At 39.9% G+C, this 57,671-nt stretch carries 47 protein-coding genes (1 of these 47 running past the window's edge); 28 read left to right on the top strand and 19 right to left on the bottom strand.

Features of this window, described 5'->3' with window-relative positions:
- A protein-coding gene (gene alr / locus J655_RS20765) for an alanine racemase (RefSeq protein WP_032052982.1) crosses the window boundary here: on the bottom strand, window positions 1-1,110 show its 5' portion. The gene continues 183 nt to the left of window position 1, outside the view; 1,110 of the gene's 1,293 nt are visible here — the first part of the coding sequence; its start codon is at window positions 1,108-1,110; its stop codon lies beyond the left edge, outside the window.
- 1,176 nt (window positions 1,111-2,286) lie between these two features.
- Between alr and J655_RS20760 the strand changes: the two genes are divergently transcribed.
- From J655_RS20760 to phnX, 8 genes are all read left to right on the top strand, one after another.
- On the top strand, window positions 2,287-2,907 hold the full coding sequence (locus tag J655_RS20760; protein ID WP_032052981.1) for a LysE family translocator: 621 nt from the start codon (window positions 2,287-2,289) through the stop codon (window positions 2,905-2,907).
- A 195-nt stretch (window positions 2,908-3,102) separates the two neighbouring features.
- Window positions 3,103-3,825, top strand: a complete 723-nt coding sequence (locus tag J655_RS20755; protein ID WP_032052979.1) for a UTRA domain-containing protein — start codon at window positions 3,103-3,105, stop codon at window positions 3,823-3,825.
- Window positions 3,826-3,916: 91 nt separating this feature from the next.
- Entirely contained in the window at window positions 3,917-4,954 is a 1,038-nt protein-coding gene (locus J655_RS20750; protein ID WP_032052977.1) for a putative 2-aminoethylphosphonate ABC transporter substrate-binding protein, read from the top strand.
- Between the two features lie 22 nt (window positions 4,955-4,976).
- Window positions 4,977-6,179: an ABC transporter ATP-binding protein gene (locus tag J655_RS20745; RefSeq protein WP_032052975.1), complete on the top strand. Its 1,203-nt coding sequence runs from the start codon at window positions 4,977-4,979 to the stop codon at window positions 6,177-6,179.
- Window positions 6,173-7,882 carry a putative 2-aminoethylphosphonate ABC transporter permease subunit gene (locus J655_RS20740; RefSeq protein WP_032052973.1) on the top strand — a complete coding sequence of 570 codons (1,710 nt, stop codon included), beginning with the start codon at window positions 6,173-6,175 and terminating at the stop codon, window positions 7,880-7,882. The genes J655_RS20745 and J655_RS20740 overlap by 7 nt, the downstream gene beginning before the upstream one ends.
- Before the next feature lie 102 nt (window positions 7,883-7,984).
- Window positions 7,985-9,139 carry a TIGR03364 family FAD-dependent oxidoreductase gene (locus tag J655_RS20735; protein WP_032052971.1) on the top strand — a complete coding sequence of 385 codons (1,155 nt, stop codon included), beginning with the start codon at window positions 7,985-7,987 and terminating at the stop codon, window positions 9,137-9,139.
- Window positions 9,140-9,165: 26 nt separating this feature from the next.
- On the top strand, window positions 9,166-10,353 hold the full coding sequence (gene phnW / locus J655_RS20730; RefSeq protein ID WP_032052969.1) for a 2-aminoethylphosphonate--pyruvate transaminase: 1,188 nt from the start codon (window positions 9,166-9,168) through the stop codon (window positions 10,351-10,353).
- 36 nt (window positions 10,354-10,389) lie between these two features.
- Complete coding sequence (gene phnX, locus J655_RS20725) at window positions 10,390-11,205, top strand: phosphonoacetaldehyde hydrolase (protein WP_017385554.1); 816 nt, start codon at window positions 10,390-10,392, stop codon at window positions 11,203-11,205.
- 215 nt (window positions 11,206-11,420) lie between these two features.
- Here the strand turns inward: phnX and J655_RS20720 are convergent, their stop codons facing one another.
- Both J655_RS20720 and J655_RS20715 read right to left on the bottom strand, forming a co-directional pair.
- Window positions 11,421-12,671, bottom strand: coding sequence for an MFS transporter (locus J655_RS20720; protein WP_032052967.1), 1,251 nt, complete (start codon window positions 12,669-12,671; stop codon window positions 11,421-11,423).
- 61 nt (window positions 12,672-12,732) lie between these two features.
- A complete protein-coding gene (locus J655_RS20715; protein WP_032052965.1) occupies window positions 12,733-13,884 on the bottom strand; it encodes an acyl-CoA dehydrogenase family protein in 1,152 nt (383 codons plus the stop codon).
- 331 nt (window positions 13,885-14,215) lie between these two features.
- On the opposite strand from J655_RS20715, the gene J655_RS20710 reads away from it, so the two are divergent.
- Together J655_RS20710 and J655_RS20705 are read left to right on the top strand one after the other, a co-directional pair.
- Window positions 14,216-15,433 carry a CaiB/BaiF CoA transferase family protein gene (locus tag J655_RS20710; RefSeq protein ID WP_032052963.1) on the top strand — a complete coding sequence of 406 codons (1,218 nt, stop codon included), beginning with the start codon at window positions 14,216-14,218 and terminating at the stop codon, window positions 15,431-15,433.
- A gap of 186 nt (window positions 15,434-15,619) precedes the next feature.
- Window positions 15,620-16,465: an IclR family transcriptional regulator gene (locus J655_RS20705; protein ID WP_000996082.1), complete on the top strand. Its 846-nt coding sequence runs from the start codon at window positions 15,620-15,622 to the stop codon at window positions 16,463-16,465.
- Between the two features lie 66 nt (window positions 16,466-16,531).
- On the opposite strand, the gene J655_RS20700 is transcribed toward J655_RS20705, so the two are convergent.
- Window positions 16,532-17,341: an enoyl-CoA hydratase gene (locus J655_RS20700; protein ID WP_032052961.1), complete on the bottom strand. Its 810-nt coding sequence runs from the start codon at window positions 17,339-17,341 to the stop codon at window positions 16,532-16,534.
- Window positions 17,342-17,571: 230 nt separating this feature from the next.
- Here J655_RS20700 and J655_RS20695 point away from each other — a divergent pair, with 230 nt between their 5' ends.
- Window positions 17,572-18,543: an NAD(P)H-dependent flavin oxidoreductase gene (locus tag J655_RS20695; protein WP_032052959.1), complete on the top strand. Its 972-nt coding sequence runs from the start codon at window positions 17,572-17,574 to the stop codon at window positions 18,541-18,543.
- Between the two features lie 58 nt (window positions 18,544-18,601).
- Here the strand turns inward: J655_RS20695 and J655_RS20690 are convergent, their stop codons facing one another.
- The 6 genes from J655_RS20690 to J655_RS20665 all read right to left on the bottom strand — a co-directional run bounded on the left by J655_RS20690 (window position 18,602) and on the right by J655_RS20665 (window position 25,174).
- Window positions 18,602-19,774, bottom strand: coding sequence for an MFS transporter (locus J655_RS20690; protein WP_032052957.1), 1,173 nt, complete (start codon window positions 19,772-19,774; stop codon window positions 18,602-18,604).
- Window positions 19,775-19,837: 63 nt separating this feature from the next.
- Complete coding sequence (locus J655_RS20685) at window positions 19,838-20,680, bottom strand: IclR family transcriptional regulator (RefSeq protein ID WP_032052955.1); 843 nt, start codon at window positions 20,678-20,680, stop codon at window positions 19,838-19,840.
- A 109-nt stretch (window positions 20,681-20,789) separates the two neighbouring features.
- On the bottom strand, window positions 20,790-21,995 hold the full coding sequence (locus tag J655_RS20680; protein WP_032052954.1) for a 3-oxoadipyl-CoA thiolase: 1,206 nt from the start codon (window positions 21,993-21,995) through the stop codon (window positions 20,790-20,792).
- A 14-nt stretch (window positions 21,996-22,009) separates the two neighbouring features.
- The gene (locus tag J655_RS20675; protein ID WP_032052953.1) at window positions 22,010-23,533 is read right to left on the bottom strand and encodes a 3-hydroxyacyl-CoA dehydrogenase; all 1,524 of its coding nucleotides are present in this window, start codon (window positions 23,531-23,533) and stop codon (window positions 22,010-22,012) included.
- Between the two features lie 61 nt (window positions 23,534-23,594).
- The gene (locus tag J655_RS20670; protein ID WP_032052951.1) at window positions 23,595-24,356 is read right to left on the bottom strand and encodes an SDR family oxidoreductase; all 762 of its coding nucleotides are present in this window, start codon (window positions 24,354-24,356) and stop codon (window positions 23,595-23,597) included.
- A 29-nt stretch (window positions 24,357-24,385) separates the two neighbouring features.
- Entirely contained in the window at window positions 24,386-25,174 is a 789-nt protein-coding gene (locus J655_RS20665) for an enoyl-CoA hydratase (RefSeq protein WP_000116544.1), read from the bottom strand.
- Window positions 25,175-25,485: 311 nt separating this feature from the next.
- Between J655_RS20665 and J655_RS20660 the strand changes: the two genes are divergently transcribed.
- From J655_RS20660 to J655_RS20635, 6 genes are read left to right on the top strand one after another with little or no spacing between them, the layout of a single operon-like run.
- Window positions 25,486-26,640 (top strand): acyl-CoA dehydrogenase family protein, encoded by a 1,155-nt coding sequence (locus tag J655_RS20660; protein ID WP_032052949.1) that lies wholly within the window; start codon window positions 25,486-25,488, stop codon window positions 26,638-26,640.
- Between the two features lie 58 nt (window positions 26,641-26,698).
- A complete protein-coding gene (locus tag J655_RS20655) occupies window positions 26,699-27,982 on the top strand; it encodes an MFS transporter (protein ID WP_197970761.1) in 1,284 nt (427 codons plus the stop codon).
- Window positions 27,983-28,029: 47 nt separating this feature from the next.
- Window positions 28,030-28,698: a 3-oxoacid CoA-transferase subunit A gene (locus J655_RS20650; RefSeq protein ID WP_000608704.1), complete on the top strand. Its 669-nt coding sequence runs from the start codon at window positions 28,030-28,032 to the stop codon at window positions 28,696-28,698.
- Window positions 28,698-29,351 carry a 3-oxoacid CoA-transferase subunit B gene (locus J655_RS20645; RefSeq protein WP_000116039.1) on the top strand — a complete coding sequence of 218 codons (654 nt, stop codon included), beginning with the start codon at window positions 28,698-28,700 and terminating at the stop codon, window positions 29,349-29,351. Before J655_RS20650 ends, J655_RS20645 begins: the two co-directional genes overlap by 1 nt.
- Window positions 29,352-29,387: 36 nt before the next feature.
- Entirely contained in the window at window positions 29,388-30,704 is a 1,317-nt protein-coding gene (gene dcaP / locus J655_RS20640) for an outer membrane trimeric porin-like protein DcaP (protein ID WP_000733488.1), read from the top strand.
- 18 nt (window positions 30,705-30,722) lie between these two features.
- Window positions 30,723-31,940: an MFS transporter gene (locus tag J655_RS20635; RefSeq protein ID WP_032006792.1), complete on the top strand. Its 1,218-nt coding sequence runs from the start codon at window positions 30,723-30,725 to the stop codon at window positions 31,938-31,940.
- Between the two features lie 20 nt (window positions 31,941-31,960).
- On the opposite strand, the gene J655_RS20630 is transcribed toward J655_RS20635, so the two are convergent.
- Window positions 31,961-32,410 carry a PaaI family thioesterase gene (locus tag J655_RS20630; protein ID WP_001990030.1) on the bottom strand — a complete coding sequence of 150 codons (450 nt, stop codon included), beginning with the start codon at window positions 32,408-32,410 and terminating at the stop codon, window positions 31,961-31,963.
- A gap of 303 nt (window positions 32,411-32,713) precedes the next feature.
- On the opposite strand from J655_RS20630, the gene J655_RS20625 reads away from it, so the two are divergent.
- Window positions 32,714-34,516, top strand: coding sequence for an acyl-CoA dehydrogenase C-terminal domain-containing protein (locus tag J655_RS20625; RefSeq protein WP_032052946.1), 1,803 nt, complete (start codon window positions 32,714-32,716; stop codon window positions 34,514-34,516).
- A gap of 196 nt (window positions 34,517-34,712) precedes the next feature.
- On the top strand, window positions 34,713-35,516 hold the full coding sequence (locus tag J655_RS20620; protein WP_000995500.1) for a thioesterase family protein: 804 nt from the start codon (window positions 34,713-34,715) through the stop codon (window positions 35,514-35,516).
- Window positions 35,517-35,577: 61 nt separating this feature from the next.
- Here the strand turns inward: J655_RS20620 and J655_RS20615 are convergent, their stop codons facing one another.
- On the bottom strand, window positions 35,578-39,060 hold the full coding sequence (locus J655_RS20615) for an indolepyruvate ferredoxin oxidoreductase family protein (RefSeq protein WP_032006788.1): 3,483 nt from the start codon (window positions 39,058-39,060) through the stop codon (window positions 35,578-35,580).
- 204 nt (window positions 39,061-39,264) lie between these two features.
- On the opposite strand from J655_RS20615, the gene J655_RS20610 reads away from it, so the two are divergent.
- Window positions 39,265-40,206: a LysR family transcriptional regulator gene (locus J655_RS20610; RefSeq protein WP_032006787.1), complete on the top strand. Its 942-nt coding sequence runs from the start codon at window positions 39,265-39,267 to the stop codon at window positions 40,204-40,206.
- A gap of 251 nt (window positions 40,207-40,457) precedes the next feature.
- Here J655_RS20610 and J655_RS20605 read toward each other — a convergent pair whose 3' ends face one another.
- Genes J655_RS20605 through J655_RS20585 form a run of 5 tightly spaced genes read right to left on the bottom strand, consistent with a single transcriptional unit; the run spans window position 40,458 to window position 46,971 of the window.
- A complete protein-coding gene (locus tag J655_RS20605) occupies window positions 40,458-41,360 on the bottom strand; it encodes a hydroxymethylglutaryl-CoA lyase (RefSeq protein WP_032006786.1) in 903 nt (300 codons plus the stop codon).
- A complete protein-coding gene (locus J655_RS20600; RefSeq protein WP_032042503.1) occupies window positions 41,357-43,348 on the bottom strand; it encodes an acetyl/propionyl/methylcrotonyl-CoA carboxylase subunit alpha in 1,992 nt (663 codons plus the stop codon). Before J655_RS20600 ends, J655_RS20605 begins: the two co-directional genes overlap by 4 nt.
- An 11-nt stretch (window positions 43,349-43,359) precedes the next feature.
- Window positions 43,360-44,163: an enoyl-CoA hydratase/isomerase family protein gene (locus J655_RS20595; RefSeq protein WP_032052944.1), complete on the bottom strand. Its 804-nt coding sequence runs from the start codon at window positions 44,161-44,163 to the stop codon at window positions 43,360-43,362.
- A gap of 9 nt (window positions 44,164-44,172) precedes the next feature.
- Entirely contained in the window at window positions 44,173-45,774 is a 1,602-nt protein-coding gene (locus J655_RS20590; RefSeq protein WP_032052942.1) for a carboxyl transferase domain-containing protein, read from the bottom strand.
- Window positions 45,775-45,798: 24 nt separating this feature from the next.
- Window positions 45,799-46,971: an isovaleryl-CoA dehydrogenase gene (locus J655_RS20585; RefSeq protein ID WP_032052940.1), complete on the bottom strand. Its 1,173-nt coding sequence runs from the start codon at window positions 46,969-46,971 to the stop codon at window positions 45,799-45,801.
- 144 nt (window positions 46,972-47,115) lie between these two features.
- On the opposite strand from J655_RS20585, the gene J655_RS20580 reads away from it, so the two are divergent.
- The 5 genes from J655_RS20580 (at window position 47,116) to J655_RS20560 (ending at window position 53,304) form a co-directional block, all read left to right on the top strand.
- Window positions 47,116-47,733 carry a TetR/AcrR family transcriptional regulator gene (locus J655_RS20580; protein ID WP_032052938.1) on the top strand — a complete coding sequence of 206 codons (618 nt, stop codon included), beginning with the start codon at window positions 47,116-47,118 and terminating at the stop codon, window positions 47,731-47,733.
- Window positions 47,734-47,843: 110 nt separating this feature from the next.
- Window positions 47,844-49,538, top strand: coding sequence for an AMP-binding protein (locus tag J655_RS20575; RefSeq protein WP_032052936.1), 1,695 nt, complete (start codon window positions 47,844-47,846; stop codon window positions 49,536-49,538).
- Between the two features lie 71 nt (window positions 49,539-49,609).
- Window positions 49,610-50,281: a class I SAM-dependent methyltransferase gene (locus J655_RS20570; RefSeq protein ID WP_032052934.1), complete on the top strand. Its 672-nt coding sequence runs from the start codon at window positions 49,610-49,612 to the stop codon at window positions 50,279-50,281.
- Window positions 50,282-50,558: 277 nt separating this feature from the next.
- Window positions 50,559-51,848, top strand: a complete 1,290-nt coding sequence (locus J655_RS20565; RefSeq protein ID WP_081403813.1) for a DcaP family trimeric outer membrane transporter — start codon at window positions 50,559-50,561, stop codon at window positions 51,846-51,848.
- Window positions 51,849-51,948: 100 nt separating this feature from the next.
- Window positions 51,949-53,304: an MFS transporter gene (locus J655_RS20560; protein ID WP_032052929.1), complete on the top strand. Its 1,356-nt coding sequence runs from the start codon at window positions 51,949-51,951 to the stop codon at window positions 53,302-53,304.
- 49 nt (window positions 53,305-53,353) lie between these two features.
- Here the strand turns inward: J655_RS20560 and J655_RS20555 are convergent, their stop codons facing one another.
- The gene (locus tag J655_RS20555) at window positions 53,354-54,592 is read right to left on the bottom strand and encodes an SGNH/GDSL hydrolase family protein (RefSeq protein ID WP_032052927.1); all 1,239 of its coding nucleotides are present in this window, start codon (window positions 54,590-54,592) and stop codon (window positions 53,354-53,356) included.
- Window positions 54,593-54,703: 111 nt separating this feature from the next.
- Between J655_RS20555 and J655_RS20550 the strand changes: the two genes are divergently transcribed.
- Complete coding sequence (locus tag J655_RS20550; protein ID WP_032052925.1) at window positions 54,704-55,609, top strand: LysR family transcriptional regulator; 906 nt, start codon at window positions 54,704-54,706, stop codon at window positions 55,607-55,609.
- Here J655_RS20550 and J655_RS25595 read toward each other — a convergent pair.
- A complete protein-coding gene (locus tag J655_RS25595) occupies window positions 55,602-55,904 on the bottom strand; it encodes a hypothetical protein (RefSeq protein WP_004793054.1) in 303 nt (100 codons plus the stop codon). The genes J655_RS20550 and J655_RS25595 overlap by 8 nt on opposite strands.
- A gap of 381 nt (window positions 55,905-56,285) precedes the next feature.
- On the opposite strand from J655_RS25595, the gene J655_RS25780 reads away from it, so the two are divergent.
- Both J655_RS25780 and J655_RS25775 read left to right on the top strand, forming a co-directional pair.
- Window positions 56,286-56,795, top strand: coding sequence for a helix-turn-helix domain-containing protein (locus J655_RS25780; protein ID WP_002120495.1), 510 nt, complete (start codon window positions 56,286-56,288; stop codon window positions 56,793-56,795).
- A 5-nt stretch (window positions 56,796-56,800) separates the two neighbouring features.
- The gene (locus J655_RS25775) at window positions 56,801-57,670 is read left to right on the top strand and encodes an IS3 family transposase (protein WP_106405999.1); all 870 of its coding nucleotides are present in this window, start codon (window positions 56,801-56,803) and stop codon (window positions 57,668-57,670) included.
- The last annotated feature ends 1 nt before the right edge of the window (window position 57,671 follow it).

Here is a 57,671-nt window from a genome sequence, read left to right as displayed (position 1 = left end):
AACTTCATCACCTGCTTTGGCCTCTGGAATATCTGTTACATCAACCATAACAGTATTCATTGATACTCGACCAACCACTGGTGCTTTTTGTCCATTGATTAATACAAAAGCCTTATTACTAAAACTACGACGGTAGCCATCCGAATAACCTACAGGGAGGTTTGCGAGTCTAGAGTCACGTTTTAAAGTATAAGTTTGGTCATAACCTACGGTTGAATCTTTCAAGTAATTATTCACTGCGGCAATTTGTGTTTTAAATGCCATCATACCTTTAAATTCAGGGTGATTAGGAAAATCACCATATATAATTGCGCCTGCACGAACCATATCTAAATGTGATTCAGGAACGTTTACAGTAGCAAATGAATTAGCAGTATGTAATGTTAATTCTTTACGATTCAGTTTGGCTTTTTTAATCAACCATGCGGTTTGTTCATTAAATTGTGCCAGACGCTCACGAACAAATTTTTCATCTTCTACGGCATAATGGGTCATAATGCCGTCAATTTTAAGATGGGGAAGTTTGGTGATCGCAACAGCTTGTTCTTTGCCTAGAGCCGTAGACATTTCAAGACCATTACGATCCATACCGCCTGAATTCAAAGCCAAGCTGTAATGAACAGTTGTATTGTTCGCTTCTGCCCATTTAGACATACGGGCAGCTTGGTCATAGTTACCTAAAAGCTCTTCAATATTTAAAGCTTGTGCATTGATAATTTCACTATCTGTGGCTGTACGTAAACGTGTAATTTTGCCTTTATAGCCATGTTTACGCACCATAGCCGCTTCAGCATTACTGGTAATGCCAATACAAGATACGTTTAACTTCATAACACTTGGCATAAGTAGATCAATACTATGGCCGTATGCGTTAGCTTTCATGACTATACAAAGTTGTGTTTTGCCATTAAGTAACTGATTTGTCTTTTTAATATTATCTTCAAAAGCTTGAGTATCAATTTCTATCCATGCATTTGCTGTAGGAGCAGGGCTTACTTCATTCGTAACATGGGGAGTGAGTAAGGGAGCTGCATGAGCAAATTGCACCGAACCGAATAATATTAATGCACAGCTATAAGCGAGATGAGAAAATTTTGTTTTAAGTTTCATGAGTTTTTAATCTTTCCTAATTGAATATATTTTACCTTTCGGTATATTTTTATGATTAATTACAGCAATACAATTAATTTGTTTTGCGAAATCACATATTTTTTCGTAATAATATTTCCTCCTTAAAATATTATGAGAAGTATTAAGCGAGCCTAAAGACACCTTAATTTTATTAAGAAATATTGACATGATTTAAATCATATTAATTAAATCTAAATATACATCCGTAAAAAAACAATAGAAAAATTTACTATATTTTCTAAGTGTTATTTTTTTAATCTATTTGTACCTGTTGTTTTTTATTTAATTCTATAAAAATTATGATTTTTTTAAAAATATAATTTTTTATTATGGTTGGAATTTAATCTATTGTACTTTGTAGATGATATTTATTATCATTTGATATTTGATGGGTTATTAATTAAATGTCTGTAAATTAATATTTTTTTGATAAAATTTTTTCTTAGGTTTTGAATATGCAGATTTATAAAAATAAAATAATTTTAGAATGCTATGACACAATTGCTCAATTTTTAAGTAAAAGATTTATTTTTTAAAATCACTAATAAATTAATTTAATTTTTTTAAATAAAATATTTGTTAGCCAAAATAAATAATTACCTGACATTAGGTAGTAAAATTGAGATTTAAATTCTCATGAGACAACGCAACTAAAGGATTTAGTTTCCTTGTTTGAGCTAATTTTTTATCCACTGTTATGGCTAAATTAAGATCAAAATATTAAGGTATATTTAATTAGGTATTTAAATGTTTTAGTTTTAATAAAGATAAGAAGTATATAATAACTTTAATGAAAAAATAGTTTTTTTATAGTTGTGAATATGATTGTAAGTTTTTATTTATTATTATATTTTAATTCTGAAAGATAGTAATGTAGATATCAGTTAATCGTAAACGATATCTAAGAATCAACTTTTAAGTGAATCCCTATATCTATTGAGAGATTAAATAATGAGCTTTTTGATAAGTCTGGTGGTTAGAATATAAAGCTCATCTATGAAAATATTAATAAATAATTATTAATGAGTAGATGGATGGATACCCAAGAATTCTCTTATTTAAAATTGTCAAATTAACTTCTTTAATGAAGGTGAACTCTAAGTAAGTTTCTCTAAATAATTATATTTTTAAGAAATACTTAATGGAAGAATAGGTGTGAATTATAATTTTTTAACCTTTGTTATAACTGTGTTGATTATTAATCTATCACCAGGTCCTGCTATGATTTATGTAATAAATCAATCATCAAAATATGGAATAAAAGCAGGATTAAAGGCAGCAGCAGGGGTAGAGTTTGGTGTCTTCTTCTATGTTTTGTTAACGGCATTTGGGTTAATGGTTATCTTTCAAGAAACTCCTATGCTATACAAAGTTATTCAATTTATGGGGGCTTTATATCTAATTTATTTAGCATATCTGTCGTGGCCCAAACGTAAATCAATACAAAGCCCAAATATTCTTTCTCAAAACTCTTCAGAATCAGCCCGCCATACATTTAGCAAAGGGATGTTAATTAATTTATCTAACCCAAAGATTGGCCTCTTTTTTGTTAGCTTGTTACCACAATTTGTACCTTCAGATTCTTACCCAGCTTGGCTGTATTTTCTCTTATATGGGCTAATTTTTAATTTTGGAGGTATTTGTGTGAATGTGACAGTTGGAGCAATGGCGCGAAAATTAAAAACTATTATACAAAGAGCATTATGGTTTAATTATGTTCCACCGCTTTTGTTCTTATCTATTGCTGTTTTAAGCATAGCGCAGGTGGGGGTGTGAGTTTGTATTGTTGGAATTTCTACTTTTCATCACGATCGTACTATTAACATGGTCTATTTTTTTATGAAAAAATGAATTGGAAAAAAGCGGGTAATAGGATGTATTTTGCTTAAAAGATCAGCATTAATAAAAGCTTTTGTCACATTTTTTCAGTATATTGCTATTAATTTCTTTATTTATAAATTCTAAGTTTGTATGGAACAGGACCAAGCTCGCATACCTAAATATATTCCTATCCGCGATGCAATTGCCCACGATATTGAATCGGGTGTATTAAAAGCCCACGCAAAACTCCCTTCAGAAAGGGTGCTTTCTGAACAATTCCAAACCACTCGTGTTGCTGCACGTGAGGCTTTGTTGGCTTTGGAAACTGATGGTTTGATTTATCGCTTAGATCGCCGTGGTTGGTATGTTCGTTCTCCTCGTATTATTTATCACCCGCAATCAACAAAAAACTTTAATCAGTTTGTGATTGAACAAGGCTATGAACCTTCGACAGAAGTGATTTCGAGTGAACTGACTCAGGCTACTTCTTGGGATGCCAAGCATTTAAAAGTTGAAAAAGGGCATCCGATTTATTCGGTTTGGCGACGTCGTTGTATTAATGGTCGCCCTGTTTTGGTTGAGCATTTACGTGTGAATGCCGAGTTTTTCCCTGAGTTTTTAACTCATGATCTTAAGCAATCGATTACTTTACTCATGGCAAATCAATATAACTGCCATATCACCAGAGCCGACATTAACCTCTATCCAACGGCTTTATCGGAACAGCAGGCCAAAGCATTGCATGTCAATGTAGGTGCACTAGGTTTATATATTCGTCGTAGTAATAGAAATGAAGAAGGCGTAATTACTGATGTCGACCAAGAATATTGGCTACATGATGTTTTAGATTTACATTTCGAAGCGCGAGCATAAAAATACAATCTGGTTTAAACCAGATTAATTAAACTGTCATATAAAGCTGTTGAAATACGATCATCAAATAATTGCATTCGATGGTTTGCAGATGAAACAGTATGTTCAACAGACAATCAAACTCGGCACTGCATCAGTTTTAGGTGTAGTGGTCGCTATTCAAATGGGATGTTCATCAGCAACATCAAAAAACTCAGAAGAAATTACAGTCTATACGGCAGTAGAAGCCGATCAGCTTAAGCAATACCAAAAAGAATTACACAAAGCCTATCCAGAGCTAAAAGTAAAATGGGTACGTGATTCAACAGGTGTGATCACCGCTAAACTTTTGGCAGAGCAGAAAAATCCTCAAGCGGATGTGGTTTTTGGTGTTGCTTTAACCAGTTTGCTGGTCATGGAAAAGAAAGACATGCTTGAGCCTTTCAAACCTGAAGGTGTGCAAAATTTAAAACCAGAATTTGTAAGCCAAAAACCTGTACCGACTTGGACGGGTATGGATGCATGGGAATCTGCAATCTGTGTAAATAAAGTCGAATTAGAAAAACGTAAGTTACCAATTCCAAAAACTTGGAAAGATTTAACCAACCCGATTTATAAAAACCTGATTGTGATGCCAAATCCAGCTTCGAGTGGCACAGGCTATTTAGATGTCACGGCTTGGATGCAAATTTGGGGCGAAAAGCAGGCATGGGACTATATGCAGGCTTTAGATAAAAACATTTCACAATATCCTCATTCGGGCTCAAAACCTTGCAAGATGGCTGCACAAGGCGAAATTCCAATTGGAATTTCTTTCGGCTATCCAGCCTTTAAATTAAAAGCAGAGGGTGCACCTTTAGAAGTGGTTTATCCAACTGAAGGTTTAGGCTGGGAAATGGAAGCCTCAGCAATTGTGAAAGGAACCAAGAAATTAAGTAGCGCACAGAAATTTATAAATTGGTCGGTAAGCAAAGCGGCAAATGAAGCCTATGCCCATAACTTTTCAATGGTGGCCTACAAAGGAATTGAAAATACCACTATGGACTTCCCGAAAAACCTTCCTCAAATGCTCGTAAAAAATGATTTTTATTGGGCGGCCGAGCAGCGTGAACGTATTTTGGCTGAATGGTCAAAGCGTTTTGAAAAGTGATCTTTTGGATAAAGGCCTTATTATGCAAATTCCTTCGTCATTGCAGTCATCGCTGCTAGGTCAAAACCAAAAGGCCGAGTTAGCAGGGCATTTATTGTCGACCTTAACGACCTATAAATATCCTGAACATGGCTCCTCAGTTTTAGAAGTGGTGGATATTCAAAAAAAGTTCCAACACTTTCAGGCCCTAACGCATATTAATTTAGACCTTAAAGCTGGCGAGTTCGTGAGCTTTTTGGGACCTTCTGGATGCGGTAAAACCACATTGCTACGCATAATTGCGGGTCTAGAAAAACCTCATTATGGAAAAGTCATAAAAAAGGGCGCAGACATTACGTTGTTGAGTGCTGAAAAGCGTCACTGTGGCATTGTGTTTCAGAACTATGCGTTATTTCCAAACTTAAACGTTGAAGAAAATATTGCGTTTGGCTTAGACAAAAAGAAATGGGATAAGGCACAGCGTAGTCAACGAGTTCAGCAATTATTAGAACTGATTGAATTACCCGATATTGCTAAAAAATATCCAAATCAATTGTCGGGTGGGCAGCAGCAACGTGTTGCGCTTGCTCGGGCAATTGCACCGAAGCCTGATATTTTACTGTTGGATGAACCATTGTCTGCACTCGATGCTCAGGTACGTCTAAACCTAAGACAAAAGATCCGTTCGATTCAATCGCAGCTTAATTTGCCAACCATTATGGTCACACACGATCAAGAAGAAGCATTAAGCATTTCTGACCGTGTTGTAGTCATGAATCATGGTGTCATTGAGCAAATTGATACCCCGCACAATATTTATTACAAGCCACAAACCCAATTCGTTGCAAAGTTTATTGGTACCATGAACTTTTTGGTAGCTACTTGTTCGGTAGTTAATCAGCTCGAGGTTTTGGGTTTTATTCCTCTAAATTTGGAACAGCAAAAACTTAAAGCAGGGCAAAACTACAGCATTGGTTTCAGACCGGAAGCTGTCGAGTTGGTTGATGCTTTTGGCAGTGATAAAGAGTCGTTGTATTTGCCAGTTAAAGTATTAAGCACTGAATTTTTAGGCGCAAAACGCCGTTTATTTTGCGCTATTTATATCGATGGAATTGAGCAGTCCAAACACCTTTTGCAAATTGAAATTGAAAATACCAAGTTCAAAACTTTGCAAGAACTCATGTTTATAAAAGTGCCTAATCAGCTCATTCATGTCTTTGACGAACAAGGGTACGCACTATGTTAAATGAAGCTGCTTCAGCGGTTTTAAAAACACAGCCGCGTCGAAAAACTGAATATTCATTAAGATCAAATATTGCTTTGGCTATGGTCGCAATCGCTTTGACTTTAGCGATTATTGCTCCTTTAATGATGCTGTTTGAAACAGCTTTTTTTGATGAAAATCAAAATCTTGTTGGCTTTGAAAATTTTTATAATTATTTTGCAAGTCCAGCTTTACTCAGCTCTATATTTAACTCGATGTGGGTTGCTTGTGCTGCTACTGTCATTACAGTATTTCTTGCCAGTATTTATGCTTTTGCACTCACCAATGTAAATATAAAAGGCAAAGGCTTCTTTAAAGTGGTCGCTTTTTTACCCATTTTAGCGCCGTCACTTTTACCGTCTTTGGCATTGGTTTATTTGTTTGGTAAGCAAGGTGTGTTTAAACCTTTACTGGGCGATATACAAATTTATGGGTCAATCGGTATTTTAATCAGTTATTGCTTTTGGCTATTTCCAGCAATTTTGATGTTGATGATGGTGTCTTTTCGCAGTGTCGATCAGCGTTTAATTGAGGCATCTTTGTCGCTCGGCAAAAATATCTGGAAGACGCATTACCACGTCACGCTACCTGCAATTCGGTATGGACTTATCAGTGCAAGTCTAGTGGCTTTTATTTATGTGCTGACCGATTTTGGTATTCCGAAAGTCATTGGCGGTTCATTTAATATGATGGCACTTGATGTCTATAAACAGATTATTGGTCAGCAAAGTATGAGCATGGGTGCGGTAATTTCCATCTTATTGTTGTTACCAGCAGTTTTTGTATTCATTTTCGATCGTATTCAAAGCAAACGCCATGCACGTTTTCAAGCTTTTCAGGCTAAACCTTATATCTCAACATCGAACAAAAAACTTGAAGTCGTTCTGAGCTTATTTTGTGGGTTGGTTTCAGGTGCGATTTTACTCATTATCTTTACGGCAGTGCTGGCTTCATTCATTCAGTCTTGGCCTTATGATTTGTCTTTAACCTTAGCACATTACAGTTTTGAATATGTCGATGGCGGCGGTTGGGCAGCGTACTTTAACTCGGTTCGTATGGCACTCTTTAGTACGGTTTTTGGAACAGCACTGATTTTTATGGTGGCCCTATTAACCGAACGTTTTAAGGCACACCCACTCATTAAAAACTATGTGCAAGCTTTGGTTTTATTACCCCTTGCTGTACCAGGGTTGGTGCTGGGTATTGCTTATATTTTGTTTTTTAACCAGCAAAGCAACCCTTTAAATGTGCTGTATGGAACCATGACCATTTTGGTGATTTCAACCATCGTGCATTATTACACCGTGCCACACCTGACTTTAACCAATGCCATTAAACAGATTCCTTTACAGCTCGATCAGGCAGCACAAACTCTAGGAACATCGAAGTGGAAAACCTTTTGGAAAGTATATTTGCCCATGTGTTTTCCAGCGCTATGTGATGTGTCGGTCTATGTTTTTGTGAATGCCATGACCACTGTGTCGGCTGCCATTTTCCTCTATTCACCAGACACCAGTTTAGCGGCGGTAGCCGTTTTAAATATGGATGATGCGGGAGACACGGTTGCTGCTGTTGCCATGAGCATTCTAATTTTAACCACCTCATGTGTTGTAAAACTCATTCACTGGTTATTTACCCGAAAAATTATGGCAAGAAGTCAGCAATGGCGTGAAAGCGCTCACTAAGTTTTAGCTAAACACAATTTTTATTTAACCGACTGAAATGAAAATGCTTTGTTCAACAAGGCAAGGGTTTATTCATCCTAAATTTCGCAAATTGGAAGTCTTATGAATAACGCACAGTTTGATTTAATTGTTGTCGGAGCCGGTATTTTAGGTCTATCCGCTGCCATACAGGCACAAGAGCAAGGTTTAAAAGTCTGTATCTTCGAGAAAAATGCCAAACCAGTGGGGGCAACTCGTCGTAATTTCGGCATGGTCGGAACTTCGACATTAACCCATCCAGAGCAACAGTGGCGAAAGTACGCGCTTGAAACGCGTTCTTTTTATCAGCGTATTCAAGCTGAAACCGATATTTCGTTTGCTCAACGACAAGGTGTTTATCTCGCAAACACTGCACTTGAATGGCAGGTTTTAAATGAGTTTGCCGAGCGTGCAAATAACCATCAAATTCTAGTTCATTTGCTAAAGCATGAGGAACTGGTCACCCAATTTTCTTATTTAAACCCCGAGCAGCAGTTTCAAGGCGGTTTGGTTTTTGAAGAAGACTATTCGGTCGAACCGCATGTGATTGGGCAGCGACTATTGGCATATGCCGAAAGAAAAGGCGTAAAGATTTATACCAATGCTTGTGTCGTTCAAACCCAATATCAACATGAAATTTGTCAGGTTCGTTTGGCAAGTGGCGAGGCATATCGGGCAAATAACGTTTTGATCTGTTACGGTGAAGTGATCGATATTTTATATCCAGATCTCTTACAAAGTTTAAATCTGAAACGTTGTGGCCTACAAATGGCTCTGACACAACGGTTTCACCAAAACTTAAATGCTTCTCTTTATTCAGGTTTATCTATTTCACGTTATCCAGCTTTTGAAATTTGCCCAAGTCATACTGAGTTGGTTAAAGCGTCACAACAAGGTTTCATTAAAGAATTCGGTATTCATATTTTGATTAAACAAAATGAATTTGGCGAACTGATCGTAGGCGATAGCCACGAATATCATCCGATTAATGAAGCGCCTCAGTTCGAGCAACGCGAAGAGATTAATGAGTTTATTCAAACGTACTGCCACGAAAAAGTAGGGCTGACTTTACCTCCAATTCAAAAACGTTGGAATGGTTATTACCTGACCCATGAACATGAGTTGGCCTGTGTCACTGAAGCTGAAAAAAATATCTTTCTGGTGAGTGCGATTGCTGGCAAAGGCATGACTACAGGGGCTGGCTTTATGAAAGAAATATTAGAACAAAATATTTACTAGTTTGTCATCTGGTTTAAACCAGATTGATGTATATTGAAATGAACGCGAAAGAAATGAGTAACATTATGAACATGCAACCCCAACTCGATATGGATTTAGAGAACAAGTATTTGCTTCTTACTCCAGGACCATTATCAACATCGGCAACAGTACGCCGTGCAATGCAAAAAGACTGGTGTACTTGGGACCAAGAATACAACTCGCTGGTACAAGATATTCGTAATCGACTGGTCAACTTGGCAACCAGCCAATCTGAAAAATATACAGCTGTGTTAATGCAAGGCAGTGGAAGTTTTGCTGTGGAGTCTGTACTTGGGTCAGCTATTCCGGGTAATGGCAAAATCTTGATCATTAATAACGGCGCATACGGTGCACGTATGGTGCAAATGGTGCGTTGCCTAAATATTGAAGTGATCGAGCTGAACTATTTAGAAACCCAGACACCAGATTTACAAGAGATTGAGCGCGTTTTAGAAGATAAAACCATTAGCCATGTTGCTTGTGTGCACTGTGAAACCACCACAGGAATTTTAAACCCGATTCATGACATTGGCTGTTTAGTTAAAGCGGCAGGAAAAATCTGGATTGTGGATGCCATGAGTTCATTTGGTGGTGTGCCTATGGATATTGCTGAGCTTGAAATTGATTTTCTAATTTCAAGTGCAAATAAATGTATTCAAGGTGTTCCGGGTTTTGGTTTTATTTTGGCAAAGCGTGATTGCCTAGAAGCATGTAAAGGTTTAGCTCGTTCAGTAAGTCTCGATTTGTATGACCAGTGGAATACGATGGAGCAGCATAACGGTAAATGGCGTTTTACTTCGCCAACCCATGTGGTGCGTGCTTTTTATCAAGCCTTACTTGAGCTTGAGGCAGAAGGCGGTGTTGCTGCACGTTATCAACGTTATTTACAGAGCCAACAAACCTTATCTAAAGGTATGCAACAACTAGGCTTTGAATTGGTATTAGGCAATCAAGCACCCCAATCACCCATTATTACCACATTCCTTTACCCAACAGCCGAGACATTTAGCTTTCAGTCCTTCTACGAAACCCTGAAAAAATCAGGTTATGTAATTTATCCGGGCAAAGTCACTGACCTTAATTGTTTCCGTATTGGCAATATTGGCGAAGTTTATATTCATGACATTGAAGGGCTTCTTGCTGCGATTGCGAGCTACTGTGAAAACCATCTAAATCAAGCTGTAACAGCATAATTTTTATTAAAACATTTGAATTAAAGGGAATACACCATGACGACCAACAATACACAAATTCAGGCTGTGGTTTTTGACTGGGCTGGCACAACTGTAGATTTTGGTTCACGCGCACCGATTTTGGCTTTTATGGCTTTATTTAAAGACAATAAAATTGAAATTACGGTCGAAGAGGCGCGTGCGCCAATGGGTTTAGAAAAACGTGACCATATTGCAGCAGTTTTAAAAATGCCGCGTGTAGCGACTGCATGGCAGGAAGTATATGGTCAGGCGGCAACTGAAGCAGATATTGACCGTTTATATAAAGACTTTATTCCGTACCAGTTAAATTCTATTCCGAAATGTTCTGCTTTAATTCCGGGTGCATTAGAAACGTTTGAAAATATTAAAAAGCGTGGTGCAAAAATTGGTAGTAATACAGGATATGCATCCATGATGATTGGTCGTTTGGTCAAAGATGCTGCCGATCAGGGCTATCGACCGGACTGTATCGTTACGGCAAGTGACGTGAAATATGGTCGTCCATATCCTGAAATGTTGTGGAAGAACTTAATTCAACTCGATGTATCCGATATTAAAACCGTTGTAAAAGTAGATGATACCGTGGTGGGTATTGACGAAGGTTTAAACGCAGGGTGCTGGACAGTAGGACTTGCGATTAGTGGTAATGAAGTCGGCTTGAGCTATGAAGAGTGGAGTGCATTATCGGCTGATGAACAGATTGTGCTAAAAGATAAGGCATACCAAAAAATGAATGCGTCGGGGGCTCACTATGTGATTGATAGTGTCGCTGATTTGCCAAATGTACTCGATGATATTGAACGCCGTTTGGGGCAGGGTGAACGACCTTAAACAAAGTTTAGGTTTATATATTTTTAAGCTTAGCTCCCTTGGGAGCTAAGCTTACCTAAAAAATTAAAATGAAGAGTAGATACACTCTACATATGTGGAAATAAGGAGTAACTTTGAGGAGTAAATTCCTTATTTCCGGCTAACGATTTAAAACACATGTTTCGATTGTTAGCACCATCAATCAGATAGGCATATGACCTATGTGATAGATCTTTTTATGACTTTTGAGGGTCATATAATTTTTCTTTAATAAATAGGGCTGGTATCACGCCACAAATTAGGTAGGCAGCACCCATCACGACAAAACCTAAACCAATTGAACCGCCAGAGGCTAAGAAACCAATCGTTGCAGGGGCTAAAGCAGCACCTAAACGTCCGACGTTATAAGCACCACCAATGGCTGTACCGCGGATTGCTGTTGCAAAGCTTTCGGTCATATAGGTGGCATTTACGCCATACGGGATGCCGTAGAGGAAACCAAAGGTCACCAGTAAATATAAAATGTTGCTTGGAGAGTTATAAAAAACAATTAAAGGTAGGAAAATAGCAGTGCCGATTGCACCAAAAGCATAGGTAAAGCGACGCCCTAATTTATCGGCCATCATGCCCGCAAGAACTTTACCTAAAATCATGGCGGTATATGTACCTACCATATAAGCGGTCATTTCCTTAAATTTCATACCGAGTTCACTTTCAAGGTATGACGGCATCCAGTTATTTACACCATAGTAGCCAAACTGTAAAAAGCCTGCGGTTAAAGCCCATAAGATAAACATATTGCGGTTTCGTTTATCTTGGAAAATAAGCTTAAATGCCGAAGTTTTTTGAGCATTTTGAGCCACCACTGGTTGTTGTAGTCGAGACTTTTGCCATGCTTCTGGTTCGGGTACAAGAATATGCATGAGGACAGCAATAATGACCGGAATAATCGCAACATAAAACAGCATGCGCCAGCCATGATCAGGAATAATCCAGCCTGCAAGCAAAGTCGCAACAATATAGCCAACCGTCCAACCTGCTTGTAAAGTGCCCAGTACTGTGGTGCGATAACGGGTTGGGACATATTCGGCCATGAGGGTATTACAGGCGATATAAAGTGAACCTAAACCCAGTGATGCAAAAAATCTTAAAATACCAAACTGAAGAAAGCTTTGAGTGAAACCTAAGCCACAGGTGAGGAGCGAGAAAGTTAAAATAGAAATAACCACAATGCGCACACGACCAAATTTATCGCACGCCCATCCCCCAAAAATTCCCCCAACAGCCATGCCTGCCAATGTGAAACTGCCAAGCATACCTGCTTGTACTGAACTTAATCCAAAATCTGCCTTAATACTATTTAAGCTATAAGACAGCATCATCAAATCTGCACCATCTACCAACAGTGCTAGAAAAGCAAAAATAAAAGCTATTTTCCACGTATGAGGCTGTATACGAGAAAGACCTTCTTTGTAATTTGTAGCCATAATCCATTACCTACATTTGATAAAAAGCACTTCAAGTCGTTTTGAAGCGCTTAAAATTTGATTAAGACGCAGCGCGAATCATGTTTCGGGCAATAATCACTTGTTGAATTTGGGTCGTGCCTTCATAAAGACGGAATAAACGCACATCGCGATAAAAACGTTCAATCGCATACTCACTGATGTAACCCGCACCACCGTGAATTTGTACGCAGCGATCAGCGACGCGGCCACACCTTTCTGTTGCAAACATTTTTGCGCATGAGGCTTCAGTGCTAACGTTTTGTCCTGCATCGCGTAGGCGTGCAGCGTCTAAGACCATACATTTAGCGGCATAAATTTCAGCTTTTGAATCGGCAAGCATGGCTTGAATGAGCTGGAATTCGGCAATCGGTTGTCCAAATTGCTTGCGTTCGATGGCGTAATTTAAAGAGTCGTCTAGCATTCGTGTTGCTGCGCCGACACTCAAAGCCGCAATATGCAAACGGCCTTTATCGAGTACTTTCATGGCCGTTTTAAAACCAATACCTTCTACACCACCAATGAGCGCTGAAGCAGGAATGCGACAATTTTCAAAAATGACGTCACAGGTATGTGCACCTTTTTGCCCCATCTTTTTATCGCGTTTGCCAAGAAAAATCCCCGGAGTTTGGCTATCGACAATAAACGCAGAAATGCCACCAGCACCTTTAATATCAAAGTTTGTACGTGCCATGACTGTGAATACGCCAGCGTGAGGAGCATTGGTAATAAAACGTTTAGTACCATTTAAAATGTAAAAGTCACCGTCTTTTACTGCGCTGGTTTTTAAAGAGGCAGCGTCAGAACCCGCATCTGGTTCGGTTAAGCAAAAAGAACTGATCACTTCACCACGCGCTAAACGCGGCAAGAAAAATGATTTTTGTGCCTCAGTACCATCAATAATCAGGCCACTTGAGCCAATCCCATTATTGGTTCCAATCAGAGAGCGAAAAGCAGGAGAGGTACGACCTAACTCAAAAGCCACGTAGACCTCTTCTTCCATCGTCAGGCCAAGACCTTCGTACTCTTCAGGAATGGTTAAACCGAATAAGCCGAGAGCTTTCATTTGCTCAACAATATCTTGAGGAATTTCATCCGTTTCAGCGACTTCATTCTCATGAGGAATTAATACACCTTCAACAAATTGTCGAATCATATCAACAAGTTGATTTAAGGTTTCCTGATCTCGAATCATAGTCTCGTCCTTTTACTACATACTAAAAACATCAATGTGATGTTCGTAAAATCACCAATATTTGAAGCGATAGTAATCAAACGATGAACGCAAAACAATATATTTTGAAAATTAATTTCGCAATGCGATACTTTGTTGTTGATTTATGTTTGGCTAATTTATTGATTTATTTAAGCTATATTTTCTTATAAAAAATCATTATTTTTAGTGGAAAATTAAAGTTTGATTTTTAAAAAGAGCTGTGTATATTAAAAATATATATCGCTATGCGAAATTTTAAATAGATAAGTTTTCCTATAGGAAATGATTCACAAAATATAGTGGGATAAAGATGGGTGCTTTAAATGGAATTCGGGTGCTTGACTTAAGTCGGGTATTGGCTGGACCTTGGTGTGGACAGATTCTTGCCGATTTAGGCGCAGAAGTAATCAAGATTGAACGACCGGAAGTCGGTGATGACACCCGTTCTTGGGGGCCACCTTGGATGAAAGATGACTCAGGCCAAGACACTCAAGAAGCTGCGTATTATCAGTCGACCAACCGCAATAAACTATCGGTTGCCATCGACATTGCGAGTCCTGATGGTCAAGAATTGATTAAAGCCCTCATTCAAGACACCGATGTCGTGATTGAAAACTACAAAGCGGGGTCTTTAAAAAAGTACGGCTTGGACTATGAGTCTTTATCTGCGATTAACCCTAAACTGGTGTATTGCTCTATAACAGGTTTTGGTCAAAATGGCCCAAGAGCAGAAGAGCCCGGTTATGACTTTATTATTCAGGGCATGGGCGGACTCATGTCGGTCACTGGCGAGCGTGATGATTTGCCCGGCGGTGGACCACAAAAAGTAGGCGTTGCATTTTCTGACTTAGCCACTGGTCTTTATTCTACGATTGCCATACAGGCTGCTTTACTCGACCGCCATGTGACGGGTTTAGGCCAATACATTGATATGGCCTTGCTTGATGTTCAAATTGCCACAATGGCGAATCAGGGAATGAACTATCTTTCATCGGGTAATATCCCTAAGCGTTATGGCAACGCACACGCCAATATTGTGCCTTATCAAGTGTTCAAAGCTTCTGACCGTGATTTTATTATTGCATGTGGAAATGACACTCAGTTTATTCAACTCTGTCGTAGTATTGGTTTACCCGATTTACCAAATGATGCACGTTTTGCTCGAAATGCGGACCGAATCAAGCATCGTGATGAAATTATCGGAATTTTACAAACTCACTTTTTAACAAAAACAGCAGATGAATGGGTCGATGCAATTTATACCGCTAAAGTTCCCGTTGGTGTGATTAATAACTTGGCACAAGCTTTTCAAGAACCGCAAGTCATTGCTCGAGAAATGCTGGTCGAGATGAATCATCCTCAACGTGAAAAATTGAAGGTAATTGGCTCACCAATCAAACTTTCTAGAACACCCGTTGAATACAAAACAGCACCGCCGCTGCTGGGAGAACATACGCAGGCCGTTTTGGGAAGAGTGGTTTCTTCAGAAAAACTGGCTGAGCTCAAAGAAAAAGGTGTAATTGGGTAGGTGGCTTAAAAGCGGAAGGTTAAAATTATATTTAAAATCAGAAAATAAAATATTTAATCTTTCGCTTTAATGAGTTAAATGAAGTTATCTTTTAGATGCAGACTCGGATGTTTGCTCTTTTGCTATTTATAGAAAAAATAGATTATAATTTTCGCAGTGCGAAACAAAATATGGATTGGTATGACAATGAACGATGCAGTAGATGCAGAACAGACAGAAAAATTATTAGCGCCTTTAAGGCATGAATTATTACATCCGATTGAAGACATGCAGGATGAAAATGATCGCCAATTTATTACTGCATTAGCACGTGGTTTAGAGCTATTACGTTGTTTTACACCGAAGCATCAACATTTGGGCAACCAAGAGCTTGCTCAGATGACAGGTTTACCAAAACCAACCATTACTCGCCTCACACATACCTTGTCGCGTTTGGGTTATATCAAACAAGTACCTAACTCAAGTAAATTCCAGCTTTCAGTTGGTGTTCTTGCGTTTGGTTATTCGATGCTGTCTAACGTGTCGATTCGCTCTATTGCTCATCCATATATGAAAAATTTGGCAGACTATGCTGGCGCTGCTGTAGCCATGGCAACACGTGATCGACTCAATATGATTTACCTTGATGTGGTGCAAGGCAAAGGCAATATGACCATGCGCCGTCAAGTTGGAACCTATTTACCGATTCATTTAAGTTCGATGGGACGTGCATGTTTAGCCGCAATGCCCGAAGATGAAAGAGAATTTTTACTTGATGCCATTCGTAGTAAGCACAAAGAAGATTGGATCAAAATTAACCGTGATTTAGACAAAGCTTTTAAAGACTACCAAGATTTTGGATATTGTTTTTCAATCGGTGAATGGCATAAAGACGTGAACTCGGTTGCAGTTCCACTGATTCATGAACAACATGGTTTGCTGGTGTTTAACTGTGGCGGTCCAAGCTTTATTATGAACCGTGAAAAACTCGAAGAAGATATTGCACCGCGTCTTTTACACATGGTGAATAATATTCGTACTGAGATTAGCTAAACGTATCTGATTTACTTATAAGAGCCAGCTTTGTTTTTTCAAGGCTGGCTTTTTAATGGGCGAGTTTTAGGTTGTTTGGCTGTGAAAGTTCGGTTTTCTTTTTTCTTTGAAAGCATTTAATGCTTCTTTAAACTCGGAACCTTGTAAACAATGCGAGAAAATAGTCGACTCATGGTCAATACGATTGAGCAGATCATCGATTGGCATATCTCTTAGTAACTTTTTACTGAGCTGTAAGGCTTGGCTAGGTTTGTGAGCGAGTTTAACTGCTACTTCTTCAACTGCCTGATTCAGCCCAGTTGCATCAAATATTTCGTTTACTAGACCATAATTCTTTGCTTGGTCTGCCGAAAACTTTTCACCCAATAAAATAATCTCGGAAGCTCGAGCAAAGCCCAATAGTCTTGGCAGGATGTAACTTGAACCCGCTTCGGGTACAAGTCCCAAATTCACAAAGGGAAACTGAAAAATAGAGTTTTGGCTTGCATACACAAGGTCACAATGTAGAAGCATAGTACTGCCAATACCAATTGCCACACCATTTACTTTAGCAATAATCGGTTTTGGAAACGTTGCTAAGCTTTTTAAGAAAACAATCGAAGCGGGCGGTTCTGAACTAGTGGTATCGCGTTTTTCAAATGCATTGACATCATTACCACTCGTAAATGCGGAGTCTTCACCAGTAAGCACAACGACATGAATATCTTGATTATTTGCAGCTTGATCTAAGGCCTGACTTAGGGCTGCATACATTTCGTAATTAATCGCATTCTTTTTAGTTGGATTACTCATGGTGAGCGTTAGTATATTTCTATCAAAATATTTATGAATTGTGCCTGTTTTAAGCTCGTTTTGAGTTTTGTTGTTCTGCTCCATGATTCATTCCTTTAAATAACTTTCCGTTTAAAATTTCAACTGATTGAAATGATGCTATCGAAAAGTAATTCCGTTATCAATTATTTTGTTTTATATTGTGGTATAAAATTTTGTATTGTGAAATTTTTAACTTAAATTGCTTTAAATGCTGATAGGATTTATGAGTAAATAAGCATCTAGCTCTGCTAAGGAAATGAGAAGCTAGCTATAGAACAGTGAGTGGAAAGAATATGAAGACCAAAATTACAGAACTATTTGAAATCGAGCATCCAATTATTCAAGGCGGTATGCATTATGTTGGTTTTGCAGAGCTGGCTGCTGCGGTTTCTAACGCAGGCGGGGTAGGGATTATTACTGCCCTAACTCAACGTACTCCTGAAAATCTAGCAAAAGAAATTGCACGTTGCCGTGAAATGACCGACAAGCCTTTTGGGGTAAATTTAACCTTTTTGCCTACGGTGAATACCCCTGATTATCCGGGTTTTGTAGAGGCAATTATTAAAGGGGGAGTCAAGGTTGTAGAAACAGCAGGGCGTAATCCTGAACAGGTGATGCCATATTTAAAGGCTGCTGGTATTAAAGTAATTCACAAATGTACTTCGGTTCGACATAGCTTAAAAGCTCAGCAAATTGGATGTGATGCAGTTTCTGTAGATGGTTTCGAGTGTGGTGGGCATCCTGGTGAGGATGACGTGCCAAATATGATTTTATTGCCTTTAGCAGCCGATGTATTAGAAATTCCGTTTGTTGCTTCAGGTGGAATGGCAGACGGACGCTCACTCGCTGCTGCATTAGCGATGGGAGCCGATGGAATTAACATGGGAACGCGTTTTATTGCGACTCAGGAAGCTCCCGTACATGCAAATGTGAAACAGGCGATTTTGAATGCAACCGAACGAGACACGCGTTTAATTATGCGTGCTTTGCGAAATACAGAACGTGTCATGAATAATGCGGCCGTCGAAAAAATCGTAGCAAAAGAAAAAGCACTTGGCGATAACATTAAATTTGAAGATATTATTGAAGAAGTGGCTGGCGTTTATCCAAAAGTCATGATTGATGGCGATGTAAATGCAGGTGCATGGTCATGCGGTTTAGTCGCAAGCTTGATTCATGATATTCCGACATGCGATGAACTGGTAACTCGAATTGTCAAAGATGCAGAAGATATTATTCGTGGGCGTTTATTAGGACTTTTATAGAATTATCTTAGCTTCTATAACTCATTATTAGCCTAATTTATATACATCAGCACAAGTTTTAATTGTGCTGATTTTTTGCATCACGTACACAATAATAAAGACATAAAACGGCAAAAATTAAGCCCAAAATACAGACACCTGTCCATCCGAAGTGTTTCCAAGCATAACTTCCTGCCGTTGTTCCTAAAGCGCCGCCAGCAAAATACCCCGTCATATAAATCGCGTTAAAACGTGAGCGTAATTCTTGATTAAGTTTAAATACGATACTTTGGTTGGTGACATGCACCGCAGAAAGAGAAGCGTAGAGAATAAGTAAGGCAATAATATAAAAGGCGAAATGGTAGGGTAAAAGTGAAAACAGAACCCAACTTAAAATAAGGCCAACGCCGCAATAAATTGAAATTTTATGAATATAGCCTTGGTCAATAAATTTGCCTGAAAAATTGGCAACGAAAGTTCCTAACACGCCAACAAAACCGAAAAGGCCAATGGTAAAGTCACTAAAAAAATAGGGCGCTGGAGCCAGAAGCAAAGACATGGTGGTAAAGGTTAAACTTACACAAGCAAATGTAAAACCACCAATATAAGTTCTGGTTCTTAACCGTCGATTTTGAATAAAAATCTGTGGAAGAGAGCGAATAGTTTTTACATAATTTTCAGATTTAGTCGGTGGAAATAACCCAATATTACGATGCAAAATAATGGCAATGATGAGTAACAGAAAACCACTGACCAGATAAATAATATTCCATGCAAAAAGTGTAGACATCAGCCCAGAAAGGGAGCGGGCGAGTAAAACCCCCATCATCAGTCCACTCAGTAGAAAGCCAACGACACGACCGCTTTGTTGAATTGGAACCAGACTTGCAGCAAGCGGTAACAACAGTTGGGCTGCACTAGAAAATAGGCCAGTAATGACAGTACCAAGCAGTAAAAGATAAATATTGTGCGAAAACCCGCTAATAATTAATCCGCTTGAAGCCAATAACATAAAGATAAATAGCAGCTTGCGCTTTTCTAATATGTCACCCAACGGCATTAAAAAGAGTAAGCCACATGCGTAGGTGATTTGGGCTAGAGTTGGCACCCACGCTGTAGTTGTTTCAGTTAAATCTAGGCTTACACTAATTGAATGAATAAGTGGCTGACTAAAATAATTTCCACCTGTACAAATGCCTGCGGCAATTGCCATTAAAATAATGGTTGGGGTATAGAGTGCGTTTTTCATCATGCCTTAGTCATAATGAAAGTGGAACTTTAATCAACACAACCATGATTGTTTTAAGCACGACTGTTAGTGCGTTTCATTCAAAGCATCTTGAATATTGTGCACCATGTGGATTAAACGTGGTCCAATTTCACCTTCAAGTTTTTCCGGATTTAAATGAAAACTTGGCGCACCACAGTTAAAAACATAAAGACCGTGTTTCGAGCTGACCAAAGGTACAGCCACTGAGTTCACTTCTTTATGCCACTCACCTAAAGACAAACAATATCCATAATCTTGGTAATCACGGAAAGCTCGTTCTAATGAGCGTTTTATGGCTGGCCAGTTTTCGGGGTTTTTTTGTTTCAACGCATCAAGTAGAAAATTGCGCTCACGTTCAGGGGTCGCAGCCAAGCATGCTCGGCCCATAGAACTACTATGAATTGGCAAAGTCGAACCAATTGGACGGCGCATATTTAAGGCTGTTTCAATTTGCACAACATCGATATACACCATATTTAAGCGGTCACGTGTTGCCATCGCCACAGGCGCTTGAACATACTGGCTCATCTCTTCCATATATTGATGAGCAATATTACGAATCGAGATGTTAGATAAAGCTGCGTATCCTAAAGATAAAACGCCAATATCTAATGTATATTTGGTCGAGTTAGGCAATTGTTTTAAATAACCTAATGACACAAGGGTATTGGTAATACGTGCAATGGTCGGTTTAGGTAAACCTGTCATTTTTGCTAATTCTTGGTTGCCAAGCACCTGATTATTTGCAGAAAAGCATCTTAAAAGTTCTAAACCGCGTGCTAAAGAAGCAATAAATTGCGGGTTGTTTTCCCGATGTATATGCGAAATAGGATCTAAACGTATCTCATCAAAATTTATTGGTTTTTCAGTTTCCATGTTTTGAGACATTCGATCCTCAAATATAATTAAAGCAATAGTTTTGCCATTATATTTCGCTCTGCAAAATAAATCCATTCATCACTGCGCTGTTGTGATGAATGGATATCTGGTTGAATGGTTATGAAACGTTTTCAATCACCATTGCAAGACCTTGACCTACACCAATACAGAGGCTCACCACGGCATATTTCTTTTTACGGCGAATTAACTCGCGGGCTACTGTTAATGCAAGACGAGCGCCAGATGCGCCAAGTGGATGACCAACAGCAATTGCACCACCGTTGGGGTTCACACGCGGGTCATTAAAATCAACATCCAAACCTTTTAAACAAGATAAAACCTGTGAAGCAAAGGCCTCATTAATTTCAATAATATCCATGTCATCTAAAGTAAGTCCCGCACGCGCAACTGCTTTTTTAATGGCTTCGATCGGGCCTGCACCCATAATGCGCGGTTCAATACCTGCAGCCGCGGCTGACAAGATTTTTGCCATTGGTTTTAAGCCATATTTTTGCCCCGCAGCTTCTGAACCAATCAACAGGGCTGCTGCACCATCATTAATCCCTGAGGCATTACCAGCTGTAACCACGCCACCTTCAAAGAGTGGTTTTAACTTTGTGAGTGCTTCAACAGTTGAACTTGGGCGAGGATGTTCATCTTCTGAAACGAGTTTAGGTGGCAATTTTTTGCCTTGGAAAACCTCAATTGGAGTAATTTCATCGGCAAAGAAACCTTCTTCTTTGGCTTTCTGATATTTAGTTTGTGATTGAGCTGCAAATAAGTCTGCTTGCTCACGACTAATACCAAAATCGGCTGCAACGTTATCACCTGTTTCAGGCATTGAATGACCGCCGTACTGAGCAATAATTTTTTTATTTGGAAAGCGAGAGCCAATGGTGGTGTCATAAATTTTTGCATCACGGCTATAAGCACTTTCTGCTTTACCCATTACAAAGGGTGCGCGTGACATACTTTCTACACCACCTGCAATATACAGTTCGCCTTCACCACAAGTAATAGCACGTGCTGAGTCAATCACAGCACCTAAACCACTAGCACATAGGCGGTTTACTGTCTGGCCCGGAACAGTGACTGGTAATCCCGCAAGTAATAGAGCATTTCGTGCCACATTACGGCTATCTTCACCTGCTTGATTGGTATCACCTAAAATCACATCTTCAATATCAGCACCCGGTACACCAGTTTTTTCTAATAGTTTTTGAATGACAGTTGCGGCTAAATCATCAGGGCGAATTGAGGCAAGTTCACCTGCATGGCGGCCAAATGGGCTACGCAAACCATCATAGATATATGCATTTAACATTGAGAAATTCCTTTTCAAGACTCGTGAGTAAAAGTAAGAGGTAAATGAAGTGCGACACGACGCTGTAACCACGGGCTAGGGCGGTAACGCGGGTCATGCGTAAGTGCTGTTATACGGTTCAGAATGAGTAAGATTTTTTCACTGCCGACTTGATCGCCCCATTCAATTGGACCAAATGGATAGCCTAAGCCAAGACGAACCGCAGCATTAATATCATCTACAGTGGCAACATTTTGCTGGGCAATATCACAGCCTAAATTAATGACCATTGCTAAAACGCGCTGCGCAACAAAGCCGATACTTTCATTAATCATACTCACCAGATTTCCATCTAGATTGAAAATAGAGTGAGCCGCCTGACGGTATTCAGGTTTGGTAATAAGTGATGGCATTAAGGTTCGATGCTTTGCAATGCCATAAAGCATGTCTATAGCAATAGCTTGCGCAGGATTAACCCCAAGGCGAGTAGCCGCTTGAGTTGTATCTTCACCATAACAAGCGAGTAAACATAAGCTATCTGTTTGTGGTTCAGGGTGAGTGTCTAAGGCAATATTTTGCTGAGTTAAATAATCTTCGAGCTGTTTTTTATCTTCTGGGAAATCGGCAGCTACCCAAACTTTTGGATATTGCGCTAAACGCTCTACAAACTTGGCAGGTTGTTCACCTGTTTTTGAACCGGTTTCATAGTTATAAAAACCTTGATTAACTTTACGTCCAAGTTGTTTGGCATCTAGCATTTGTTTGGTGAGCGGGTTTGGTTTGTAGCGGGCTTCTTCATAGTATTGGTGATAAATCGACTCCATGACTGGATGAGAAACATCAAGACCTGTTAAATCGAGTAATTCAAAAGGACCCATTCTAAAACCAACGCCGTCACGTAAAATTCGATCAATTTCACTGATATCACAGACGGTTTCACTTAAAATTTTAAGCGCTTCTGTTCCATAAGCTCTGCCCGCGTGATTAATAATAAATCCAGGGGTGTCCTTCGCTACAACAGGGCGATGACCAAATGCACGAGACAGATCGTTTAAGGTATCAATAATAAGTGGATCTGTTTTTAAACCACGAATGACTTCGACCACTTTCATGAGTGGAACTGGGTTAAAAAAGTGATAACCCACAACACGCTCAGGCTTTTTACAGTTTGCCGCAATGGCTGTAATAGAAAGAGAAGAGGTGTTTGAGGCTAAAATAGTATTATCCGAAACAATATCTTCAAGTTGTTGCATCAAGCTTTGTTTGATATCAAGACGTTCAACAATTGCTTCTACAATCAGGTCGCAATTTTTTAAATCTTTAATTTGATGAGCAACAATTAAATGGTTATTTGCCGCTGTCGCTTGCTCAGATGTAATTTTATTTTTGTCGACTAACTTTTGAAATGTAGCAGCCAGTTTTTCTTTTGCCTGTTCTGCTGCACCTGCTTTGGCATCATATAAATAAGTGGTATGACCTGACTGTGCAGCAATTTGAGCAATACCACTGCCCATGACACCTACACCAATCACAGCCATGCTTTTAATATCATAAGTCATGTCGATCATCCTGATTATTGATCTATATTTGAAATTAAACGGAAAAATAGGGTTGGGTGATTTAGCTTAAGCATTGTTTATCACCATCAATTGGTAAGATTTGACCTGAAATTGAGCGACCACTTTCTGACGCTAAAAATAGGCATAAATCTGCAATATGTTTTGGATTGACAAAATATTTGAGTGACTGATTTTTCAGTGCATTTTGAGTCACTTCTTCAAGTGAGGTATTTGCTACATCGGCACGGGCCTGTAATACACGTTGAACCCGATCACCATCGACTGCACCCGGAAGAATAGCGTTAACTCGAATATTGTCTGCACCGAGTTCCATAGAAAGGGTTTTGGTAAAACCGATCAGCCCCCATTTTGAGGTGGAGTAAGCTAATCGGTATGGATAGCCTAAGCGTCCGGCAATAGATGACATATTAATAATCACGCCTGCTTCTGCTTTCTTTAAATAGGGAATTGTTAATTGGGTAATTAAAAAAGTGCTATTCAGGTTTAAATTTATAACTGTATTCCAATCTCCAAAACTTAGCTCATCTGCAGCAACAGTCGGGCCTGAAATGCCTGTGTTATTAACTAAAATATCAATACCGCCAAGTTTCTGAACTGCATGACCAAACATGAGTTTAATTTGCTCATGATTAGCTAAATCACAGGTATATATGTGCAGCTTTGGATAATCTTTTTGAAATTGTTCTAGGCTTTTAGCATCAATATCACAAACGAAAACCTCATCCTGATTGTTTAAAAAGACTTCAGCAATGCATCGTCCAATCCCTGAGCCACCTGCACTAATCAATACTTTTCTGGCCATTTTCATTCCTTTGTTATTATGATTTTAAGTTATTTACCTTGATAAGATGGTTTACGCTTTTCGATAAAAGCTTGAACGCCTTCATTTTTATCTTCGGTAGAAAACAACAACTGGAATGCTTTTCGTTCTAGCGTTAAGCCTACATTTAATGGAACATCTTCGCTCATTAAGGCAACTTCTTTAATTTGTTGCAGGGCAATAGGAGGCATTTTTGCGAGGCTTTGCGCCATTTGAATCGCAGTTGGAATAGTTTGGTCATCTTCGGTGACTTGCGAAACAAGACCGATGGTATAAGCTTCTTCGGCTTTGACCATGGCACCCGTCATAATCATGCGCATGGCATGGAATTTACCGACAGCACGAAATAAACGTTGTGTACCACCAGCACCCGGCATTAAACCGACTTTAATTTCTGGTTGACCAAAAGTCGCGCCTTTACCTGCAATAATAATGTCAGCATGCATTGCAAGTTCACAGCCACCACCTAATGCATAGCCATTTACAGCAGCAATCACAGGTTTAGGGCACTGAGCAATCGCATTCCAGTAACGTTCCGTATGACGCAATAACATTTCTGTGGAAGTTGCGGTTGCCATTTCTTTTAGATCTGCGCCTGCGGCAAAGACTTCTTCACCACCTGTGAGCACAACCGCATTGATCTCATCGTTAAAACTTAATTCGGTAAAAGCTTGTGCTAGTTGTTTGCGAACCTCTGTATTCAGTGCATTTTTTGCTTCAGGTCGGTTTATTTTTACAATCGCTATTTTTTGAATAGAAAAGTCGACTTCTACGAAATTATTCCCTATTGATACACTCATTTTTGAATTCCTTGTTTCGCACATCAAAACTATATTCCTTTTATGATGCTTATTTTGGAATTTATTTCAAGTCTTATTTAGTCCATTAGAGCAATTATGATTTATTAAATAAGCTAAGTTATTGATATTGCGTAATGGTGATTTTTTAAATTTCGTTAAACGAAATTAATTTTCAAAAAAGCTTGAAATTTGTATTTTCGTTCTCGTACTATGAAACACATCCGCAGTAAACAAGATTTAAAACATGGTATCCAGACAAGCTGGAGATGGCTGATGGGTACGATGGAAATACATAAAAAGGGAGATCACAGATGATCCGTGATGAAGGGATGTTGGAGCAGTTACTTTCAACAATTCGAGATTTTGTAAAAAATGAATTGATCCCTCGTGAAAACGAAGTGGTAGAGAAAGACAAAATTCCGGATGACATTGTGCAGCAAATGCGTGAGCTTGGTTTGTTCGGCCTCACAATTCCCGAAGAATATGGTGGCTTAGGTATCACCATGGAAGAAGAAGTCAGAGTTGCATTTGCACTTGGACAAACTTCACCAGCTTTTCGTTCTTTAATTGGTACTAATAACGGTATTGGTTCAAGTGCAATTTTGATTGATGGCACAGAAGAGCAAAAGCAAAAATATTTACCTCGTTACGCAAGTGGCGAAATTATTGGTTCATTTTGTTTAACCGAGCCTGAATCTGGCTCTGACGCTGCCTCTTTAAAAACCAGCGCAGTTAAAGACGGTGATTTTTATGTGTTAAACGGCACCAAACGTTTTATTACCAATGCACCTCATGCTGCAACTTTTACCGTAATGGCTCGAACCAATCCTGAAATTAAAGGGTCTGGGGGTATTTCAGCTTTTTTAGTTGAGGCAAATACGCCTGGCATTACGTTGGGCAAAATTGACCAAAAAATGGGGCAAAAGGGTTCGCACACTTGTGATGTGATTTTTGAAAATTGCCGTGTGCCTGCTTCTGCATTGATTGGTGGCGTAGAAGGTGTTGGTTTTAAAACGGCCATGAAAGTGCTTGATAAAGGGCGTTTGCACATTGGTGCCTATAGCGTGGGTGTTGCCGAACGCATGTTAAACGACGCATTGCACTATGCGATTGAGCGTAAACAGTTTGGTCAACCTATTGCAAACTTCCAGTTGATTCAAGCCATGCTTGCCGACTCAAAAGCCGAGATTTATGCAGCTAAATGTATGGTTTTAGATGCAGCTCGCCGTCGTGACAATGGCGAAAACATTAGCACAGAAGCATCATGCGCCAAAATGTTTGCGACTGAAATGTGCGGACGCGTTGCTGACCGCTGTGTACAGATTCACGGTGGTGCAGGCTATATCAGTGAATATGCCATCGAGCGTTTTTATCGCGATGTGCGTTTGTTCCGTCTATATGAAGGAACTACGCAAGTTCAACAAATTATTATTGCTAAAAACATGATTAGGGAAGCTACAGCCTAATAAAAAATCAAATGCCATGAGGCATTGGATGCCTCATGTTCCTTCTGAGGATATGGACATGACAACAGAAACAGTTACCCAAAATACGGCTAGCAGTGAAGCTATCCAAACACCTAAAAAGATTTGGATTACCGCATTTATATTCGCTTTTTTAACATTGTTGTGTGATGGGGCAGACTTAGGTTTTTTGGCATTGAGCCTGACCAGTCTTAAAACAGAATTTCATTTGACGGGTGTACAAGCTGGAACGCTAGGCAGCTTAACGCTTTTCGGTTCCGCTGTGGGTGGTCTGATTGGTGGCTGGGCGTGTGACCGTTTTGGGCGAGTTCGCATTATTGTGTTCTTTATTGCTTATTCTTCAGTTTTAACCAGTGCGCTGGGTTTTACTGATTCTTATATGCAATTTGCAGTTTTAAGAACATTTGGAGCGATGGGCTTAGGCGCACTTTATATTGCCTGTAATATTTTAATGTCTGAAATGGTGCCAACCAAACATCGCTCGACCGTTTTGGCTACTCTCATGACTGGTTATACACTGGGTTCTTTACTTGCGACCTTATTAGCTGGACATATTATTCCTGAACATGGTTGGCGTTTCCTTTACTGGATTGCAATTGCGCCTGTGGTGTTGTCAGTTTTAATGCACTTTTGCGTACCTGAACCTGAGTCTTGGAAAAAAGCGCGTCAATTAAAAGCACTAGAAGTCGCTCAAAGTAACCAACCTAAAAAACGCCAAAATCCATATTTTGAGATTTTAAGAGATAAAAAACATGGCACCATGTTTGTTCTCTGGATTATTAGTACGGGTGCATTGCAGTTTGGCTATTACGGCGTGAGTAACTGGTTACCTGCTTATTTAGAGTCTGATCTTGGCATCAAGTTTAAAGAAATGGCCATGTATATGGTCGGTACCTTCCTGATTATGATGTTTGCCAAAGTGATCGCAGGGATCGTTGCCGATAAATTAGGACGCCGCGCTGTATTTGCTTTCGGAACTATTGGTACAGCTTTATTTATTCCAGTGATTGTCTATTTAAATACACCAACCAATATTTTATGGATGATGCTGTTCTTCGGTTTCCTTTACGGTATTCCTTACGCAATTAATGCCACATATATGACAGAAAGCTTCCCGACTTCGATTCGAGGCTCGGCAGTGGGTGGTGCTTATAACATTGGCAAAGTACTTTCTATTTTCTCTCCATTAACAATTGGTTATCTATCGCAAAATGGTTCTATTGGCTTAGGGCTTTTGGTGATGGCTGCAGCTTATTTTATCTGCGGGGTAATTCCATTGTTATTTATTAAAGACCGACTATTTAACCCGCAAAAGGCAGAGTGACAGATCAATCTGTCACCTTAAATTAAGGATGAAAAGGGACAAGTGAGATGATAAATAAAATCACCAGTGACATTGAACCAATTTTAAAAGCTATTCCTGATGGTGCAACCATCATGACAGGTGGGTTTGGTGTGACTGGGCAACCTGCTGAATTAATTGAAGCCTTAATCGATTTAGGAAAAAAAGAACTCACCGTTGTAAATAACAATGCGGCTTCTGGTGACCGTGGTCTAACCAAGCTCATTATTGCTGGCTGTGTAAAAAAAATGATTTGTTCATTTCCGAAATCTGCTGGGTCAACCGTTTTTCAAGACTTATATAGAGCGGGAAAAATTGAGTTAGAACTAGTTCCACAAGGTAATTTGGCTTGTCGGATTCAGGCCGCAGGGGCTGGTTTAGGGGCTATTTTTACGCCGACTGGTTATGGCACTAAAGTTGCCGAGGGTAAAGAGACCCGAACCATTAACGGTAAAAATTATGTACTTGAATATCCACTCGAAGCTGATTTTGCACTGATTTATGCCGATAAAGCCGACCGCTGGGGCAATTTAACTTACCGCAAAGCAGCCCGCAATTTTGGCCCAATTATGGCGAAAGCCGCCAAGACCACGATTGTTCAAGTGAATGACACTGTAGAGCTAGGAACGCTTGACCCAGAGTGCATTATTACACCGGGAATTTTTGTTCAGCACGTTGTAAAAGTAGGAGATATCTAATGTCAGTTCAAAAGCGTTCTCGTGAAGATATTGCCAAGCTCATTGCCAATGACATTCCTGAAGGTTCTTATGTCAATTTAGGGATTGGCTTACCAACCAACGTTGCTAAATTTTTGCCAAAAGACAAAGAAATCTTTTTACATTCGGAAAATGGGGTTTTGGCTTTTGGTCCACCGCCACAGCCTGGCGAAGAAGACCAAGATTTAGTTAATGCTGGAAAAGAACTTGTCACTTTGTTAGACGGTGGATGCTTTATGCATCATGGCGACTCGTTTGACATTATGCGTGGTGGCCATCTGGACATTTGTGTGATTGGTGCATTCCAAGTTGCGGTAAATGGAGACTTGGCAAACTGGCATACCGGTAAGGCAGATGATGTGCCGGCAGTTGGCGGTGCTATGGATTTGGCAGTCGGTGCAAAAACGATTTATGTCTATATGGAGCATGTCACTAAAAAAGGTGAGCCCAAAATTGTAAAAGAACTGAGCTATCCAATAACGGGTGAGCAGTGTGTAAACCGTATTTATACCGATTTATGCATTATTGAACTCAAAGACCAAAAAGCTTACGTCAAGGAAATGGTAGACGGCTTAACTTTTGATGAATTACAGGCAGTCACTGACTGTGAACTAATCGATGCACGTGTAGCCTAAATACACACGGAAAAACGCTTCTTTAAGGATTAAAAGATGAAAAAATTAATTTTAGCTGCAGCTTGTGCTGCGGCTTCAGGGACCATTTTTGCAAATTCTTCAGATACGACAGAACAAAGAATTAATTTGCTAGAAACTGAGCTGCAAAAATTAAAAGCAGAACTTGCTGCTCAGAAACAAACTCAAAATAATTTACAGGTCAAACAGGTTAAGATCGAAGAGAACATTGAAAAAACTAAAGCAACGGTAACAGAAAAGCCAGTTGCTCCTTCATGGGTCACTTGGACGGATAATGTCAAGGTTTACGGTATTGCCCGTATTGATGCAGCGGTCGATTTTAAATCATCACCTGACTCGGGTGGTAGAACGACCAGCAGCCTGTACCGAACACCTTTTGAAAGTGAAAAACGTTCAAACCATGCACGCTCTGATGCCATGATTAATGCAAGCCGATTAGGTGTTTATTTTAATAGCCCAAATAAAGCGGTTACAGGGAATATCGAAGCCGATTTCTTTGATAGTTCTAACATGGGAACTGGGGATGGTAAATTCCGTATCCGTCATGCATTTTTTACCTATAAAGACTGGACCTTTGGTCAAACATGGTCACTCATGTCTAACATGGAAACCCGTACAGAAGCTGTTGATTACACCCAATTTGTGGGAACCTCTTATACGCGTACTCCTCAAATTCGCTATGACTGGAAAATTGATGCCAATAATGATTTAAAAGTAGCTTTGGAATATACAGGTTCGAGAGTCTCGGCATTTCCAACTTTAACGGGTCGCTATACCTTTAAACAGGGGCCTCTAACGGCACTTGCTCAAGGCTTTATTAATGAAAAGTCTACAGATGTCGCAACTGCCACGGTGAAGAAAGTAAGCTGGGGTGCTGGAGGCGGTTTAAAATATCAACTCACGCCACAACAATCAGTACAAGCAAATTATCAATATATTGTCGGCGATCAAAAATTTATGCCGTATACCACCCAAAGTGGGTTGGCAAATTCAACAAGTTTAAATGCCGCGGGTGATTTCTCATTAAACGAAGACAAAACAGATTTGGTTATGAATAAGTTGAATAGCATCAATATTGGTTATTCATATAAATTTAATGAGCAATGGCGTGCAAACTTATCGGCTTCAATGTTTGATTATGATGACGACACGGCATATGCCAAACTCAACCCAGATGCTAATAAACGCTTAACGGACTACGCAGCTAACGTCTTTTATTCACCGATTGAGCAAATGGATATTGGGATGGAATATCACCAAGGCAAACGAGAAGTTTTTGACGGCAGAACCGCTGATGTATCACGTGTAAACTTTGTATCGATGTATAAATTCTAAAATGGGGCGTAGTTAAAAATGGAAAAAATAGTTGAGCCCAATGCAGAAAATATACTGTCAAAAAGCTTTATTTTTATCATGGCAATGACATGTGGAATTTGTGCGGGTTCAAACTATTATAACCAGCCCTTAATCTATTCGATTGCTGAAGCATTAAAAGTTAATGCCGATCAAGTCGCTTTAACTATTGTGATTAGCCAACTGTCCTACGCAGTTGGCCTTTTTATATTGGTTCCCTTAGGCGACTTTTTTGAAAAGCGAAGTTATATTTGCTTGCTCATGTGTTGTACAGGCCTTGCCCAAGTAGGGCTATCTTTAAGTCAAACCTTGCCAGCTTTATATGGCTTTACCTTTTTAGCGACATTCTTTTCGATTGCGACTCAAGTTTTGGTTCCTTTCGCCGCAGGTCTAGCTAGTCCGAAAAAAAGCCCTCAAGTTGTAGGCACTCTCATGAGTGGTTTGTTTTTGGGAATATTGTTGGCGCGTTCTATTGCAGGCTTACTTTCTACAGTTTGGTCTTGGCATGCGGTTTATTTAATTAGCGGAATCGTCATTTTGGTGTTTGCATGGGTAATGTGGGTGAAGTTACCAGTTGCGCGCAAATCCCACCAACTCAATATTCTACAGATTTATGGTTCATTATTTTCATTAGCTGTTCACCAGCCGCATTTATTACGCCGTGGTTTTGCTGGTGGAATTGGCTTTGGAATTTTGGCTCTGATTTTTACCACCATGACTTTTATTTTGGCGAATGAGCCTTATCACTTTAACGATTTCCAAATTGGTTTATTTGGAATTGTGGGCTTGGCTGGCGTATTTGCGACTCCTTGGGCAGGTAAGAAAATTGCAGCAGGTCTTGAAAATAAAATTGCAGTGATTTGCATGGGGTTATTAATGAGTGCATGGATACCCCTATTTTTTGCTCAGCAGTCTCTGGTTGCCTACGCTGTTGGTGTGATTATGGCGTACTTCGGTTTGTCAGCATTTCATGTGCTTAACCAAAATTTGGTCTATCGAATTTCGGCCGAGGCACGTTCCCGTATTAATTCAATTTATATGACTTTATATTTTGGCGGAGCCGCCTTAGGTTCTTTTATTGCAGTGTATGCTTGGAAACACTGGGGATGGGAAGCATGTGCAACCTTAGGGCTAGGGTTAGCAATGCTGAGTTTTATGATTGATCGCTTAGATTTTTATGAAATGAACAAGATAGCAAAGCAAGAAAAAGCTCCATAAATAGGAGCTTAGATATTTTATTATTTGCGAATAATCATTAAGGTTGCCGAAGCAAAAGCATACACTTTGCCGTTCTCATCTACGATTTTACCTTGGGTACTAATAATATTGCGGCCCGCATTGATCAACTCGGCCGTCGCATAGTAAGACGTATCAACCTGCATGGGGCGGATCATTTTTACATTTAAATCAATGGTTCCATAGCCAACACCATGTTCAAGTAGGGTATGAGCTGCGCTGCCTGTCGCAGTATCTAAAGCTGTGGCGCAAAAGCCGCCGTGTACACCGCCTTGTATATTTCTATGTTCTTTGCGAGGGGTAACTTTATAAGTTGCTTTACCTTCGGAAACTTCAATGAGTTCCATTGGTATGGTGTGAGCCATAGGGGATGGAGAAACTTCACCATTTTTTAAAGCGGTTAAAAACTCAAGACCTGTGTATTTCGGGCTTTCCATAAATCGTCCTTGGATGATTAAGCAGTCTAATCACGATACTATAAATTGAATTTTTACGGAATAAAATTTTGCAATACAAAACATAAATTTATTCTGATTAATAAAAATTAATTACTTTTTATTATATATTTTTATTTTAAAACATGTATTTGTGTTTTATCTCTATTTGTGAGTTACGATAATTTTATTAAATTAGTGAAAATATATTTTGCTATAAGAAATTTTTTGATATTTTGGTGTGATTGAAACAATAAAAGTCCATTTTAAGGAAAAACGATATCTGCCATGAGACAGGCAGTGAAGTGAAAGGAAAAAACTATGCCTTTATACAAAGTTCCATTACGCGATATGCAATTTGTACTGCATGAAATGCTTCAAACAGAACAGAACTATCAAGGTTTAAGCAACTATCAGGAAAGCGTAAATCGAGAATTAATTGATCAATATTTAGAGGCGGCCGCAGATTTTTGTGAAAATGAGTTGGCACCGATTAACCAAAATGGTGATCAGGAAGGGTGCCATTTAAATCAAGGCGTAGTCACAACGCCGAAAGGTTTTAAAGAAGCCTACGAAAAATATGCCGAGCTAGGTTTTACTTCATTAACCGCCGATCCGGAATATGGTGGACAAGGCTTGCCGACATTGCTGCGGATCGCTATTTCTGAAATGTTATGTGGCTCTAATTGGGCTTGGGCGATGTATCCCGGCTTGTCTCATGGCGCAATGAGAACCATTGAGCATCATGGTACCGAGCAACAAAAACAAAAGTTTTTGACTAAACTCATTAGTGGTGTTTGGACCGGGACGATGTGTTTAACCGAATCACATGCGGGCTCGGACCTTGGGTTAATTAGAACTAAAGCAGAACCAAATTCTGACGGTAGCTACTCAATTACAGGCGAAAAGATTTTTATCTCGGCAGGTGAGCATGATCTTTCAGAAAATATTATTCATATTGTTTTAGCCCGTTTACCTCAGGCACCCGCAGGGACTAAAGGTATTTCTTTATTTATTGTGCCTAAATTTAATGTGAGTGATGACGGTCAGATGTTGGACCGTAATAAAGTCGTTTGTAGTGCGATTGAACATAAAATGGGGATTCATGGCAATGCCACCTGTGTGCTGAATTTTGATGGTGCCAAAGGCTATTTGATTGGTCCTGAAAATCGCGGGCTCAATTGTATGTTTACCTTTATGAATACCGCACGAATTGGAACTGCAGTACAAGGACTCGCTGCTTCTGAAATTTCATTTCAAGGCGCATTAAGTTATGCCAAAGAGCGCCTTGCCATGCGTTCGCTATCTGGTCCTAAATATCCTGACAAAAATGCCGATCCAATTATTGTGCATCCTGCTGTACGTTCGATGTTAATGACACAAAAAGCTTTTTCTGAAGGTGGCCGTGCGTTGGCTTATTTTTTGGCTCAGCATGTCGATATTGTGGAAAGCTCAAATGATCAGCAACAGCAAAAACACTCCGATGAATTACTGGCTTTTTTAACGCCAATTGCTAAGGCTTTTTTAACCGAGTCAGGTAATGAGTCTGCCAAGCATGGCGTTCAAGTATTTGGCGGTCATGGCTTTATTGTTGAGCATGGTATGGAGCAAATTGTACGTGATGCGCGTATCTCAACATTGTATGAAGGAACGACCGAAATTCAGTCTTTAGATCTGCTTGCACGTAAAGTCCTCAAGTCGGAAGGCAAACTTTTAAAGAACATGACTGATTTAATTGATCAATTTATTGGTCAACAGCAATCTAGTGAAACCCTGAAACCTTATCTAGAAAAATTAGCTGAGCTTAAACAGCAATGGCTGTCACTGACCAAAACTATTGCCGACAAAGCGAAGCACAACCCTGAAGAAATAGGGGCCGCTTCAGTAGATTATCTTTATTTTTCCAGTTACGTCGTGTTCGCTTATTTATGGGCTCGAATGGCACAAGTTGCCCATGAAAAATTAGAATCGGGTACACAAGAAGAAGCTTTTTATAAAGCAAAGTTAACGACAGCTAAGTTTTTCTATCAAAAGCTTTTGCATCGTACACAGAGCCACGCTGCTTCTATTGAGTCTGGAGCTGAATCTGTAATGGAACTTGATCAAGATGCTTTTGCATTTTAGTGAATAGGCATTTTTAAGATCACTGGGTGAAATTGACATGCAAAATTTTACCTAGTGATTAAATTTGTAATTTTAGACTCATGAGTTTTTGGTAGGAAAAACCAGTTGAGCCAAATAAATAGAGGGTTAAGATAAGCATTAAAACGTGAATTTTCATCAAATATAGATGTTGGATAAGGACTACGGAAAGAAAATCATGAATGCTTATTATCAATTACTGAATAGAACAATTGGTCCTCAAGGTGAAGTTATTGCTCATTATTGCTCAACTGTTCATGCACAAGGGGCTTGGAACCCTCATGAACAGCATATGGCCCCTGCAAGTGGCGTAATCGCAGCTGAGTTAGAGCAATTTTCACCACGACAAGATATGCGAATTGGTCGAATTAGTTTTGATATTTTTGGATTGATTGCATTTGGTGAGTTTACGATTAAGACGCATGTGATTCGTGCCGGTAAAACCATTGAATTGATTGAAGCCGAAATGCAAGCACAAGGTAAAACCTGTATTGTGGCTAGAGCATGGCGCATGTGTACTCAAGACAGTTCCGATATTGCTGGGCTTGAAGATCAGCCAGTTCATCATCCAGATACCTTTACAGAATGGACAGGTATGAAAAGATGGCCGGGTGGTTTTATTCAAACGCTAGTCACTAAAACTGATGATCAGCATCGCGCAGGCAAAGGGATTGTTTGGCTAAACAATGATAAAGAAATCGTGGAAGGGCAGCCGACCACAGATTTTGCCCATTTGATTGGCATGGTAGATGCGGCAAACGGCATTGTCCCAAGACAAGAAGGCGAATTTACTTGGGGCTTTCCAAATCTTGATTTGCAAGTTCACATGCACCGTTATCCGCAAGGGAAATGGCTAGGTTTGGAAACCGTTCAGCAATATGGTTCGGATGGTATTGGTTTAACCAGTGCAGTTTTACATGATGTGTATGGTCCATTTGGACGAAGCGAGCAGATTTTGACTTTACGTAAAATGACTAAATAAATTTTTGAGCCAATAAAAAAGTCATCCCTAAGGATGACTTTTTTATTTTGAGATTTAATTTTTAGTTACGGACTTTTATCAGTGTTGGTGTAAGTTCATCCCAACGTTGTTTTGCAGCGTCCATTGCTTTCATTTTGATATGCCCATAACCACGAACTTCTGCCGGTAATTTTGCAATTTGTTCAGCAACTGCCAAGTTATGATTGTCTGGTGCTTCAACAAGTGCTTCAACAAATGCGATGTAACGGTCACGCCAAGCTTGTTCGTGTTGACGTTCTTCTTGACGTGCAAATGGGTCAAGGAAAGTTTCACGAAGCCATTGTAAGCGAGCAAGCATCATCATTGGGAAGCGCATCCAGTAACCAAACGCACGTTTACGGACATTTTTCAGGCCACCAAGTAACGCTGGTGGGGCAAGGTGATACGTTAAACGTAAGCCTTTACCGAACTGGGTTTCAATTGATTCTTTGAAGCTTTTACCTGTTAAAAGACGTGCAACTTCATATTCATCTTTATACGCCATAACTCTATAAAGCTGAGTTGCAATCGTACCTGTTAATTCTTCTGGTAACTTTTTAGCAGCCAGTTCTACAAGAGTACGGTATTTAGCTGCATAAGCTTCATTCCAGTAGTCTGTTAGACGAGCAGAACGGTCTTCAACAAGTTCAGCCAAAGTTTGTGGTGTTTTAGTTTTTGGCATTGCCGCAAGTAAACGAGCAGCTAAAGTCGGGTCACTTGCAAGATGACAACCCACGCGGAAAGCTTCGATGTTCTTTTCAACAGCCGTACCATTTAGGCGAATTGCTTTTTCAATGCTTTCGCGTAATAGCGGAATGCGACCAGATTGCCAAGCCATACCAAGTAATAACTGGTTAGTATAGATCGAATCACCTAAGAGTAGTGTTGCGATGCGAGCTGCTGGTAAAGAAACCAGTTGACCTTGACGAACACGACCACGAAGACGGTCAATTAAATCGGTAATAGGTGCATACCAATCACGAGATTTGATAAATTCAGAAGTAGGGGTACTGTCTTCATTCACAATAACCAAAGCATCATCTTTTAAGCGAGATAGAGCAGCGCTACCCCCAGCCACTACGGCATCTGCACCAATCAATAATTCACATTGGCCCGCCGGAATTTTCGTAGAAGAAATTTGCTCATCAGTTGCCGCAAGTTGAACGTATGAATAAACCGTACCACCTTTTTGGGCAAGACCTGCCATGTCCATAACACGTGTGGCTTTACCTTCTAGGTGAGCTGCCATACCGAGAAGTGCACCAATAGTCACAACACCTGTACCACCAATACCGCCAACCATAATACGACTTGGAACGTCATATAACTGAGGAATAACAGGTGATGTTGGCCAGCCTGCACCAATCCCTTCAAATTTAGCCGGACGTTTCATATCACGTGTATGAACAGTCACAAAGCTTGGGCAGAACCCTTCGGCACAAGTGAAGTCTTTATTACAGCTACTTTGGTTAATTTGACGCTTAGTGCCTAAAGCAGTCTCTACTGGCTCAATAGATAAGCAGTTTGATTTTTTCGAACAGTCGCCACAACCTTCGCAAATGTCACTATTAATGTATAAACGCTCAGCCGGATCAGGGTAGGCATCACGTTTACGACGACGGCGTTTTTCGCTGGCACAGGTTTGTACATAGATTAAAGCGGTGACACCTGTAATTTCACGAAGCTCACGTTGAACTGCATCGAGTTCATTACGGTGGCGAATTTCTACACCCGGTGCAATGCCGTCTTCTTCGTTTAATAGTTTAACTTCATCAGTTACGATGACTTGTTTTTTAATACCTTCGGCAGCAAGCTGACGAGTTAACTGCGCAACGCTCAAATGACCATCTACATGCTGACCGCCTGTCATAGCGACCGCATCGTTGTAGAGAATTTTGTAGGTAATATTAGTTTTTGCAGCGATAGACTGACGAATTGCCAAGTAACCTGAGTGGAAGTAAGTTCCATCACCAAGGTTGGCAAAAATGTGTTTTTCATTGGTAAATGGTGATGCACCCACCCAACTTACACCTTCACCACCCATTTGAGAGAATGTTTCGGTACCGCGGTCAAGTGAAACTGCAATATAGTGACAACCGATACCACCTAACGCGCGACTACCTTCAGGAACTACGGTTGAAGAGTTATGTGGGCAACCACTACAGAAATATGGTTTACGTTCAGCAAGGTCAATCACACGTTTTGATTCTTGCTCTGCTTTTAGTAGTAAGTCGATTCTGCTTTGGATTTGTACTTTTAGGCTTTCTGGAATATCAAGTTTTAAGAAGCGAGCAGCCAGCATTTTTGCAATAGGTTCAGGCTGATACTCATAGTGACCAATGAGCGGTGCTTCTTCAATAGAGGTACTCCATTCACCTTTGCCATCAATTGCTTTACCAATGACACGAGGACGTTTGCCATCAGGCAGTGAGTACAGCTCATCCTTAATTTGTGTTTCGATAATTGGACGTTTTTCTTCGATAACGATCAGTTCTTGTAAACCCTCAGCAAACTCACGAACACCTTGTGGTTCTAAAGGCCAAATCATCCCAACCTGATAAACACGTAGCCCAAGCTGTTGGGCAGTTTCGTCTTCAATACCTAAAATGCGTAAAGCTTCAATGGTATCTAAATAACCTTTACCACTTGCGGCAATACCAATACGGGCATTTTCACAAGGCCATGTAACGGTGTTTATTTTGTTGGCACGGGCATAAGCCAAAACAGCAGGTAAGCGATATTTATAAAGACGTTCTTCTTGCTGAATGCCATGATCTGGCCAGCGAATATTGACGCCGCCCTCTGGGAAATTAACATCTTCTGGTATAACCGGAGTAACACGGTCTAGGTCGACATGAACAGAAGCAGAAGTCTCTACGATTTCACTGACTAGCTTCATTGAAGACCAAAGGCCAGAAAAACGTGAAACAGCAATGGCGTGAACACCAAAGTCTAAAATTTGTTGAACGGATGTTGGGTAGAAAATTGGAATACCACAACCAATCATGACATGTTCGGACTGGTGAGGGATTGTAGAAGATTTACATGAGTGGTCATCACCAAATAAAGCAACGACACCACCACGTTCAGAGGTACCAGCTAAGTTAGCATGGCGGAGTACATCGCCTGAACGGTCAACACCCGGGCCTTTACCATACCACCATGAAGACACTCCATCATATTTGCCTTGGCCTGAAAGATTAACTTGTTGGGTACCCCAAATTGCGGTAGCAGCCAAGTCTTCATTTACACCAGGTTGAAATACAACATTATGGGATTTAAGTAATCCTTGAACTTGCCAAAGGAAACTATCATAGTTACCAACAGGAGAACCGCGATAACCAGAAATAAAACCAGCAGTGTGATAACCATTCATCTCGTCACGGCGAGTTTGGGCAAGAGGCAACCGAACAAGTGCCTGAATGCCGGTCATATATGCTGTACCGTTATCACTTACATATTTATCTTCAAGTGACACATCCTTTGTTGCAATAATATTTGGAGTGACTTTTGTAGCTATATTCATTTATATCTCCTTAGAATTTTTAGTAGCTCGGACTACTTTCTTTTTTCAACATCCAGTTGAATATTTGGAGCAAGTGACATACGAAATAAAAAAAGATCGGTTCCTCTTCTTAAAAAGAATTAGTGCCAATGTATGTACATTTAGTCATTGTGGTTGATCTAAACTGGTGCAACAATCCGTAATTTAGGAAAACATATTTACGTTATGCGCAAAAATCTCGATGGTGGACTATTGCATGCAATGCATGCATTCCTGAAAGTGATTGATAGCGGGAGTTTCACAGCAGCAGCTGAGCAGATGGATCTGACCACAGCACAGGTTTCACGTCTTATCAGCGAGCTAGAAACACGCTTAGGTACAAAATTAATACAACGCTCGACGCGCCAGCAGGCACTGACCGATATTGGTGCGACTTACGCAGAGCGGTGTCGTCAAGTCATTTCAATGGTGGATGAAGCGGAGTCGGAAGTAACAGGAACAGCATCTAAACCCAAAGGGCGTTTGCGGGTATTAAGCATGGGAAGCTTTGGGCATCATTATGTTTTTCCAGTGATGGCCGAGTTTTGTAAGCATTATCCCGAATTAACCGTGGAATATACGACTTCACAGTACGTTCCAGACTTGTTGGCAAAAGGGGTCGATGTCAGTCTCTATCTCACTGAATCATTAACAGATTCTCGTTTTGTCGCACGCAGAATTGGCACTATTTTTTCTGTTTTATGTGCTTCACCTGCTTATCTCGAAAAACATGGTATGCCGAAGTCTCCAGAAGACTTAAAAGATCATGCCTGTTTACGCTTGGTAAACCCGTCTATTACACCAGATTGGCACTTATTAAATACAAGTGGTGAGTCTTACCAAATCGATATTGGCGGACAACTCATTGCAGATAACCCTGAGTTATTGTTAGATGTGGTGCAACAGGATATGGGCATCGCGTTATTGCCGATGTTTTCGGCTTTAGATGCGGTTCAAAATGGAAGATTATGTCATATCTTGCCAGATTGGCGTTCGCCCGATATCGGAGTTTATACCTTGTTGCCTTCACGTCATTTTATTGATGCCAAAACACGTGCATGGCTGGATTGGGTGGAAGAATATATTTCCCCAAGAATTGAAATGGATGCATCTTATTTTTATAAATAATGAGATAAATTTTTTAAGAATTAAGATAGAAAAGGATGAAGAATAATACGGATTTAGAATAAAAATAGGGTAGAGAATGCTTCTGGTGAGAGAGGCATTTAATACACAGATAAATGATAAATTTTAAAAAAATACCATGAGGGAATTAGTCCCAATTCCTGAATGAAATGAGATAAAGATGAGATAGCATGATCTGGTACTTTGCCTAATATTAAGCCTTATACCAGATGCTGACCTACCTTAATTTATGACTAGGCACACTTGGTTTGCCAATAAGCATTTGCATAATTCGACAAGCTTTTTCGGTTTAGTACATTGCTAATATTTTGGCTGGCTTGCATCAGTTTTTCTAAGTCAATGCCAGTTTCAAAGCCCATGTGCGACAGCAAATAAAATAGATCTTCGGTCGATACATTACCCGAGGCACCTTTGGCATAAGGGCAACCGCCAAGTCCTGCAAGGGAAGAATCAAAAACACGAATACCTTGTTGTAAAGACTGATAAATATTGGCAATCGCCATGCCATAGGTATTGTGGAAATGCCCAGCCAAAACCTTGCTGTCGAGTTCAGCAAGGCAGGCTTGCCATACCTTTTGAACACGATCAGGTGTTGCGGTACCAATGGTTTCACCTAAAGACACTTCATAGCAGCCCATGTCATAGAGTCGTTTAACAACTTTTACCACTTGTTCAGGTGCAATTGCGCCTTCATAGGGACAATCGACAATACAAGAGACATAACCGCGCACACGGATGTTATGTGCTTTTGCAGCCGCCATGACATCGCTAAATTTTTCAAAGCTTTCATCAATAGAGCAGTTGATATTTTTACGAGTAAAACTCTCAGAAGCTGCGGTAAACACCGCAACTTCTTTGCATCCTACCGCATGAGCAGTTTCAAAACCTTTGATATTGGGGGTGAGCAGGCTAAATTGCACATCGCTTGTTTGGGGTAGTTGCTTAAATAGCTCATCACTTTGGGCCATTTGCGGTACCCATTTTGCCGAAACGCATGAGCCGACCTCAATCGATTTTAGGCCCGCACTGATTAGGTCATTAATAAAGTTTAAGCGTTGTTCGACAGTCAAAGCCTGCTTTTCGTTTTGGAGGCCGTCTCTGGGACCGACCTCCACAATTTTGACAAACTCACTCATGCAACTTCCTCCTGAGCAGGCTGAAATTCCACAAGTTCATCGCCAGCTTTGACCTGATCACCGACTTGGAAATAGGAATCTACAATCACGCCGTCTTTAGGGGCGCGGATGGTATATTCCATTTTCATGGCTTCAAGCGTCATTAAAATATCATCTTTTTTAACGCTATGATTTGCGCTTACCAAAACTTGAGTGACTACACCCGGCATTGGTGCTTTTAGGTGGCCTTCATCGGCTTGACTATCTGCCTGATTAAAGTCTTGGCGAATATAAGCAAATTTATAGCTTTGTCCATTTTGGAACAAGGTAATGCCTTGCTGATTTTGATTAAAAGATAGCTTTTGCTGAGTTCCACCAATTTGAACAGATGCCATATGCGCATCAAGCAATTGACCTGAAATCGGGTAGCTTTGACCATTATATTCTGCGGTGAAGCCATGTTCATTTGAGGCAAATTTGATTTGAATATTTTGGTTTAAATAATTCAGTTTAATACTGTACTGATAGGCAATATTTAAACGCCAAAGCGGCTGAGCTTGCCAAAGCTGTTTTTGGCTTGAGCTGTTATTATTAAGTTGGCTTAAAAACTCAATAAATGCTGCGGCCACAACAAGTTCTGGTTTAATCTCTTCAGGGCTAAACAAGAAGTTTTGTTCACGTTGGATCAGGTTGGTATCAAGTTTGGCTTGTTTAAACGATTCGCTACGAACAATTTTCTCAAGAAAAGCAATGTTGTTACCTAAGCCGTCGACATGGAATTGGCTTAAGGCATGTTGCATTTGAATAAGCGCAGCTTCACGGTTTTTACCCCATACGATGAGTTTGGCAATCATTGGATCGTAATAGGTCGTGATTTCATCGCCTTCAACAATACCGCTGTCTACACGCACATATTGATTTTGCGTTGGGTAGTGCAGATAGTCAATTCTACCAATGGCAGGTAAAAAGCCTTTTTCTGGTTCTTCGGCGTAAATACGTGCTTCGAGCGCATGTCCATGAATCTGCAATTCGTTTTGTAGTTTAGGCAAAGGTTCGCCATAAGCCACACGAAGTTGCCATTCAACCAAGTCTTCATCTGTAATCATTTCCGTGACAGGATGCTCGACTTGTAGGCGGGTATTCATTTCCATGAAATACGCCGTACCATCTTGTTCTACAATAAACTCAACCGTACCTGCGCCCACGTAATTTACCGCGCGTGCAGCATCAATTGCAGCTTGGCGCATTGCATCGAGCTTCTCGCTTGGCATTTGTGGAGCAGGGGCTTCTTCTAACACTTTTTGGTGTCGGCGTTGTACAGAACAGTCGCGTTCAAACAAATGTACATAGTTGCCATGTGTATCGCCAAAAACTTGCACTTCAATATGGCGAGGTTGAATCACATAACGCTCAATCAAGACGTCATCATTACCAAAACTCGATTTGGCTTCACGTTTACAAGAAGCTAAGGCATGGAGAAAGTCTTCACTGCGTTCAACCAAACTCATGCCTTTACCGCCGCCGCCAGCACTGGCTTTAATTAAAACAGGATAGCCAATTCGATCTGCCTGCTGTTTTAAAAAGTCAGCATCTTGGTTGGTTCCGTGATAGCCCGGTGTTAAAGGAACACCTGCTTTTTCCATTAAAGCTTTTGAGGTCGCTTTTAAGCCCATCGCTAAAATGGCATCTACTGGCGGGCCAATAAAGCAAATGTTGTGTTGTTGGCAAGCGAGGGCAAACTGGTCATTTTCAGAAAGGAAGCCGTAGCCTGGGTGAACCGCTTGGCTGCCTGTTTCAATCGCTGCTTGAATAATGCGGTCGGCTTGTAAATAACTTTGCGTTGCAGGGGACTGACCAATATAAACCGCTTCATCTGCAAGTTTGACATGTTGTGCATTTGCGTCTGCATCTGAGTAAACGGCAACCGTTGCAATACCTAATTTTTTAGCTGTGCGAATCACACGGCAGGCAATTTCGCCACGGTTCGCAATTAAAATCTTTTCAAACATGATGATCGTCCTTAATTGTTGTTATTCGAGTTAGAAACCCAAGCAGGCTCCTGTTTATTTAAAAAGGCACTCAGACCTTCTTTTGCCTCGCTACTTTGACGAACTTGAGCAATATGATGAGCTGTCTGTTGCAGCAAATCATTGCTCATGGTCTGGTTGCTCACCATTTGAATGAGTTGTTTTGAGGCCGCTTGAGCATGCGGGCCACCAAGTAATAGAGCATCAATAATTTCTTGAACTTTTTTATCTAAATCTTCGGCATCTGCAACTTCGTGTGCCAAACCAATATGCTTAGCATCACGTGCTGAAATCCGCTCGGCAGTTAAGAAGTAACGAGAGGCTTGTCTTGCACCAATTGCACGAATTACATAGGGGCTAATGGTAGATGGAGCAAGCCCTAAACGAACCTCAGATGTTGCAAACTTGGCATCAGTGCTGGCAATGCAAATATCACATGCCGACGCTAAACCCATGCCTCCACCAAAGGCAATACCATGCACGCGGGCAATGGTCGGTTGCTTAAGTGTTGCGAGTGCATCAAGCATTTGTGCAAGTTTTAACGCATCTGCTTCATTTTCTGTTGAAGATGCCTGACCTGCCTGCTTCATCCAGTTGAGGTCGGCACCTGCCGAAAAGCTTTTGCCGCGACCTGCTAAAACCACTACACGAATATCATCACGCGTATTAATTTGTTTAAAGCAGGCATGCAGTTCTTCAATGACTGTCGTATTAAAAGCATTGTGTAATTCAGGGCGGTTCAGCCAAACATAGGCAACCTGATCTTGTTGTTCGAGTTGTAAAAATTGATAGCTCATATACACCTCTTACATGCGGAACACGCCAAATTTGGTTGGCTGGATTGGAGCATTCATAGCAGCTGCAAGACTTAAACCAAGTACCTGACGAGTTTGAGCTGGATCAATTACACCATCATCCCAAAGGCGGGCAGAAGCATAGTACGGATGGCCTTGACGCTCGTATTGTTCACGAATTGGTTGTTTAAATTCATCTTCTTCTTGTGCTGACCACTCGGCACCTTTTTGCTCAATCTGGTCACGCTTTAAAGTCGAAAGTACGCTTGCCGCTTGTTCGCCACCCATGACTGAAATACGAGAGTTTGGCCATGTCCATAAAAAGCGTGGTGAATAAGCACGGCCACACATGCCGTAGTTACCAGCACCAAACGAACCACCAATAATCAGGGTGAGTTTTGGTACATTTGCAGTTGCAACTGCCATCACCAATTTGGCGCCGTTTTTTGCAATCCCTTCATTTTCATACTGGCGACCAACCATAAAGCCCGTAATGTTTTGTAGGAATAACAATGGAATATTGCGCTGTGTGCATAGCTCAATGAAGTGCGCACCTTTTTGTGCAGACTCAGAAAATAAAATCCCGTTATTGGCAATAATGCCGACTGGCATACCATAGAGTGAAGCAAAACCAGTAATCAGTGTTGAACCAAAGCGTGCTTTAAACTCGTCAAAACGCGAGCCGTCTACAATACGAGCAATCACTTCACGAACATCAAAAGGTTTACGTGCATCACTTGGAACCACACCATAGAGTTCTGATGCATCAAACAATGGTTCATCGACTTGTTTATTTAAGTCGTTTGGCTTTTTATTAAGGTTAGCGACAATGTTACGTGCAATCGCAATTGCATGTTCATCATTTTCAGCTAAATGATCAGCTACACCTGAAAGACGTGTGTGTACATCACCACCCCCTAAATCTTCACTGCTCACCACTTCGCCAGTTGCAGCTTTTACAAGAGGAGGACCACCTAAGAAAATCGTACCTTGATTACGGACAATAATCGTTTCATCCGACATGGCAGGGACATATGCACCACCTGCGGTACAGCTACCCATCACCACAGCAATTTGGGCAATCCCTAGGCTCGACATGCGTGCCTGATTATAGAAAATACGCCCGAAGTGATCACGGTCTGGAAAAACCTCATCTTGCATTGGTAAATAGGCACCACCTGAGTCCACCAAATAAATACAAGGCAAGTGATTTTGTTCGGCAATTTCTTGTGCGCGTAAATGCTTTTTAACCGTAAGTGGGTAATACGTTCCACCTTTAACCGTTGCATCGTTAGCAACGATCATGCAAGTGATGCCGTTGACCTGACCAATACCAGCAATCACCCCAGCAGCAGGAACATCATCTTCATAAACGTTGTACGCTGCCAATTGACCAATTTCTAAAAATGCCGTGCCGACATCAATCAGTTGGTCAATACGTTCACGGGGTAAAAGTTTGCCTCGAGCCAAATGTTTTTGACGGGCATTTTCACCGCCGCCTAAAGCAATACGCTGGGCAACTTGTTTTAGATCTGTGACCAATGTTTGCATGGCTTGCTGGTTTGTTTTGAAGTCTTCGCTTCGAACATTAATCTTGCTTTGTAATTGGTTCATAAGATGCGTCCTTATTTATAATTATTATTTGGTTTCATTGAAGAGTTCGCGGCCAATCAGCATGCGGCGAATTTCAGAAGTTCCTGCACCAATTTCATAAAGTTTTGCGTCGCGCCATAAACGGCCAGCAGGGAATTCATTGATATAACCGTTGCCGCCTAAACTTTGAATTGCTTCACCAGCCATCCATGTTGCTTTTTCAGCAGCATATAAAATGGCACTTGCAGCATCTTTACGTAGGCTGCGGTCATGGTCAGCTTTATCACAGGCAGCACCAACAGCATAGACAAGAGCTTTACATGCCAACCAAGTTGAATACATATCGGCAAGTTTGCCTTGCATAAGCTGGAATTCACCTAAAGCCTGACCAAACTGTTCACGTTGGTGCAAGTATGGAATTACCACATCTAAGCAGGCATCCATAATGCCTAAAGGTCCAGCACTTAAAACTGCACGTTCATAGTCTAGGCCGCTCATCAGTACTTTTGTGCCGTTACCCACGCCGCCGAGTACGTTTTCAGCAGGTACTTCTACATTGTCAAAGAACAGCGGGTAAGTGTTAGAGCCACGCATACCGAGTTTGTCTAAGTGGTTGCCGTGACTAAAGCCTTTCATGCCTTTTTCAATTAAAAAAGCAGTCATACCTTTCGCGCCAGCTTGCGGATCAGTTTTAGCGTAAACTACGAGTACATCTGCATCACCGCCGTTAGTGATCCACATTTTTGAACCATTTAAAACGAAGTGATCACCTTTTTGTTCAGCACGTAATTTCATGCTAACGACATCAGAACCCGCATTCGGTTCAGACATCGCAAGGGCACCCACATATTCACCAGAAATCAATTTTGGTAAATACTTTTGTTTTTGCTGCTCGTTACCGTTACGGTTAATTTGGTTTACACATAAATTAGAATGAGCTCCATAAGAAAGACCAATGGCTGCCGAAGCACGCGAAATTTCTTGCATAGCAATAATATGAGCCAAATAACCCATATTGGCACCGCCATATTCTTCAGAAACCGTCATGCCTAAAAGGCCCATATCTCCAAATTTTTTCCAGAGACGTGCAGGGAATTTGTTGTCTTGATCAACTTGTTGGGCAATTGGTGCAATTTCCTTTGCACAAAATGCTGCCACTGAATCTTGAAGCGCAATTAAAGTTTCATCTAGACCGAAATTCAAGCTGCGTAGGTTCATGATATCTTCATCCTATTGGTTATATTTGTTGTCCATAAAATATTTTGTGGGTATTTGATAATTACCATACAATGATTTTTTAAAAAAGTGAATACTGATTCATAAAATGATTTACAATTCATTTTATTTGTTAGAGAATAAATTATGAGCTATAAACGATCATCTTTAATGCAAGAGCGGATGGAGCAAAATCGTAAGTCGATTTTGAGTTCAGCCAGAAAGTTAATTTCAGAGGGAGGGTTTAAAGACGCGCAAATACAAACAATTGCAGAGCAAGCGGGCGTATCAAGTGGTCTGGTTTATCGTTACTTTGATAATAAGAGCCAAGTGCTGATTGAAGTCTTGTCCGAAGCCATTAATACGGAACTATTGGTGATTGATTCGATTACTGAAAGTGACTTATCGGCAAAGCAGAAATTACACAAGGCTGTGGCAAACTTTGTAAAACGGGCACTGAATAGCCCTCAGCTTGCATATTCACTCATGTTTGAACCTGTCGATTCAACAGTTGAACATGAGCGTTTTCGTGTAAAGCAATTGATTAAACAAAGTATTAAAAAAATACTTGCGGATGGAAATGCAAGTGGTGAGTTTGTCTTGGATGATTTAAATACAGCAGCACTTTGTGTTGTCGGTGCCATGACCTATGTAGTGGTTGAACCCCTAGACCCAGCTCAAAATACAAAGTTTGATCATGCGCATAAAGACTATTTTTCAAAACAGATTGCTGACTTTTGTGTAGATGCTGTGCAGAGGAAATAGGGCATATAAAGGATAAAACAACACAAAGAAGGCGGTTTAGAAAAATAGTTGCAGTAACAACAATTAGATCAGGTAAGAAGAGAATTAGAAGAATCAAGGAGAATGATTCAATGCAACAAGAACGGTTAAGCTACGCCTCGGGACCAAGCACACAGCCCTTATTGGGTATGACCATTGGTGAACAATTTGATCAGGCTTGTCGGCAATATGCTGAAAAGGAAGCAATCGTTAGTTTTCATCAAAACAGACGATTAACCTATAAAGCTTTACAAGATGAAGTAAATGCTTTTGCTTGTAGCCTTTTAAAATTGGGATTAAAAAAAGGAGATCGATTAGCGATCTGGTCACCTAATTGTGTGGAATGGACCATTACGCAGTTTGCAGCTTTTAAAGCAGGGATTATTTTAGTCAATCTAAATACAGCTTATAAAAGTCATGAGCTTGAATATGTGTTGAATAAGGTCTCATGCAAAGGATTGATTATTGCTTCTCAATTCAAAACGACGGATTACCAAGAATTACTCACAAAAATTGCCCCTGAGTTAACCACCTGTACAGATAAAGTGCTCAGTTCAGAGCGACTGCCACATTTAAAATTTGTCATTAAAATTGATGACCAGCAACATACGGGTATTCATCGCTTTAGTGATTTAGTCAGCGCACCAACTTCTGAACAGCTAGAACAATTAAAACTATTAACCAAGCAGCTTCAGTTTGATGAAACTATTAATATTCAATTTACATCAGGTACAACAGGTAACCCTAAAGGGACTATGTTGACCCACCATAATATTTTAAATAATGGCTATTTTGTCGGTGAAGGCATTCGTTTGACCCCTCAAGATAAAGTCTGTATTTCTGTGCCGTTGTTTCATTGTTTTGGCATGGTCATGGGGAATTTAGCCTGCGTTACACATGGGTCAACCATGGTCTATCCATCGGCTGTATTTAATCCTTTAGAAACTTTAAAAGCGATTCATCAAGAGCGTTGTACGGCAGCTTATGGCGTGCCAACCATGTTTATTGCCACCTTAGAACATGAACAGTTTAATGAGTTTGACCTGTCGAGCTTAAGAACAGGTATTATGGCAGGGAGTCCTTGTCCACGTGAAATTATGCAACGTGTTATAGACCGAATGCATATGTCTGAAATCACGATTTGTTATGGCATGACTGAAACCTCGCCAGTGAGTGTACAAAGTTCTGTAAATGATTCGATTGATAAGCGAGTAAGCACGGTTGGACATGTTCATCCGCATGTTGAAATTAAAATTGTCGATTTAGAAGGGCAGATTGTTCCGCAAGGCACTTTAGGTGAGCTATGCGTTCGCGGTTATTCAGTGATGGCTGGCTATTGGGGCGAAGAAGAAAAGACCAAAGAGGTCATTGATGCTGCTGGTTGGATGCATACAGGTGATATTGCCGAAATGGATCAAGACGGTTTTATTAAAATTAAAGGCCGTATTAAAGATGTGGTGATTCGTGGTGGGGAAAATCTCTTTCCAAAAGAAATTGAAGACTTCTTATACACTCATCCAGATGTAAGCGATGTCCAAGTCATTGGCTTACCAGATGCCAGATATGGCGAAGAACTCTGTGCTTGTATTATTTTGCATGAACATCATCAAATTGATGAAGACAGCATTCGCCAATTCTGCAAAGAGCATATTTCTCATAATAAAGTGCCGCGCTATGTCCGATTCTTTAATGAGTTTCCAATGACAGCTTCAGGCAAAGCGCAGAAGTTTAAATTGCAGGAAATTATGCGAGCTGAACTTAACTTAACTGGAAATGTCTTTGACTAAAGAGGTTAAAAGTTTGGTCAAAGTGCAGCAAACTATAAGTTAAAAGGCAGCTTAAATAGAGGATAAGCAAAATGGCAAAAGACTTTAATAGCCCAAAGGTAGTCGAAGGATATGACGAACATATTCGTAAATTAATTCCGGGTTATGAGGTGATCCATCAACAGGTGGATGCCATTTTGCAATCAGTGTTACCACCAAATGCTCATATTTTAATTGTGGGTTGTGGCACGGGATATGAACTCGAATATTTACTTAAACGTCATCCAAACTGGAAATTTACGGCAGTTGATCCATCTTTGACTATGCTGCAAAAAGCTCAGGAACAGGTTGAACTTTTAGATAAATCTTCTCAAGTCACCTTTGTTCACGGTGAAACGTCAGCTTTACCTCTTGAGAATTGCTTTGATGCTGCACTTTCTATTCTTGTGGCTCATTTTATTGCAGATGATATAAAACCTGTTTTCTTTAAAGATATTTATGATCGTTTAGAAGAAAAAGCTGTTTTGCTGACCTACGATTTAATGACGTGTGTAAATCCACAGCATCTTCAAGCTTTACGTTATTTATGCTTGGCACAAGGCTTAACAGAAGAACAATGTCAAAAAATGTTAGAGCGTATGGCGCAAGACTTTTTTAGCCTAACCACTGAAGGATATATAAAACTTTTAGAAAAAACTGGTTTTGAAAGTGTGCATCCTTATACGCAAATTTTGACGTATCAAGGGTTTATTGCAAAAAAATAATAGATTTCGGAAAGCGCTAATACGGATATAAAACCTGCATATTCTCAATGAGGAAGAGAATATAAAAACTGAAAAAAATTAGAAGATTTAGCTTCACTTAAAAACAAATTAAAAGTGGTTTTCAGGCCGCTTTAGGGAGGTTTTGTCTAAAAAATATGATTGAAGGTCTTTCTTGTGAAAGAAAAGCAAATTTTAAGCACCTATTTTAGATAGGTACATAACAAAAAGGATGTCGAGATCTTTAAGTCGAATTAAAGATCAAAAGGAAAATTTCATGATGAAAGTTTTAAATACAACGGTTCCAAAAAGCCTGTTGGCTGTTTCTGTGACCCTGTTTGTGTCTTCTGCTTTTGCAGGTCAAACAGATCCTGAAATAGCACAACTTCGCCAAGAAGTAAAAGAACTTCGGGCTATGTTACAAGCCAATATGCAGGCGCAAAAATCTTTATCGCAAGGACGAGTGGAACTAGCAAATTCAGCGCCTCCTCAAGCCGTACCCGTACCACCAATACAGCAAGGTTTAACCAAGTCTGGTGCAGAATTTAACTTATATGGTTATATACGGGCAGATGCTTCTTATCAAATGAAAGGGGCATCTACGATGTATAACAATATTAGCGGTGTTCCACTTGAGAACACGCCAGAAGAATCTGCACAAAAAGACCAGTTGCACAGTACGGTTAATGTGACACGTTTCGGGTTGAATTTTAAAACCCCGACGGCCGCGGGTGAGGTGGGCGGAAAGTTAGAAATGGACTTCTTTGGGGCAGCCACTCGTGATCAGTTTCGGATACGCCATGCTTATTTAACGTTTGATAAATGGCTCATTGGTCAAACGTGGTCAACATTTATCGCACCTGAATATTATCCGGAAACGATTGATGCAGGCACATTTGTAGGCAGTGCATTATTAAGATCACCGCTCGTCCGTTATAGCGATAACTTAACTGCCAATACGAGTTTTGCAATATCGGTTGAAGACCCGAAATATACTGCAACAACTGACCCTGACAATAAAATGCGCTTACCCGCTTTGGTAGGACGCTTAAATCATAAATTTGCCAATGGCTCGATGTTGTCGGGACGTAGTTTTGTCGCCGAAAAGAGAACGAATAATGATGAGGAAGTCGCTTGGGGCGTAGGCTTGGGCGGTAAATACCAAATTACGCCCGATACATTACTCAAAGCCGATTATTACCATGTCAAAGGAGATGGGCGTTTCTTGCTATGGAGTAACAGCGGCTATGCAATAGATGATCAAAATAATATGCATAGCAATGAGTTTGACACCGTTTCTTTAGGCTTAACGCATCAATTCACGCCACAAATTCGTTCAACCTTAGCTTATGGCTATATGAAAGCCAAAGATGATAACCGTTTTGCCGAATTACAACGTAATAGCACCACTCAAAACAAAGAGCTTTGGCAAGGCTGGGTAAATGCACTGTATAACCCTTACAAGCCAATTACCTTGGGGGTCGAATATGTGTATGGCGAACGAGAAACTTTTGATGGCCGTAACGGGATTGATAACCGCTTCAATATGATGGCGAGTTATGACTTTTAATTTATTCAACAAGACCTTGAATAATCTGTTTTTTCTTTAGGGTGCAATATGTCGTTTTAAAAAATTAAATATGAATTTATCTCACAGAGGAGGTGAGTAAATGACAACATCTAAATTAAATGTAAATGAAGTTATTGATCAGGCTCGATTTACCCCTTTTCACTGGAGCATTTTGCTTTGGTGTTTATTAATTATTGTTTTTGATGGTTATGATCTGGTGATTTATGGCGTTGTACTGCCTTTGCTCATGCAAGAGTGGTCATTAACAGCTGTACAAGCGGGGATGTTAGCAAGTACAGCACTATGCGGAATGATGTTTGGGGCAATGTTCTTTGGAACTTTGGCAGACAAAATAGGCCGTAAGAATGTAATTTTAATTTGTGTCACTCTTTTTAGTGGTTTCACCTTTTTAGGTGCTTTTGCATCAAGCCCACTTGAGTTTGGAGTGCTTCGGTTCTTGGCGGGACTGGGCATTGGTGGGGTCATGCCAAATCTAGTTGCTTTAACCTCTGAATACGCACCGAAACGTATACGCAGTACTCTGGTAGGGACCATGTTTAGTGGTTATGCGATTGGGGGAATTCTTTCGGCCTTAATTGGTAGTTATTTGGTTGAAAGTCAGGGGTGGCAAATTATGTTTTTAATTGCTGGTATTCCACTATTTCTATTACCTGTAATCTGGAAGTTTTTACCTGAGTCATTAACTTTTTTAGTTAAAACTGGAAAAACTGAACAGGCACAGCGCATTATTCAAAAAATTTCACCTGAACAAACACTAACAACCCATACGCAATTAGTTCTTAATGAAGATAATGTTCCAACAGGTAGTTCTGTAAAAGGATTATTTCAACAAGGTCGCGCATTCAATACACTCATGTTTTGGCTCGTGTTCTTTATGTGCTTACTCATGGTGTATGCCTTAAGTAGCTGGTTACCAAAACTCATGCTGGCAGCAGGGTATTCATTGGGCAAAAGTATTTTATTTTTGCTTGCCCTAAATGTTGGCGCAATGATCGGTTCAATCGGTGGGGGTATTTTGTCTGATAAATTCCATCTAAAACCTGTAATTATGGGAATGTTACTGGCAGGGGTTTTAGCATTAATCGGTTTAGGCTTTAAGTCACCAGCCTATGTTTTATATGGTTTGGTGACCGTTGCAGGAGCTGCAACGATTGGGACCTCAATTCTGCTTTATAGTTATGTTGCACAATATTATCCATTAAGTGTGCGTTCTACTGGGATTGGCTGTGCCTCTGGTGTTGGTCGAATTGGGGCAATAGTTGGTCCAATCTTAACGGGCTTGTTATTGGGTTTAGAATTGCCACATAAAATGAATTTCGTGATGATCGCAATCCCTGCAATTTTAGCGCTTTTCGCCGTCATGGTTTTAAGACGTTACGCAGCTGAAAAACAGCCGATTACTTCAAAACTTACCGCCGAGTTAGAGGGTAATTAATCCATATGGATACAGGTAGGAAACAAATTCCTACCTGTATCTGGACGTTTTATTTGTTAACTAGCTGGTTTAAATCAACCAGATTTGCCATTTGTTGATTACCGCGATCATTAGGATGTAAATGATCTCCAGAATCATAAATTGGATTTAATCGGTCAGAATGTTTTGAATCTTTTAAGCCTTGCTCAAGATCAAGAACCCCATCAAATGTTTTACTGGTTCTGATCCAGTGATTAATGCGCTGGCGTAATTCATCTTTGTTAGGCTGATAATAGTTATCTAAAGGTGTATTGGGTAAAGCGCCTGAAAAGGGAAGTAACGTCGCCCCAATCACTTGAATACCTTGCTCATGAGCGTCCTTTACAACACGTTTATAACCTTCGGTTAAGGCTTCAAACGACGGTATTTGTTGTTTAGGTGCAAAAGCTGTACCGGGCCATGAAATATCATTAATACCAACTAAAACAATTAAAGTTTTAACACCTGAGTATTGAAACACTTCACTGTTTAAACGTTTTAATGCACTGTCACCCATACCGTCTGTAAGTAGTCGATTCCCTGAAATTCCACTATTAATAACCGCTATTTGATGGGTCGATAAGCGCTTAGCTAAAAAGTCAGTCCATCTCGTATTTGCATCTAAAGTTGCAGTTGCGCCGTCAGTAATGGAGTCTCCAATGACCGCAACAACGTGTGCTTTACGTTTCGGTTTTATTTCAATAGCCGATAATAATAATCGCGCAGTTGTTGTTTTGGCACTGCTAGGCGTATTTAAGTTGGCGGTCTGGTTGCCAGCAATAAGCCAACTGGTTTGTTTCGCATCCCAATGAAAAGTTTTAAATGTAGTGGGCTTTTCAATAAAGGTATTTACCATTAACTGTGCATAATCGGGAACTGGTAATTGGATTGGATCACTCATCAGTTGTTTGCCAGGTAAAATTTGTGCTTTAAGCTTTCCAGAGAAATAAACTGGATAAGCATTCTTTGATTTAAGACTTTGTCCTTTGAATATTCCCACAGTTGTTTTATCAATAGATAGCGGTTGATCACCATATTGATTGGTAAAAACGAGCCTAACAGCTTCACCACCTAAACTAATTTGACTGATTTGTTTGATGGTCTGATTAGATATTTGCTCTGGAATATTGGTCGGGAAAACGAAATCTTTATTCCAGACTTTTTGGGGGCTGGCTGCCCAAGTGGTAATCCATTGGCTCTTTTGTACTTCTGATTGTGCAAAGTTTGTAAATAAAACGAGAGAGAATAGGGTGGTTTGATAACGTTTCATCTCGTGAACTCTTTAAAACGAATTAAAGTTATCTTGAAACAAATTGCTGGCTTGTTATAGCGACATAAGCGGAATAAGATTTGTGAATGAAATTCATAAATAGCTTTTGTTATGTCATATTTTGATATTAATCGGTCTGGCGAGTTGGCAATTTTTATTCGAGTGGTCGAGCTTGGGAGTTTCTCTGCCGTTGCAAGAGCTTGTGACATGACGCCGTCTGCGGTCAGTAAGTTAATTTCTCGGTTGGAAAAAAGACTTGGCGTCAGACTACTGAACCGTTCAACACGCCAGTTTCAGCTTACCAGTGAAGGATGTCAGTTTTATGAGCAAGGCATTCACATACTCAATAACTTAGATGAACTAGAACAATCAGTTACTGCAAATCATATGCCGCAAGGGCGAATTCGGATTCATACCAGTCTTTCATATTGGACACACTTTTTATTGCCCTGTATTTCGCTATTTAACGAGTGTTATCCACAAATTGAATTAGAGGCTCATTTGAGTGATGAAGTCATTAATTTAGTTGAGCAACGGATTGATGTTGCAATCCGGACAGGGCCTTTAAAAAGCTCAAATTTGGTTGCTCGCTCACTCGGAAGCACGCAGAAACATTATGTCTGTTCACCTGCATATATTGAAAAGTATGGTTGTCCGCAGCACCCAGAAGAGCTTTATGAACATCAGCTTTTGGATGTAAGTTATCAGCGTCAGAATAAAACATGGTTGTTTAAAAAAGATGAGCAAGAAATCACACTTGCACCTACTCAAGTCCCGAGAGTAAATCATGGAGAAGCAATCTTACAATTAGCGCTTGCAGGTGTTGGTGTTGCACAGCTTAATGAATTCCAAGTTCGAAAAGCGCTAGAGCAAAAACTATTGGTTAAAATTCTTGAAGACTGGAATATCAATGCTTCTGAAGAATTTCATGCTGTTTGGATAGGACATGACAAATATGTCCCTAAACGTGTAAGGGCATTTTTAGATTTCTTGGTAGAACAGGCAAAGATTAGTTAATTAAGTTTTTTCTGGCACTTAACTGACATTGGTGCATGGTTTCATTCATTGTTTCCACGAAGTGCATATCCGCATCAATATTTTGTAAGCTTACTTTAGGTAAGTTTTCTACAAATTGTGGCGAATAATGTTCTTCTAAAGAGTTATAAATACAATTACATTGTGAAAGTGCGCGTCCTGCCCAAACACAATGTCTGTTAAATTCATTTTTACTGATAGATCTGCAACCTAGTAAACTTATAGAACTTATTAATAGGATGCACATTAAAACAATACGATATAAAAAAAACATCATAATTGCTCTTAGTTGGTTTTTGTTATCATTCGATTTGGTATAGAGATGTTCTAATCTTTAATTGGCGTTAAATCTTGAGATTTTTTCCGTATAAAGATAAAAGTTTGGATAGGTAAAAAGATGGTAGGAATTCTTTAAAAGTGTTTTAAGCTGAACGATAAGATAATAAATTTTAAGAAAAATAAAATGATATAAAATAATAGTCATTAGAGACTCCTTGATAAAAGAAGTTACGCCCAATCACTGCTATTAATTATGGTGGTGAAACGAAAGAGGGTTAGCAGACTGATACCTAAGAAACCAGCACACCCGAAGGTGTCCCACTCCCGTTCTGAACTGCACCCCATAAGTTAGACTTTTAAAACTTATGAGGTGTGCTCTATGCCAATTCCGAAGCATTCAAAAGAGTTAAAATTAAAAGTCATTCAAGCTTATTTAGAGGGAAGTAAAGGATATAAAATCCTTTCACAAGAATTTAATGTAGATCTCCAAACCATCCGCTTATGGATTGAAAACTATAAGGCACAAGGTGAAGATGGCCTGAATGTTAAAACTAAAAAAACCTACTACTCTTCCGAATTTAAAATCAAGGCTGTACAAATGCTTCTTGATAAGATACCGGTAAGAGAAGTTAGAAGACGGTTAAATCTGAGCGGGACGTCAATTTTAAGAAGGTGGCTAGCTCAGTATCATAAAGAAGGGATTGCTGGGTTTAATACCACGAGGATTTATACCAATATGCTTAAACAAGATAAAACTAAAATAACCAAGTCTGTAAAAGATGACAAAGATAAATCTCAGCAGGAGCTCATTGATGAAGTGACCGCTTTACGAGCAGAGGTTGCCTTTTTAAAAAAGCTAAAAGCCTTAAAACTGAAGCAACGTACCTAAATTCAATTTCTACTGCAGACAGTGTTCAAGTTATTTCAGAATTAAGGCAAATTTATCCATTAAAGCTCTTACTCAGTATTGCCAAGATCGCTCGTAGTACTTATTTCTATCACATGAAAGCTGTACGCTCTAAGGATAAATATACTGAGTTAAAACAGCAGATCAAGTCCATATATCACAAGCATAAGGGATGCTATGGCTATCGTAGAATTACTCTTGCTCTGAAAAGTACAGGAATAATAATCAACCATAAATGTGTATATCGTCTTATGAAAACTATGGGACTTAAATCACGTATCAGAGCACTAAAATATCGCTCATATAAAAGTGGTTGTGTCGGGATGGTGGCCGATAACATTATGCAACGGCAATTTAAAGCGAACCGTCCCAACCAGAAATGGGCAACTGATGTGACGGAATTTAATGTTAACGGTGAAAAACTTTATCTATCACCAATTATAGATTTATTTAATGGGGAAATTATTACCTTCCGGATCCAACGTAAACTCAATTATGAGTTAGTGAAAGATATGCTCATTCATGCTTTAGCTAAACTTAAGCGACATGAGAAACCAATTCTCCATTCAGATCAAGGATGGCAATATCAAATGGCTCATTATCAACAGCAATTAAAGCAACATGGTTTAATTCAAAGTATGTCTCGTAAAGGAAATTGCTTAGATAATGCTGTAATAGAAAGCTTCTTTGGAATATTAAAATCGGAGTGCTTTCATGGTGAAAAATTTCAATCAACTGATGAGTTAGAGAAAACTATACGAGAGTACATTCATTATTATAATCATGAGAGAATCAAGGTGAAGCTACAAGGTTTATCCCCTGTACAATATAGAAACCAGTTTTTAAAAACTGCTTAAC

This window comes from Acinetobacter sp. 1294243, assembly GCF_000588015.1.
Taxonomy (GTDB): domain Bacteria; phylum Pseudomonadota; class Gammaproteobacteria; order Pseudomonadales; family Moraxellaceae; genus Acinetobacter; species Acinetobacter pittii.
The sequence above is the reverse complement of the archived record's forward strand: the minus strand, read 5'-3'. Positions and strand labels throughout refer to the sequence as shown.

What these genes read in the sequence shown, in the direction of transcription:
- J655_RS20590 (WP_032052942.1), bottom strand. Translation starts at nt 45,774, where the DNA reads ATGAACCAATTACAAAGCAAGATTAATGTTCGAAGCGAAGACTTCAAA.
- J655_RS20585 (WP_032052940.1), bottom strand. Translation starts at nt 46,971, where the DNA reads ATGAACCTACGCAGCTTGAATTTCGGTCTAGATGAAACTTTAATTGCG.
- J655_RS20720 (WP_032052967.1), bottom strand. Translation starts at nt 12,671, where the DNA reads ATGGCTACAAATTACAAAGAAGGTCTTTCTCGTATACAGCCTCATACG.
- J655_RS20650 (WP_000608704.1), top strand. Translation starts at nt 28,030, where the DNA reads ATGATAAATAAAATCACCAGTGACATTGAACCAATTTTAAAAGCTATT.
- J655_RS20710 (WP_032052963.1), top strand. Translation starts at nt 14,216, where the DNA reads ATGGGTGCTTTAAATGGAATTCGGGTGCTTGACTTAAGTCGGGTATTG.
- J655_RS20715 (WP_032052965.1), bottom strand. Translation starts at nt 13,884, where the DNA reads ATGATTCGAGATCAGGAAACCTTAAATCAACTTGTTGATATGATTCGA.
- J655_RS20575 (WP_032052936.1), top strand. Translation starts at nt 47,844, where the DNA reads ATGCAACAAGAACGGTTAAGCTACGCCTCGGGACCAAGCACACAGCCC.
- dcaP (WP_000733488.1), top strand. Translation starts at nt 29,388, where the DNA reads ATGAAAAAATTAATTTTAGCTGCAGCTTGTGCTGCGGCTTCAGGGACC.
- phnW (WP_032052969.1), top strand. Translation starts at nt 9,166, where the DNA reads ATGTATATTGAAATGAACGCGAAAGAAATGAGTAACATTATGAACATG.
- J655_RS20690 (WP_032052957.1), bottom strand. Translation starts at nt 19,774, where the DNA reads ATGATGAAAAACGCACTCTATACCCCAACCATTATTTTAATGGCAATT.
- J655_RS20560 (WP_032052929.1), top strand. Translation starts at nt 51,949, where the DNA reads ATGACAACATCTAAATTAAATGTAAATGAAGTTATTGATCAGGCTCGA.
- J655_RS20615 (WP_032006788.1), bottom strand. Translation starts at nt 39,060, where the DNA reads ATGAATATAGCTACAAAAGTCACTCCAAATATTATTGCAACAAAGGAT.
- J655_RS20700 (WP_032052961.1), bottom strand. Translation starts at nt 17,341, where the DNA reads ATGGAGCAGAACAACAAAACTCAAAACGAGCTTAAAACAGGCACAATT.
- J655_RS20610 (WP_032006787.1), top strand. Translation starts at nt 39,265, where the DNA reads ATGCGCAAAAATCTCGATGGTGGACTATTGCATGCAATGCATGCATTC.
- J655_RS25595 (WP_004793054.1), bottom strand. Translation starts at nt 55,904, where the DNA reads ATGATGTTTTTTTTATATCGTATTGTTTTAATGTGCATCCTATTAATA.
- J655_RS20665 (WP_000116544.1), bottom strand. Translation starts at nt 25,174, where the DNA reads ATGAGTGTATCAATAGGGAATAATTTCGTAGAAGTCGACTTTTCTATT.
- J655_RS20635 (WP_032006792.1), top strand. Translation starts at nt 30,723, where the DNA reads ATGGAAAAAATAGTTGAGCCCAATGCAGAAAATATACTGTCAAAAAGC.
- J655_RS20750 (WP_032052977.1), top strand. Translation starts at nt 3,917, where the DNA reads ATGAAACAGTATGTTCAACAGACAATCAAACTCGGCACTGCATCAGTT.
- J655_RS20565 (WP_081403813.1), top strand. Translation starts at nt 50,559, where the DNA reads ATGAAAGTTTTAAATACAACGGTTCCAAAAAGCCTGTTGGCTGTTTCT.
- J655_RS25780 (WP_002120495.1), top strand. Translation starts at nt 56,286, where the DNA reads ATGCCAATTCCGAAGCATTCAAAAGAGTTAAAATTAAAAGTCATTCAA.
- J655_RS20625 (WP_032052946.1), top strand. Translation starts at nt 32,714, where the DNA reads ATGCCTTTATACAAAGTTCCATTACGCGATATGCAATTTGTACTGCAT.
- J655_RS20550 (WP_032052925.1), top strand. Translation starts at nt 54,704, where the DNA reads ATGTCATATTTTGATATTAATCGGTCTGGCGAGTTGGCAATTTTTATT.
- J655_RS20735 (WP_032052971.1), top strand. Translation starts at nt 7,985, where the DNA reads ATGAATAACGCACAGTTTGATTTAATTGTTGTCGGAGCCGGTATTTTA.
- J655_RS20555 (WP_032052927.1), bottom strand. Translation starts at nt 54,592, where the DNA reads ATGAAACGTTATCAAACCACCCTATTCTCTCTCGTTTTATTTACAAAC.
- J655_RS20600 (WP_032042503.1), bottom strand. Translation starts at nt 43,348, where the DNA reads ATGTTTGAAAAGATTTTAATTGCGAACCGTGGCGAAATTGCCTGCCGT.
- J655_RS20755 (WP_032052979.1), top strand. Translation starts at nt 3,103, where the DNA reads ATGGAACAGGACCAAGCTCGCATACCTAAATATATTCCTATCCGCGAT.
- J655_RS20570 (WP_032052934.1), top strand. Translation starts at nt 49,610, where the DNA reads ATGGCAAAAGACTTTAATAGCCCAAAGGTAGTCGAAGGATATGACGAA.
- J655_RS20595 (WP_032052944.1), bottom strand. Translation starts at nt 44,163, where the DNA reads ATGAGCTATCAATTTTTACAACTCGAACAACAAGATCAGGTTGCCTAT.
- J655_RS20605 (WP_032006786.1), bottom strand. Translation starts at nt 41,360, where the DNA reads ATGAGTGAGTTTGTCAAAATTGTGGAGGTCGGTCCCAGAGACGGCCTC.
- J655_RS20645 (WP_000116039.1), top strand. Translation starts at nt 28,698, where the DNA reads ATGTCAGTTCAAAAGCGTTCTCGTGAAGATATTGCCAAGCTCATTGCC.
- J655_RS20745 (WP_032052975.1), top strand. Translation starts at nt 4,977, where the DNA reads ATGCAAATTCCTTCGTCATTGCAGTCATCGCTGCTAGGTCAAAACCAA.
- J655_RS20705 (WP_000996082.1), top strand. Translation starts at nt 15,620, where the DNA reads ATGAACGATGCAGTAGATGCAGAACAGACAGAAAAATTATTAGCGCCT.
- J655_RS20620 (WP_000995500.1), top strand. Translation starts at nt 34,713, where the DNA reads ATGAATGCTTATTATCAATTACTGAATAGAACAATTGGTCCTCAAGGT.
- J655_RS20680 (WP_032052954.1), bottom strand. Translation starts at nt 21,995, where the DNA reads ATGTTAAATGCATATATCTATGATGGTTTGCGTAGCCCATTTGGCCGC.
- J655_RS20685 (WP_032052955.1), bottom strand. Translation starts at nt 20,680, where the DNA reads ATGTCTCAAAACATGGAAACTGAAAAACCAATAAATTTTGATGAGATA.
- J655_RS20695 (WP_032052959.1), top strand. Translation starts at nt 17,572, where the DNA reads ATGAAGACCAAAATTACAGAACTATTTGAAATCGAGCATCCAATTATT.
- phnX (WP_017385554.1), top strand. Translation starts at nt 10,390, where the DNA reads ATGACGACCAACAATACACAAATTCAGGCTGTGGTTTTTGACTGGGCT.
- J655_RS20675 (WP_032052953.1), bottom strand. Translation starts at nt 23,533, where the DNA reads ATGACTTATGATATTAAAAGCATGGCTGTGATTGGTGTAGGTGTCATG.
- J655_RS20670 (WP_032052951.1), bottom strand. Translation starts at nt 24,356, where the DNA reads ATGGCCAGAAAAGTATTGATTAGTGCAGGTGGCTCAGGGATTGGACGA.
- J655_RS20655 (WP_197970761.1), top strand. Translation starts at nt 26,699, where the DNA reads ATGACAACAGAAACAGTTACCCAAAATACGGCTAGCAGTGAAGCTATC.
- J655_RS20660 (WP_032052949.1), top strand. Translation starts at nt 25,486, where the DNA reads ATGATCCGTGATGAAGGGATGTTGGAGCAGTTACTTTCAACAATTCGA.
- J655_RS20580 (WP_032052938.1), top strand. Translation starts at nt 47,116, where the DNA reads ATGAGCTATAAACGATCATCTTTAATGCAAGAGCGGATGGAGCAAAAT.
- J655_RS20740 (WP_032052973.1), top strand. Translation starts at nt 6,173, where the DNA reads ATGTTAAATGAAGCTGCTTCAGCGGTTTTAAAAACACAGCCGCGTCGA.